This is a genomic window from Devosia sp., from assembly GCF_028290625.1.
In the GTDB taxonomy this organism is placed as follows: domain Bacteria; phylum Pseudomonadota; class Alphaproteobacteria; order Rhizobiales; family Devosiaceae; genus Devosia.
The window spans coordinates 111694-166190 of record NZ_JAQGJM010000027.1; the positions used below are offsets into that span (position 1 = coordinate 111694).

The 54497-nt window shown below is 62.3% G+C and carries 60 protein-coding genes, 1 tRNA gene and 1 pseudogene (2 of these 62 only partly in view); 24 read left to right on the top strand and 38 right to left on the bottom strand.

From position 1 onward, the window contains the following. Together JWR51_RS14800 and JWR51_RS14805 are read right to left on the bottom strand one after the other, a co-directional pair. Positions 1-207, bottom strand: the 5' portion of a protein-coding gene (locus tag JWR51_RS14800; RefSeq protein WP_299748911.1) for a sugar ABC transporter permease. The gene continues 690 nt to the left of window position 1, outside the view; 207 of the gene's 897 nt are visible here — the first part of the coding sequence; its start codon is at positions 205-207; the stop codon falls past the left edge of the window. 74 nt (positions 208-281) lie between these two features. Next, positions 282-1562 (bottom strand): sugar ABC transporter substrate-binding protein, encoded by a 1281-nt coding sequence (locus JWR51_RS14805; RefSeq protein ID WP_299748914.1) that lies wholly within the window; start codon positions 1560-1562, stop codon positions 282-284. Positions 1563-1768: 206 nt separating this feature from the next. Between JWR51_RS14805 and JWR51_RS14810 the strand changes: the two genes are divergently transcribed. Together JWR51_RS14810 and JWR51_RS14815 are read left to right on the top strand one after the other, a co-directional pair. Next, the gene (locus tag JWR51_RS14810) at positions 1769-2773 is read left to right on the top strand and encodes a LacI family DNA-binding transcriptional regulator (protein ID WP_299748917.1); all 1005 of its coding nucleotides are present in this window, start codon (positions 1769-1771) and stop codon (positions 2771-2773) included. Positions 2774-2915: 142 nt separating this feature from the next. After that, positions 2916-4706: a patatin-like phospholipase family protein gene (locus JWR51_RS14815; RefSeq protein ID WP_299748920.1), complete on the top strand. Its 1791-nt coding sequence runs from the start codon at positions 2916-2918 to the stop codon at positions 4704-4706. A 123-nt stretch (positions 4707-4829) separates the two neighbouring features. Here the strand turns inward: JWR51_RS14815 and JWR51_RS14820 are convergent, their stop codons facing one another. The 3 genes from JWR51_RS14820 to JWR51_RS14830 all read right to left on the bottom strand — a co-directional run bounded on the left by JWR51_RS14820 (position 4830) and on the right by JWR51_RS14830 (position 7300). Then, entirely contained in the window at positions 4830-5225 is a 396-nt protein-coding gene (locus JWR51_RS14820) for a hypothetical protein (RefSeq protein ID WP_299748922.1), read from the bottom strand. 355 nt (positions 5226-5580) lie between these two features. After that, positions 5581-6243: an NAD(P)-binding domain-containing protein gene (locus JWR51_RS14825; protein ID WP_299748925.1), complete on the bottom strand. Its 663-nt coding sequence runs from the start codon at positions 6241-6243 to the stop codon at positions 5581-5583. Beyond that, positions 6236-7300, bottom strand: coding sequence for an LLM class flavin-dependent oxidoreductase (locus JWR51_RS14830; RefSeq protein WP_299748928.1), 1065 nt, complete (start codon positions 7298-7300; stop codon positions 6236-6238). The genes JWR51_RS14825 and JWR51_RS14830 overlap by 8 nt, the downstream gene beginning before the upstream one ends. A gap of 542 nt (positions 7301-7842) precedes the next feature. Here JWR51_RS14830 and JWR51_RS14835 point away from each other — a divergent pair. From JWR51_RS14835 to JWR51_RS14870, 8 genes are read left to right on the top strand one after another with little or no spacing between them, the layout of a single operon-like run. Continuing rightward, positions 7843-8694, top strand: a complete 852-nt coding sequence (locus JWR51_RS14835; protein WP_299748930.1) for a transporter substrate-binding domain-containing protein — start codon at positions 7843-7845, stop codon at positions 8692-8694. A gap of 40 nt (positions 8695-8734) precedes the next feature. Continuing rightward, positions 8735-9394, top strand: a complete 660-nt coding sequence (locus tag JWR51_RS14840) for an urea carboxylase-associated family protein (protein WP_299748933.1) — start codon at positions 8735-8737, stop codon at positions 9392-9394. Next, entirely contained in the window at positions 9385-10011 is a 627-nt protein-coding gene (locus JWR51_RS14845; protein WP_299748936.1) for an urea carboxylase-associated family protein, read from the top strand. Before JWR51_RS14840 ends, JWR51_RS14845 begins: the two co-directional genes overlap by 10 nt. Further along, positions 10011-10661 carry an amino acid ABC transporter permease gene (locus tag JWR51_RS14850; RefSeq protein WP_299748940.1) on the top strand — a complete coding sequence of 217 codons (651 nt, stop codon included), beginning with the start codon at positions 10011-10013 and terminating at the stop codon, positions 10659-10661. Before JWR51_RS14845 ends, JWR51_RS14850 begins: the two co-directional genes overlap by 1 nt. A gap of 10 nt (positions 10662-10671) precedes the next feature. Then, positions 10672-11364 (top strand): amino acid ABC transporter permease, encoded by a 693-nt coding sequence (locus tag JWR51_RS14855; protein ID WP_299748942.1) that lies wholly within the window; start codon positions 10672-10674, stop codon positions 11362-11364. After that, positions 11361-12194, top strand: coding sequence for an amino acid ABC transporter ATP-binding protein (locus tag JWR51_RS14860; protein WP_299748945.1), 834 nt, complete (start codon positions 11361-11363; stop codon positions 12192-12194). The genes JWR51_RS14855 and JWR51_RS14860 overlap by 4 nt, the downstream gene beginning before the upstream one ends. A gap of 11 nt (positions 12195-12205) precedes the next feature. Further along, positions 12206-12883 (top strand): urea carboxylase-associated family protein, encoded by a 678-nt coding sequence (locus tag JWR51_RS14865; RefSeq protein WP_299748947.1) that lies wholly within the window; start codon positions 12206-12208, stop codon positions 12881-12883. Further along, entirely contained in the window at positions 12880-13740 is an 861-nt protein-coding gene (locus JWR51_RS14870; protein ID WP_299748949.1) for a MurR/RpiR family transcriptional regulator, read from the top strand. Before JWR51_RS14865 ends, JWR51_RS14870 begins: the two co-directional genes overlap by 4 nt. 342 nt (positions 13741-14082) lie before the next feature. Here the strand turns inward: JWR51_RS14870 and JWR51_RS14875 are convergent. Continuing rightward, positions 14083-14172: transfer RNA gene (locus JWR51_RS14875), tRNA-Ser, on the bottom strand. Positions 14173-14361: 189 nt separating this feature from the next. On the opposite strand from JWR51_RS14875, the gene JWR51_RS14880 reads away from it, so the two are divergent. The 4 genes from JWR51_RS14880 to JWR51_RS14895 all read left to right on the top strand — a co-directional run bounded on the left by JWR51_RS14880 (position 14362) and on the right by JWR51_RS14895 (position 15656). Next, positions 14362-14730: a hypothetical protein gene (locus tag JWR51_RS14880; RefSeq protein ID WP_299748952.1), complete on the top strand. Its 369-nt coding sequence runs from the start codon at positions 14362-14364 to the stop codon at positions 14728-14730. Positions 14731-14762: 32 nt separating this feature from the next. Continuing rightward, the gene (locus JWR51_RS14885) at positions 14763-14918 is read left to right on the top strand and encodes a hypothetical protein (protein ID WP_299748955.1); all 156 of its coding nucleotides are present in this window, start codon (positions 14763-14765) and stop codon (positions 14916-14918) included. Between the two features lie 2 nt (positions 14919-14920). Then, positions 14921-15280 carry an MmcQ/YjbR family DNA-binding protein gene (locus JWR51_RS14890; RefSeq protein ID WP_299748958.1) on the top strand — a complete coding sequence of 120 codons (360 nt, stop codon included), beginning with the start codon at positions 14921-14923 and terminating at the stop codon, positions 15278-15280. Between the two features lie 145 nt (positions 15281-15425). Beyond that, on the top strand, positions 15426-15656 hold the full coding sequence (locus tag JWR51_RS14895) for a hypothetical protein (RefSeq protein WP_299748961.1): 231 nt from the start codon (positions 15426-15428) through the stop codon (positions 15654-15656). Here JWR51_RS14895 and JWR51_RS14900 read toward each other — a convergent pair. The 12 genes and pseudogenes from JWR51_RS14900 to JWR51_RS14955 form a co-directional block, all read right to left on the bottom strand. Continuing rightward, entirely contained in the window at positions 15628-17415 is a 1788-nt protein-coding gene (locus JWR51_RS14900) for a hypothetical protein (RefSeq protein ID WP_299748964.1), read from the bottom strand. The two genes, JWR51_RS14895 and JWR51_RS14900, sit on opposite strands and share 29 nt — an antisense overlap. Positions 17416-17536: 121 nt before the next feature. Further along, positions 17537-18172, bottom strand: a complete 636-nt coding sequence (locus JWR51_RS14905) for a peroxiredoxin (RefSeq protein WP_299723141.1) — start codon at positions 18170-18172, stop codon at positions 17537-17539. A 204-nt stretch (positions 18173-18376) separates the two neighbouring features. Next, the gene (locus JWR51_RS14910; protein ID WP_299748967.1) at positions 18377-18877 is read right to left on the bottom strand and encodes a CreA family protein; all 501 of its coding nucleotides are present in this window, start codon (positions 18875-18877) and stop codon (positions 18377-18379) included. Positions 18878-18940: 63 nt separating this feature from the next. After that, the gene (locus tag JWR51_RS14915; protein ID WP_299748969.1) at positions 18941-19756 is read right to left on the bottom strand and encodes an amino acid ABC transporter permease; all 816 of its coding nucleotides are present in this window, start codon (positions 19754-19756) and stop codon (positions 18941-18943) included. 175 nt (positions 19757-19931) lie between these two features. After that, positions 19932-20720 carry a transporter substrate-binding domain-containing protein gene (locus JWR51_RS14920; protein ID WP_299748972.1) on the bottom strand — a complete coding sequence of 263 codons (789 nt, stop codon included), beginning with the start codon at positions 20718-20720 and terminating at the stop codon, positions 19932-19934. A 175-nt stretch (positions 20721-20895) separates the two neighbouring features. Continuing rightward, the gene (locus tag JWR51_RS14925) at positions 20896-21096 is read right to left on the bottom strand and encodes a DUF1508 domain-containing protein (RefSeq protein ID WP_299749374.1); all 201 of its coding nucleotides are present in this window, start codon (positions 21094-21096) and stop codon (positions 20896-20898) included. Next, positions 21082-21264: pseudogene (locus JWR51_RS14930) on the bottom strand (DUF1508 domain-containing protein); the annotation flags it as partial. The gene JWR51_RS14925 and the pseudogene JWR51_RS14930, both read right to left, overlap by 15 nt. A gap of 32 nt (positions 21265-21296) precedes the next feature. Continuing rightward, entirely contained in the window at positions 21297-21587 is a 291-nt protein-coding gene (locus tag JWR51_RS14935; RefSeq protein ID WP_299748975.1) for a SelT/SelW/SelH family protein, read from the bottom strand. Then, a complete protein-coding gene (locus JWR51_RS14940) occupies positions 21584-22045 on the bottom strand; it encodes a cyclic nucleotide-binding domain-containing protein (RefSeq protein ID WP_299748978.1) in 462 nt (153 codons plus the stop codon). Before JWR51_RS14940 ends, JWR51_RS14935 begins: the two co-directional genes overlap by 4 nt. 24 nt (positions 22046-22069) lie before the next feature. Beyond that, a complete protein-coding gene (locus JWR51_RS14945; RefSeq protein ID WP_299748981.1) occupies positions 22070-22534 on the bottom strand; it encodes a glutathione peroxidase in 465 nt (154 codons plus the stop codon). Between the two features lie 360 nt (positions 22535-22894). Further along, positions 22895-23392, bottom strand: a complete 498-nt coding sequence (locus JWR51_RS14950; RefSeq protein WP_299748984.1) for a hypothetical protein — start codon at positions 23390-23392, stop codon at positions 22895-22897. Positions 23393-23470: 78 nt separating this feature from the next. Next, on the bottom strand, positions 23471-23875 hold the full coding sequence (locus JWR51_RS14955; protein WP_299748987.1) for a VOC family protein: 405 nt from the start codon (positions 23873-23875) through the stop codon (positions 23471-23473). A gap of 292 nt (positions 23876-24167) precedes the next feature. Here JWR51_RS14955 and JWR51_RS14960 point away from each other — a divergent pair, with 292 nt between their 5' ends. Continuing rightward, positions 24168-27488, top strand: a complete 3321-nt coding sequence (locus JWR51_RS14960; RefSeq protein ID WP_299748990.1) for a P-loop NTPase fold protein — start codon at positions 24168-24170, stop codon at positions 27486-27488. A gap of 67 nt (positions 27489-27555) precedes the next feature. On the opposite strand, the gene JWR51_RS24045 is transcribed toward JWR51_RS14960, so the two are convergent. Then, positions 27556-27825 carry a hypothetical protein gene (locus tag JWR51_RS24045; RefSeq protein WP_366525601.1) on the bottom strand — a complete coding sequence of 90 codons (270 nt, stop codon included), beginning with the start codon at positions 27823-27825 and terminating at the stop codon, positions 27556-27558. 55 nt (positions 27826-27880) lie between these two features. Here JWR51_RS24045 and JWR51_RS14970 point away from each other — a divergent pair, with 55 nt between their 5' ends. Further along, the gene (locus JWR51_RS14970; RefSeq protein ID WP_299748993.1) at positions 27881-28306 is read left to right on the top strand and encodes an OsmC family peroxiredoxin; all 426 of its coding nucleotides are present in this window, start codon (positions 27881-27883) and stop codon (positions 28304-28306) included. A 222-nt stretch (positions 28307-28528) separates the two neighbouring features. On the opposite strand, the gene lepA is transcribed toward JWR51_RS14970, so the two are convergent. Continuing rightward, the gene (lepA, locus tag JWR51_RS14975) at positions 28529-30334 is read right to left on the bottom strand and encodes a translation elongation factor 4 (protein WP_299748996.1); all 1806 of its coding nucleotides are present in this window, start codon (positions 30332-30334) and stop codon (positions 28529-28531) included. A gap of 87 nt (positions 30335-30421) precedes the next feature. On the opposite strand from lepA, the gene JWR51_RS14980 reads away from it, so the two are divergent. Next, positions 30422-31459 carry an extensin family protein gene (locus JWR51_RS14980; protein WP_299748998.1) on the top strand — a complete coding sequence of 346 codons (1038 nt, stop codon included), beginning with the start codon at positions 30422-30424 and terminating at the stop codon, positions 31457-31459. Positions 31460-31536: 77 nt separating this feature from the next. Here JWR51_RS14980 and JWR51_RS14985 read toward each other — a convergent pair whose 3' ends face one another. Both JWR51_RS14985 and JWR51_RS14990 read right to left on the bottom strand, forming a co-directional pair. Next, positions 31537-31935: a hypothetical protein gene (locus tag JWR51_RS14985; protein WP_299749001.1), complete on the bottom strand. Its 399-nt coding sequence runs from the start codon at positions 31933-31935 to the stop codon at positions 31537-31539. 73 nt (positions 31936-32008) lie between these two features. After that, entirely contained in the window at positions 32009-32167 is a 159-nt protein-coding gene (locus JWR51_RS14990) for a hypothetical protein (RefSeq protein ID WP_299749004.1), read from the bottom strand. Between the two features lie 105 nt (positions 32168-32272). Between JWR51_RS14990 and JWR51_RS14995 the strand changes: the two genes are divergently transcribed. The 3 genes from JWR51_RS14995 to JWR51_RS15005 all read left to right on the top strand — a co-directional run bounded on the left by JWR51_RS14995 (position 32273) and on the right by JWR51_RS15005 (position 35158). After that, positions 32273-33229 (top strand): LysR substrate-binding domain-containing protein, encoded by a 957-nt coding sequence (locus JWR51_RS14995; RefSeq protein WP_299749007.1) that lies wholly within the window; start codon positions 32273-32275, stop codon positions 33227-33229. A gap of 136 nt (positions 33230-33365) precedes the next feature. Beyond that, complete coding sequence (gene mbfA / locus JWR51_RS15000) at positions 33366-34346, top strand: iron exporter MbfA (protein WP_299749010.1); 981 nt, start codon at positions 33366-33368, stop codon at positions 34344-34346. A gap of 83 nt (positions 34347-34429) precedes the next feature. After that, positions 34430-35158 carry an alpha/beta fold hydrolase gene (locus JWR51_RS15005; protein WP_299749013.1) on the top strand — a complete coding sequence of 243 codons (729 nt, stop codon included), beginning with the start codon at positions 34430-34432 and terminating at the stop codon, positions 35156-35158. On the opposite strand, the gene JWR51_RS15010 is transcribed toward JWR51_RS15005, so the two are convergent. Next, complete coding sequence (locus JWR51_RS15010) at positions 35155-36177, bottom strand: rhodanese-related sulfurtransferase (RefSeq protein ID WP_299749379.1); 1023 nt, start codon at positions 36175-36177, stop codon at positions 35155-35157. The genes JWR51_RS15005 and JWR51_RS15010 overlap by 4 nt on opposite strands. 105 nt (positions 36178-36282) lie before the next feature. On the opposite strand from JWR51_RS15010, the gene JWR51_RS15015 reads away from it, so the two are divergent. The 3 genes from JWR51_RS15015 to JWR51_RS15025 all read left to right on the top strand — a co-directional run bounded on the left by JWR51_RS15015 (position 36283) and on the right by JWR51_RS15025 (position 38850). Further along, positions 36283-37305, top strand: coding sequence for an aldo/keto reductase (locus tag JWR51_RS15015; RefSeq protein WP_299749016.1), 1023 nt, complete (start codon positions 36283-36285; stop codon positions 37303-37305). Positions 37306-37523: 218 nt separating this feature from the next. Then, positions 37524-38126: a hypothetical protein gene (locus JWR51_RS15020; RefSeq protein ID WP_299749019.1), complete on the top strand. Its 603-nt coding sequence runs from the start codon at positions 37524-37526 to the stop codon at positions 38124-38126. A 121-nt stretch (positions 38127-38247) separates the two neighbouring features. Further along, entirely contained in the window at positions 38248-38850 is a 603-nt protein-coding gene (locus JWR51_RS15025; protein ID WP_299749022.1) for a hypothetical protein, read from the top strand. A 41-nt stretch (positions 38851-38891) separates the two neighbouring features. Here JWR51_RS15025 and JWR51_RS15030 read toward each other — a convergent pair whose 3' ends face one another. After that, positions 38892-39296: a VOC family protein gene (locus JWR51_RS15030; RefSeq protein WP_299749024.1), complete on the bottom strand. Its 405-nt coding sequence runs from the start codon at positions 39294-39296 to the stop codon at positions 38892-38894. Between the two features lie 73 nt (positions 39297-39369). Between JWR51_RS15030 and JWR51_RS15035 the strand changes: the two genes are divergently transcribed. After that, positions 39370-39957, top strand: coding sequence for a TetR/AcrR family transcriptional regulator (locus tag JWR51_RS15035; protein WP_299749026.1), 588 nt, complete (start codon positions 39370-39372; stop codon positions 39955-39957). Positions 39958-40304: 347 nt separating this feature from the next. Here JWR51_RS15035 and JWR51_RS15040 read toward each other — a convergent pair whose 3' ends face one another. From JWR51_RS15040 to JWR51_RS15100, 14 genes are all read right to left on the bottom strand, one after another. Then, entirely contained in the window at positions 40305-41372 is a 1068-nt protein-coding gene (locus JWR51_RS15040) for a DUF2793 domain-containing protein (RefSeq protein ID WP_299749029.1), read from the bottom strand. A 229-nt stretch (positions 41373-41601) separates the two neighbouring features. Next, complete coding sequence (locus tag JWR51_RS15045; protein ID WP_299749032.1) at positions 41602-42939, bottom strand: Nramp family divalent metal transporter; 1338 nt, start codon at positions 42937-42939, stop codon at positions 41602-41604. A gap of 385 nt (positions 42940-43324) precedes the next feature. Then, complete coding sequence (locus tag JWR51_RS15050) at positions 43325-44383, bottom strand: NAD(P)-binding domain-containing protein (protein ID WP_366525595.1); 1059 nt, start codon at positions 44381-44383, stop codon at positions 43325-43327. A gap of 5 nt (positions 44384-44388) precedes the next feature. After that, positions 44389-44562, bottom strand: coding sequence for an FAD-dependent monooxygenase (locus JWR51_RS24050; protein ID WP_366525596.1), 174 nt, complete (start codon positions 44560-44562; stop codon positions 44389-44391). A 179-nt stretch (positions 44563-44741) separates the two neighbouring features. Then, complete coding sequence (locus JWR51_RS15055) at positions 44742-45560, bottom strand: aspartate dehydrogenase domain-containing protein (RefSeq protein WP_299749035.1); 819 nt, start codon at positions 45558-45560, stop codon at positions 44742-44744. Continuing rightward, positions 45557-46384 (bottom strand): alpha/beta hydrolase, encoded by an 828-nt coding sequence (locus JWR51_RS15060; RefSeq protein ID WP_299749038.1) that lies wholly within the window; start codon positions 46382-46384, stop codon positions 45557-45559. Before JWR51_RS15060 ends, JWR51_RS15055 begins: the two co-directional genes overlap by 4 nt. Before the next feature lie 37 nt (positions 46385-46421). Continuing rightward, positions 46422-47549, bottom strand: coding sequence for an enolase C-terminal domain-like protein (locus JWR51_RS15065; RefSeq protein ID WP_299749041.1), 1128 nt, complete (start codon positions 47547-47549; stop codon positions 46422-46424). Further along, positions 47546-48652 carry an ABC transporter ATP-binding protein gene (locus tag JWR51_RS15070; RefSeq protein WP_299749044.1) on the bottom strand — a complete coding sequence of 369 codons (1107 nt, stop codon included), beginning with the start codon at positions 48650-48652 and terminating at the stop codon, positions 47546-47548. The genes JWR51_RS15065 and JWR51_RS15070 overlap by 4 nt, the downstream gene beginning before the upstream one ends. 2 nt (positions 48653-48654) lie before the next feature. Next, positions 48655-49755, bottom strand: coding sequence for a serine hydrolase domain-containing protein (locus tag JWR51_RS15075; protein ID WP_299749047.1), 1101 nt, complete (start codon positions 49753-49755; stop codon positions 48655-48657). A gap of 2 nt (positions 49756-49757) precedes the next feature. Next, entirely contained in the window at positions 49758-50615 is an 858-nt protein-coding gene (locus JWR51_RS15080; protein ID WP_299749050.1) for a carbohydrate ABC transporter permease, read from the bottom strand. Continuing rightward, positions 50612-51445 carry a sugar ABC transporter permease gene (locus JWR51_RS15085; protein ID WP_299749053.1) on the bottom strand — a complete coding sequence of 278 codons (834 nt, stop codon included), beginning with the start codon at positions 51443-51445 and terminating at the stop codon, positions 50612-50614. Before JWR51_RS15085 ends, JWR51_RS15080 begins: the two co-directional genes overlap by 4 nt. A gap of 104 nt (positions 51446-51549) precedes the next feature. Then, positions 51550-52860: an extracellular solute-binding protein gene (locus JWR51_RS15090; RefSeq protein WP_299749055.1), complete on the bottom strand. Its 1311-nt coding sequence runs from the start codon at positions 52858-52860 to the stop codon at positions 51550-51552. Further along, the gene (locus JWR51_RS15095) at positions 52857-53633 is read right to left on the bottom strand and encodes a helix-turn-helix transcriptional regulator (RefSeq protein WP_299749058.1); all 777 of its coding nucleotides are present in this window, start codon (positions 53631-53633) and stop codon (positions 52857-52859) included. Before JWR51_RS15095 ends, JWR51_RS15090 begins: the two co-directional genes overlap by 4 nt. A 397-nt stretch (positions 53634-54030) precedes the next feature. Then, a protein-coding gene (locus JWR51_RS15100; protein ID WP_299749061.1) for an urease accessory protein UreD crosses the window boundary here: on the bottom strand, positions 54031-54497 show its 3' portion. 400 nt of this gene lie beyond the right edge of the window; only the last 467 of its 867 coding nucleotides appear in the window; the start codon falls outside the window, past its right edge; the stop codon is at positions 54031-54033.

Consider the following 54497-nt stretch of genomic DNA (forward strand, 5'->3'; position numbering starts at 1 on the left):
GCGGTCGGTAAAGAAGCGCTTGAAATTGTCCAGACCCACCCAGTGCGAGCCCAACTGCGGGTCGTAATAGGCAAAGCTTAGCACCACCGTGACGATCGCGGGCGCAAGCACAAAGGTCAGGTAGAGCAGCATGGCCGGGAACACCAGCACGTAGCCGGTGCGCATCTGGCTTGTTGCCAAATCGGAATGTCGTGCGGTGGTTGCCATCTATGCCCCTGTCGGAAGCGGGGCGCATCGAAATGCGCCCCCTCCTTCGCCGTCCGGGAGGACCGTCGAAACTGTCAGGCGCCGAGCGAGGCTTTGAGCCGGGCGAACGAGTCGTTGAGCTCGGCATCCGCCTGCTTGCAGCCATCGGCGATCGACACTTCGCCGGCCATCATCGCAGTATAATAGCGGATGAAAATCTTCTCGACTTCGAGGAAGTTGGCGGGCGACGGCACCGCCTTGGCGTAGTCGAGCGTCTGGTAGTAAAGCGGCGCGCTCGGCGGGAAGGCGAGGAACTCGGGGAGTTCAGCGGCTGCCTTGGAGCCGGGCACGGAGCTGCCTGATTTTGCCACGTCGGCCTCGAGTTCCGGCCCGGTCAGCTCGGCGACCATAGCCTGCACGGCTTCCATGTTCTGCGCGCCCTTGGAGATACCGACAGCGCCGAAGCCAACGACGGTGGCCTGCGTGGTCTTCTGCGGCGGCGGCACGACGTCCATGTTGAGGTTGGCGTTGCGCACGTTGGGGATGATCCAGTGGCCGCGATTGATCATTGCCACCTGGCCAGCGAGAAACTGGTTGTCCATGGTGTCGCTGCCGGGGATCGGCGACGAGCCGTCGACATGGATGATGTCGTAGAGGAACTGCAGCACCTCGGCGACCTTGGGGTCGAGCATGTTGGAAGCCGACCAGTCGTCGTTGAGCACCCCGGTGCCATTGGTGAAGAACCAGGGCTGGATGAAGAAGTTCTGGTTGGGAACCTCATAGCCCCATTGGCTGACGTTGCCCGAGCCGTCCTTGACGGTCAGCGCCTTGGCGGCGGCGCGGAAATCGTCCCAGCTCCAATCTGCCTTCGGATAGGCCTGGCCCGCCTTGTCGAACAGGTCGCGGTTATAGTTGACCATGATGTTGTTCCAGGACGTCGGCACGAAATAGGTCTTGCCCTGGTACTTGCAGGCCTCGAACAAAGCCGGCGCGAAGTCGGAATAATTCGGGTTCTTGGCGATGAAATCGTCGATCGGTTCCATCAGGCCGCGCGCCGCAAAGGTCTGGAACGTCTCGATGGCGGTGCCATAGATGTCGTATTGCGAGCTCGAGGCGAACTGGCCGATCACCTTGGTGACGAAATCGCCCCAGCCCGTCGAGATCGGGTCCATATCGACGCTGACCTGGAAGTTGGGATACTTCTTATTGAAGCGGGCGATGGCGTTGTTGGTGTTGGCGAGATCGGCGTCGCCGCCGTTCATCAGGATGCGGATGGTGCCCGAGGCATCCGACTGGCCGAGGGCGCGGCCGACACTGGCGGCGGCGGCCAAAGCTGCCGAAGACACCAGCAGGTTGCGGCGAGAAATATTGAACATGTACGTCCTCCCTGTGCGCCACTCCCCGGCGCGTTGTCGTTCCGCCGAGTTTTCGGTCGAAACGTTTCGTTTGTGTCGTCGAAAAAATCGCGGCTTTGGTTCCCAACCACGCCACGACGGTCTATTTGCTAACACGAAACGTTTCGTATAACAGCATTTCAGTAGGCCGCTGGCAAGAGGGTCTGCAAAAACGATTTGGAGGAAGCGTGGCCACCATCAAGGACGTGGCGAAATATGCCGGGGTCGCGATCTCGACGGCGTCGGCGGCGATCAACCGTTCGGCACCAGTCAGCGACGAGGTGATCGCCAAGGTCGAGGCGGCGGTGCGTGCCATTGGTTATGTGCCTCACGCCGCGGCCCAAAGCCTGCGCATGGGCCAGTCGCGGCTGATCGGTCTGATCCTTCCCGACATAACCAATCCGCATTTTGCCAATGTCGCGCGGGTGGTTGAGTCGGCTTGCCTTGAGGCCGGCTACATGGCCGCGGTCTATTCCACCAACGAGGATTTCGATCGCGAACGGCAAATACTCAAGATGATGCGGGCGCAGCGCGTCGCCGGCCTCATCATCATTCCCACCCGCTCCGACGCGGCACACGGCGCCCGCCTGGCCGGCGAAATCCATGTGCCAACGGTGCTCCTTGATTCCTACGTCAACGGATTGCCCTACGACGTGGTCAAACTGGACAATGTGCAGGCAGGGCGCCTTGCCACCGATTACTTGCTGGGTTTGGGCCATCGTCGCATCGCCGTCACCACGGGCCGCGATAACATCGTTACCGGCGAAGACCGCCTCCAGGGCTATCTTGAGGCCCACGCCGCACTTGGCGTTCCGGTCGATCCGCACCTTCAGATCACCGGCAAGTTCCTGCAGTCCGTGGCGCACGATAACACGCTCACCTTGATGCGACGCCCCGAGCCCCCCACCGCCATTTTTGCGCTGTCCAACATGATGATGCTTGGTGTGCTCAATGCCTTGCGGGAGCTGAAACTGTCGGTGCCAGGAGACGTTTCGGTCATCGGCATCGACGACTTCGACTATGCCAACATCATGAACCCGCCGCCCACGGTCGTGGCGGCGCCTGTAGCCGAAATGGCCCAAACCGCCATCGAACAACTGTTCGGGGAGATCCTCAACAAGTCACAGCCAACCATGGCCGTACGCCAGTTCGTGCCCGAACTAATCGTCCGCGAGAGCTGCCGTCGCATATAAAGGGGCTAGCGTCCGCCTTGGGCCCGGCAGTGGGCTGGCGGCTAATCGCCCGCCGACCTGGCCGCTCTTTCGAAAGTGGATATTGTAGGCTGAGCAGGACGTCGTGCAGAATTAGTTTGGCTCTACATCGGGGAGGATGGCCATGCTTGAATGCGACCTGATCATGAAGGGCGGGGTGACTTCAGGCGTTGTGTACCCGAACGCCATTGCCGAGGTTGCCGAGACCTATCGGCTCCGCGACATCGGTGGCACTTCCGCCGGAGCGATCGGTGCGGTGTTCGCCTCTGCGGCCGAGTACCGACGACAAACGACCGCCCCCGGTGGCGACACTATGGCGGGCTTCAAGGCTATCCGGTCGGTCGCAAAAGAGCTTGGCACCGTCATGCAGTCCTTGTTTCAACCGAGTCCGCCGTTTCGCACCGTATTCTCGATTGCCATGGGATTTCTTGATCGCTCCAGCTCTGCCGGCCCGGTTCCTCCATTCCTCCGGCCGCTACTGGTCGGCTTCTGGTGGCAGTGGTCGGTAGCCCTGGCGGCCGGTATCGCGACGGGAGCCACTGGAGCCCTTAGCGGCAACGGCTGGTTGCTTGTAGCGACTGTGTTGCTCGGCATTATCGTATGTGCGGCTTTGGCGCTTGGCTTGGTCGGCCTGACACTGGTCAAACTCGTGGCCAAGGACCTGCCGAAATATGACTTCGGCATATGCAGTGGGCTATTCCAGGACAACCCGACGAAGCCAGGATTCACGGACTGGATTGCAGACAAGATCGACCTTATCGCGGGCAATGTCGATTCTGCCGGCAGGCCGCAGACACCCCTGACGGTCGGGCAATTGCTCGATCAGAACATTCGGGTCGCTGCCATGACCACCGATCTGTCCAGCGGGCGGCCTTACCAGTTGCCGCTCAAGGCTCGTTTACACCTTTTCAGCCGGACTGAGTTTTCGGATTTGTTTCCGGAGCGTGTCGTCAATGCGCTGGCACTGGAAGAGAACAGATTCGAGACCGACACACCCGGATTGCCGAAGGATCTTTACTGGTTGCCCGTCGATCGGGACTTTCCCGTCGTATTGGTTGCCCGCATCAGCCTGAGCCTTCCTGGACTGATCCAGGCTGTCCCGCTCTATCGCTTCGACGACGGCGTCCGCACCGGCCCGGATGGTCAGGCAGAGATCCGGCGGTGCCTATTCTCCGATGGCGGTATTTCCAGCAACTTCCCGATCCACTTTTTCGACGCCTTGCTACCCGCGCGGCCCACATTCGGAATCAGCCTCGGCAGCTGGGAGCAATCGCGCCACGGCGACGAGCGCGTCGTGCTGCCCAAGCTCTGGAAGCAGAGCTCCAACCTCCCGATCCGACCGATCAGAGGAGCGGTGGGTTTCCTGTTCGCGATCCTGGATGCCGCCAAGGACTGGCAGGACACGCTCCAATCGTTGTTGCCAGGCTATGCCGAACGTATTGTGGAAATTCGCCTGGATGGCGACCACGAGGGCGGATTGAACCTGAATATGGGGGCTGACGTCATCGCCAAGCTCTCCGAACTTGGTACGCTGGCAGGCAAAAAACTGGTGACGGAGTTCGACTTCGACGAGCATCGCTACAGGCGAGCTTTGTCGCTCTTGCCTGAGGTCGAGGAGAGCCTTGAGGGCTTCTCTGCGGCCTACGATGCGCCTCGTGAATCGGCGGCGTCCGGCCGCACCTATCAGGAAATCCTGACCGAATACGAGCCGAAGAGCTACAAGGGAAACTCCCCGCAATGGCGCAGAGAAGTATTGGACGCCTTTACCAACCGCCTGGCGACCATTGGCAGGGACGCCGCGATCGCACAGAAGGCGCCGGGTCGCAGGAGCGTTCGCAAAGGCGAAACCCCTGCGGTCGAGGCAAGCCTACGGCTGATCGCCGGGACCGATCGGGCTCCCAAGGACATGGGCTAAAGGTCGGCTCATGGTGCCGGGACCTGCCTGACCGCTCACGGCCCAATCTGGATATCGCCGGCGGCGGGCACCACTGCCTTGGCGATGTCGCAGAGATGTCGGTGGTGGCGCCCCCCGCACCCCTCACCGCACCAAAGCTGCGTGCCAGATGCCTTCGGCGCCGTCGCCCTTGACGTCGCCGGCCTTGTGATCGCCGCTAAAGCGGTAGAGCGGGTGACCCTTGAAGGCCCAGATCGGCCCGCCGTTGGCCTCGACCGGGGCGAAATTGCCGCTCGCCTTGGCGCCGTTTGCGGCGCGCTGCGGCGGCCAGGCCAGCCGGCACAGGCCATTGCAATTGGAAACGCCGGGACCGTCCTGGTCATAGACGTAGAGCGTGCGGCCCTGCCCGTCGGTCAGCATTTCGTGGCCGCCGACCGTCACCGACTTGATGACGCCGCCGGCATAGTTCGCCGCCATGGCGCCACCGGTCATCATGAGCGTCACGCTCGCCGCCGCCAGCATTATCGAACGAATGGTCATCTCAACTTCCTTTCCCGTGAGGGGCGAAACAACTGTTCCGCATGGGAGAGACAACACCGACCGACCGCCCTTATTCCCTCCACGCGAGAACGTGATCGGGGGCACTCCCGTGCCTGAGCCTTACCTCCTCGCCAACCTTCTCCGTAGCCGTATGCCTCCGCTCCCCTCCCTCGCATCACTTTGCCAATGCCGGACTAAACCCCCGCTCCGCGGTGTTGATGTGTCGACGGCCCATCGCGCGCTGCGCCGTCGACAAAGAGAGCGAGACAATTCCCGCGAACATGAACGCGCCCATGGCGCCTTCCAGCCTCCTCGGCCTTGGCACTGCCGTTCCGCCCCACTAGCGGCACCGTCGCTATTCAGCGGCTTTGGCCTGAAGTGAATCCCTTTGGAGCAGAGAGACCATTTCATCGTGCCGGAGCTGCGCGCCGAAGATCGGGGTTCCGGCGTTGAACTTCTGTCCGGCTGCCAACTCGCCGGCGTCGACCGGATCATAGCCCAGCCGGTCGATGAAGCCGGCAACCGCCTGGCGGGCATCGGCATCGTCGCCGGCGAGAGCCAGCGCCTGCCGTTCTGGATGGCCGGGCGGCCGCCCTTGCTCCTCGAGTTCGTGATAGCCGATATGGTTGAGCGTCCGCACCAGTCTTGCCTGGGGCAGAAAGCGCCGCACGACTTCGCTGCTCGAGGACCCGCGATCGAATTCGGGGAGGATGCCGTCGATCGGCGGCCAGTAGTTCATCGCGTCGATGACGATTTTGCCGGCGAGTGTCTCGGGCCGCAAGCTACGGTACTTGCCGAGCGGCAAGGCGAGCACGACGATGTCGCTGTCGCGCGCCGCGGCTTCTGTCCCCACCTGCCGGGCACCGGGCGCCAGCAACTCGACGATCAGCGCGGACTCTGCCTGTGGCCGCGTGCTGGCGATCAGCACCTCATAGCCAGCTTTGAGGGCCTGGCGCGCGAGTGCCGTGCCAACCCGTCCAGCTCCGAGGATGCCGATTGTCCGAACTGCGCTAGGCATCTGCCGTCTCCTTGTTCTGGTCAGTCGCGAGCTGCGCATCGACGAGCGGTTTCACCCGGGTCCCCAGCAACTCGATGGCGCGCAGGAAGTGCTTCTGCGGCAATTGGCCGAGATCCATCTGGAAGAACTGCCGCGTGTGTCCGAGCCTATGGTGCAGGGCGACGATGCGCTCGGCGATCTCTTCGGGACTGCCGACGAACAGCGCGCCGCCGGCGCTTGCCTCATGCTCGAAATGTTGGCGGTCCGGCGCGGCAAAGCCTCTAATCTTGCCGACCGTGGTCATGATCTCATGCCAATGGCCGTACCAAAGAGCCTTAGCCGCCGCCGAATCTTCACCGATGAAGCCGGGGCTTGCTACCGATACTTTGATGGTCGCGCCCGGGACCTGCGCCTGCGCCGCGGCGCGGCGGTAGAGATCGGCCAGCGGTGCAAAGCGCGCGGCCTGGCCACCGATGATGGCATAGGAGATGGGCAGGCCCAGCAGTGCGGCCCGCACGGAGGACTGCGGATTGCCGCCGGTGCCGAGCCAGATCGGCAGCGATCCGGCATCCGGGCGTGGCACGATGAGGGCGTTATCGAGCGCCGAGCGGTGCTTGCCGCTCCACGTCACCGTGTCGGTCGCCTCGTTGATCGCCAGGAGGAGATCGAGCTTTTCGGCATAGAGCTCGTCATAGTCGTTGAGGCTATAGCCGAAAAGCGGAAAGGACTCGGTCGAAGACCCACGCCCGGCAGTGATCTCCGCGCGGCCGTTCGACAGCGCCGAAAGCGTTGCAAACTGCTGGAAGATGCGCACCGGATCATCGGTGCTCAGGACCGTCACGGCGCTGCCGAGCCGAATATTCTTGGTCACCGCAGCAGCCGCTGCCAGAATAACGGGCGCTGCCGAGGCAGGCATCTCCCGGGTGTGGTGCTCACCGATGCCGAAATAGTCGAGGCCGACTTCATCGGCCAGCTTGATCGCCTCAAACAAATTCCGTGTTGCCTCAGCGGTCGAGCCAAGCTGCCCGGTTTTCGGGTCGCGCTGCACGTCTCCAAAGCTGTAGATGCCCAGTTCCATTTCTGTGATCCTTAGTTCTCGCGCCGCGAGCTGTGCCGTCGCGGCAGTATCGAATTGTGTCTAAGGATAGAAATGGCACTGTGCGCACGGGCTGCAAGAGGGCACAGCTTTGACACTTGCTCACTAGGCACCACCGCTTCGTCAGCCACCGGCGACGCAGTTGAACTAGCGGAATTCAGGCGGCAGCGGGGTGTGCATGGCGACTGTTGGCTAGGAACGCTTCGAGGTGGCGGTTGCCCTATGCGACCACGTCCAAGCGCAAACCAAGTCGATATTTCAACTTGCCTTCTGCGCCTAAATTATAGGCGAATTGCTGCACCAAGAACAGAAACTAGGCGGACGGATTTTCGCAGCCGCGCCGAACCCATTGATTCCTGCAGATTTTTGGTTTGGCACGGGGTTTGCTTTTGAATGGGTGCAGCCGCGTTTGGGTGATCCAGGTGCGGCTATCATTTGATCGCAACTAGAAACTCCGATTTCGTTCTCTGAAACAAAGAAACTTTCGTTTCAGACACGGCCGGCCAAAGACAGGGATGTCGTTGATGAAAAGTTCGAATTTCTGGATTCACCCAGCAGCCTTGCTGGTTCTTGTGCCGACGCTCGCTGTGGCCACAGCGCCCGCGCAGGCCGATACGCTGGCCGATATCAAGGCAAGGGGTACCATGGTTGTCGGGCTCGATCCGACCTTTGCCCCCTATGAGTTCACCGACGCGACGGGCGCCATCACCGGCTACGATCCGGCGCTGCTGGAGCAGATCGCCAAAAGCATCGGCGTGAAGATCGAGTATCGCCAGATGGCGTTCAGCGGCATCATACCGGGCCTGGTGGCCGGCTCCTTCGATTTCACCGCCACGGCGCTCAATGTGACGGCCGAACGGGCTGCGCGCATTTCCTACACCATCCCCGTCAGCCAGTCGGTCAATGGTATCCTGCGCCGGGTCGGCGACACGCGTGTGGACGGCAGCGACGCCAGCAAGCTTGCGGGCCTGTCGGCCGGTGTGAAGCAGACCAGCACGCCCGAGCGCGTAGTCCAGGAAACCAGCGACGCCCTGGTGGCCAACGGCGCGGCACCCATCAACATCGTCAGCGTTGAGACCACGGAGCAGACAGTGACGGCGCTGGGCACCAAGCGCGTGGATTTCATCGTCGACGACACGAGCGTGCTGGCGCAGATCATGAAGGAACGTCCGGGCCAGTTCGAGTTGGCGGGCGAGCTGGGCGCGACCGACTATATCGCCTGGGGCGCCCGCAAGGACGACACCGCCTTGACCGACCTGCTCAATGAGGAACTGCGCAAGCTCAAGGCTTCCGGCGAGATGAAGGCGCTGCAGGAGCAGTTCCTGGGCATTTCATTCGAGCTTCCGGAAGCAGACTTCATCCCCTCGGCAAACTGACCTACGAGGGCCGGCCTGGCCGGCCCGGAAATCCAGAGACATGTGCAATCACCATCATACTTCCGCGCCGGACGGCAGTCTTCTCGTGCCCGGCGGCTTCGGCCGCGGGTTCGAGGCGCAAGCCGGGCAATTCATCACCATTGTCGATCTCAAGGGCGAGCAGGCGGGGGACTTCGTCGCGCTCAACCGGGGCGATCTCACCGAAATTCTGTCGCCGGTGCATACCCGCCGCAAGAACCTGTCGATTTATTTCAAGGAGGGCGACTTCCTGATGTCGTCCGAAGGCCGCCCGATGTTCGAAGTGGTGCTCGATACGGTCGGCATTCACGATGCCAATGTGCCGGCTTGCGATCCGACCCGCTATGCCGTCGATTTCGGCGTGCCGGGCCACCGCAATTGCCTCGAGAACATGTACGAGCCGCTCTCGGCCTATGGCATCGACATTCTGCAGGTACCCGAACCGTTCAACTTCTTCCAGAACGGTCCGGTGACCGCCGATGGGCGGATGGCCGTCACTGATCCGATCAGCCGCGCCGGCGATCATCTGGTGCTCAGGGCGCTGATGGACGTGGTCTGCGCCATCTCGCCCTGTCCGCAGGATATTATCCCGGGCAATGGGCTGGTGGTTACCGACATGCGTGTCGCCGTCACCGATGCCAAGCCCAATGCCCAGGAGTTGGAGGCCCTCAAATGCTCCTGATGAAAGCGCCGGATACGCGGCCCGCGCCGCCGGAAATCGAGCGGATCGTGGCTCACGGCAGCGTCGCCGCGGTTGATGTGGTGCAGGGGCAATTGCTCACGGTCACCGATATCGAAGGCGGGCGCGCCGCCCAGCTCTACGCCTATACCAAGGCCGATCTCGGTGAATTCCTGTCGCCGCACCACACGCGGGTGTTCAGCAATTCCTACCTGCTGAATCTCGGCATGCGCCTGGTCACCAATCGGCGCCGGCCGATCATGGTGCTGGGCAAGGACAGCGTGCGGGGCCATGACCTGCTGTTGCCGGGATCGACATCGGGGAGTCTGCGGGCCGCGGGCATCCATGGCGAGACCGGCGGCCGCGAGGCGTTCCGGACCGCGATTGCGGCGCAGGGGCTGGCGCCGATCAAGGTGCCTGACCCAGTCAATCTGTTCCTCAATGTCGGTATCGGCATGGATGGCAGCATCAAGCCGCGCCCGCCTGGTCATGGGGCTGGCGGATATGTCACCCTGCGTGTGCTGATCGACTGCACGGTCTTTGTCGGCGCCTGTGCCTCGGACCTCGATGCGGCCCAGGCGCGCGGACCGATCGCCGTCAGCGTTCGCAATCAGCTCTGATGTTCGACCCGGCACGGCTCATCGCGGCGCTGCCCGAACTGGCGAACGGCGCGACCAATACGGTCATGCTGACCTTCTGCTCGGCTCTGTTGAGCTGGGTGGTGGGCAGCGTCATCGTGGTTGGCCTGCTGTCGCCCGTGGCGTTGTGGCGGCGGGCCGGGCGGGTCTATGTCAGCTTCATGCGCGGCACGCCGGCACTTGTGCAGCTCTTCCTCGTCTTCTTCGCGCTGCCCATGATCGGCGTGCATGTACCGCCCTTCATTGCCGCCAGCATCACGCTGGGTCTCAATTCCGGCGCCTACGTGGCCGAAATCCTGCGTGGTGCACTGCTGGCGATCCCGGCGGGGCAGATCGAGGCGGCCGAGGCGCTGGGCATGCGCAAGGCCGCGCTGTGGCGGCGCATCCTGCTGCCCCAGGGCATCCGCATCGCCCTGCCATCGCTGACCAATGAGCTGACGCTCCTGCTCAAGACCACACCGCTGGCTTCGGTGGTGGCGGTGACCGAATTGACCTTTGCGGGCCAGATCGTCATCGCGCGAACCTTCGAGCCGGCCGAAGTGCTGCTGGCGGTGGCGCTCGGCTATATCGTGGTCAGCCAGGCCCTGGTGCTGGGCGCCCGCGCTCTCGAACGCCATCTGGCCGTGACGTGAGGGGCCGCCGATGAGCTTTGATTGGGCCCTTATCTCCGAAACATTGCCGCTGCTGGCGCAAGGCACACTGGTGACGCTGCAATTGAGCGCCATCACCGCCCTGGCGGCTCTTGCGGGCGGCGCCGTACTCGCCTCCTTCTGTGCGTCACGAGCCAGGCCATTGCGGTTGATGGCGCAGATTTTCATCGGCGCCATGCGCGGCATCCCGCCTCTGGTGCTGGTGCTGATCGCTTTTTACGTGCTCCCGGCGCTGGGCTTGCTGCTCGATCCGATGACGGCGGGCGTCGTGGCACTGGCCAGCTATTTCTCCGCCTATGTGGCGGTTGCGCTCGGCTCGGCCATCGCCGCGATCCCCGCCGGACAGACCGAGGCGGCGCTGGTCATCGGCATGACGCCGCGCCTGCGTCTCGTCCGGGTGATCCTGCCCCAGGCGCTGCCGATCGTGCTGCCGGTGCTGTGCGGGCTGCTGATCGGCCTGATCAAGGAAACGGCGCTGCTGTCGGTCATTTCGGTGGGCGAATTGACCTTCGCCACCAAGCAGGCGGTGTCGCGCACCTATGCGCCGTTCGAAGTCTATATGACCGCCGCCATGTTCTATTGGGCGATCAGCGCTGCGCTAGAAGCGGCGGCGCGGGCGCTCGAACATCGCACCACGCGATTTCGCCGCAACATCGCTTCCAGCCCGAAAGGACGGTTGTCATGACCATTCCGGCGCTTCGCACCGAAGCCATCGCCAAATCCTTCAATGGCAATGAAGTGCTGTCGGGCATCGATCTCAGCATCATGCCGGGGGAGGTGGTCTGCATCGTCGGGCCCTCGGGCTCCGGTAAATCCACGTTCCTGCGCTGCATCAACCACCTGTCGCCCGCCACCTCCGGCCATGTCTATCTCAATGGCGAATTGTTCGGCGAGCGCGAGACGGCCGGTGGCAATGTCATGCCCCTTCAACATGCAGCTTTGCAGGAGCAGCGCCAGCGTATCGGCATGGTGTTCCAGTCGTTCAATCTCTGGCCGCACCGCACCGCGCTTGAAAACGTCATGGAAGGGCCGCGCATCGTCAAGAAGATGCCGACAGCCGAAGCGCGCGACCTGGCCGAGAGCCTGCTCGAACGCGTGGGCCTGGCCGAGCGGAAATCCTACTATCCCGGCCATCTGTCTGGAGGCCAGCAACAGCGCGTCGCTATCGCCAGGGCCTTGGCGATGCAGCCCGAACTCATTTTATTCGATGAGCCGACCAGCGCACTCGATCCAGAACTGGTCGGGGAAGTTTTGTCGGTGATGAAGGAGCTGGCGAGCGGGGAGACGACGATGATCGTCGTCACCCACGAAATCGGCTTTGCCGTCGAAGTCGCCGACCGGCTGGTGCTGATGGACAAGGGCCGTATCGTCGAGGACGCGCCGCCACGCCAGTTCATCGAAGCCCCGCGCGAGGAGCGCTCCCGTCAATTTCTCAAGCAGGTGCTAAGCCGCAGCCTCGGCTTTTCGGGCGAACCTTCGGGCGCCATCCTGCCTCTTTCCATCCTCCAGAATTGAAAGTGCCGCCGATGCATAACCCCCAGACCGTCATCATTCCCGCCCGCCATGGCAAGGCCCTGCGCCTCAAGGCCGGCCAGGCTGTGAAGCTTGTCAATATCCATGGTACACAGGTGGTTGACTGCTGGGCATGGAATGCCCATGACCTCAGCGAGCATATGTCGATGGAAGCCTCCCGCGTCTGGAACCAGCGTCTCAACCCGATCGTGGGCGACAGCTTCGTCACCAATCAGCGCAATCCGATCCTGACCGTCGTCGAAGATACCTCACCGGGCGTGCATGACACCTTCATGGCCGCCTGCGATTGCCAGCGGTACGTGCGGCTGGGGGTGAAAGACTATCATCGCAACTGCCTCGATAATATGGGCGAGGCGTTGCGCGAATTGGGGCTGGACGCGCCGCAGCCGATCCTGGCGTCATTCAATATCTTCATGAACATCGCGGTCGAGGCTGACGGCAAGACCTTGTCCACGCGCCCGACGGTGACGCGCCCGGGCGACTATATCGTGCTGAAGGCGGAGATGGATTGCGTGGTGGCGTTTTCGGCCTGCCCGCAGGACATCGTGCCGATCCAGGGCGTCGGCGACAATACCCCCAAGGACGCCGCCTTCGTGATACTGGACGATGGCTTCCCCAATCTTGCGCCATCGGCTACCTGGGTGCCGGACACCGCCGGGCGGAACATATGAGCGAAACGACGCCCCGGTCCCTCGAAGACCGTATCCGGGACAATTATGAAAGGCTGCCGCCCAACGAACAGCGGCTGGCCGACATGATCCTCAATTTCCCCGGGGAGCTGGCCAGCTATGCGGCAAGTGAGTTGGCCGCCTTGGCCAATGTCTCCAAGGCGACGGCCAGCCGTTTTTTCAAGCGCATCGGCTATGAAAGCTTCGACGCCGCCCGCCGGGACGCACGCGCGGCGCAGCGCTGGGGCTCGCCCTTCTATCGTCAGACACGGCAGGCCGAAACGCGCGGCGTTTCCGACACTGTGCGCAGCCATGTGGAGAGCGAAGCCGCCAACATCGGCCTGACCTTCGAGCAGCTTTCACACGAGGACCTGGGGGCGGCGATCGAGGCGCTGGGACAGGCGCGGCGGATCTATTGCCTCGGCTTCCGCACCAGCGCCATGGTTTCTGCCTATGCGGCGTGGCTGCTGGGGCATATCCGTGAGGACGTGCTCATCCTGCCACAGGGCGGCAATACGCTGGCCGAGCAGATTGCCGGGATCGGCCCGGACGACGTCGTCTTTGCCATCGGGCTAAGGCGTCGCCTGCCGATCTTCGGCGGCCTGCTGGGCGTGGCGCGCGACCGGGGTGCCCGCATTCTGCTGATCACCGATCCGACCTCTCATCGGTCGGCCTCCCTCGCCACCTGGACCTTCCGTGCCGAGGCCCGCAGCCCAACCCTGTTTGACAGTGACATCGCCGCCAATAGCCTCGTTCACCTGATCTGCGGCCTGCTCGCCAGCCGCATGGGCGCCAAAGGCCGGGCGCGCCTGAAGGACATTGAAGCGTTGCACTCCCAGGTCGGCGACTTCGAGCGATAAGATCGCTGGCCCCACTCGTTCCAAACCTCACTATTCTCGCTGGGCGCGGCCTGCGAAAGGTGAGGGGCAATTGCTCTCTCGGCAACAGTCGCAAGACCAGCCGCCCTGCGACAAGGGCCAGAATAGACAGGCCAAATCAGTAGTGTGCGACGCTGATGGCAACGTCGGTCGGTGACGCTGAGGTGCCTTCCGACTCGCGCCTCGGCGCGGGCCATCTGGCTTTCGCTACCTCATCATCTAGCAGAGAGCACCAGCGCAAGTTCTAAATGCGGGCTGTAATGTCGGCCTGACACCTTGCGGGCACGAGGTTCGTTAACAAATTAGAATAGATGCAGGGGATTGTGGCGGAGAGAAAGGGATTCGAACCCTTGAGACGGTTCCCCGCCTACACACTTTCCAGGCGTGCGCCTTCGACCACTCGGCCATCTCTCCGCTTCGCTCTGGCGGCCGGTGGAAGGGTCCGGCGCGTGGCCATTGGCCGGGGCGAGCGGGCGCAATATACGCATAGACGCCGAGGATGCAAGCGATCACAGCTGCGACAAGAGGATTGTTTTGTACAGCCGAGCTCCCATCTTGTGGGCCGGACCCGGACCATGGCACAAAGAGCCGCGGCAGGGGCCAATGATCCGCCATCTTCACGATGTCCCGTGCGCACAGGAAGTTGTGATGCGGCTTGTCTTGAGAATTCTTGGAACCTGGCTGGTGGGCCTGGCGCTGGTGCTTGCCGTCATCGATGGCACCAAATCGCTGGGAGCCAGCCGCTTGGTGCTGACGAGCCTAGCCGAGACATGGACCAGCGTTAATCCGGCGAGCCTCCTGGCAGTCCAGGCGTTTTTCGACAGCCGGTATTTCGCCGATCTGCTGGATGGAACAATGGCGGCGCTGTTGAGCTATCCGGCCTTTGCGGTGATCGCAGTCCCGGGAATTCTGTTGGCCCTGTTGGGCCGGAAGCCGCGGCGTGAGCGGTATATCCAGCAAGACCAGATCTGACGCCATTCCGCTGCGCTCCAGAAGGAAGACCGATGTTTTTCAAGAGCAAGCCAACCTCCATTCCCAGCGCCGAACAGGCGCTGCCCGGCCGTGCCGCCGAAATGGCCGTGACCGAGAACCCGCGCGGCTATTGCGGGCTGCAGGGCACGGGCGTCACGTGCCCGATCAGCACCGGCGTCGCGGCTTAAGCATGATTGAGCGGGCAGAGTATCAGCGTTTCGCCGCCACCCTGCCCGGCGCCACTTTCGTCGAGCAATGGGGCGGGCTGATCGCCAAGGTCGGCGGCAAGGTTTTCGCCATGTGGGGCGAGCGGGACGGCGAGCCGGGGCACATCGTCTTCAAGGTGCCCGAGACCAGCTTTGAAATTCTGACCGCCCTGGATGGCGTCGATCAGGCGCCGTATTTCGCCAAAGGCAAATGGGTCGTGGTGGCGCCGGGCGCGCTGCCGAAGGGCGATATCGAGCACTATATGGCCGGCTCGCACGCGGTCGTGGCGGCCAGCCTGACCAAGAAACTGCGGCGCGAGCTTGGCCTGTTGCCGCCGCAATGAGTGCTTCGATCTTTACCCGCATGGGATTCGAACCCTTCGTGCTGGCCCTGCCGGCGGCGACGCTGGTGCATCAGTGGCGCGACGACAGCGTCGCCAAGGTTGGCGGCAAGATTTTTGCGCTGCTGGACAATGATCCGGGCGAGGTATGTCGGATCTGGCGTTCGATATGCTCACCGAACTGCCGGGCGTGCGGCCGGCGCCGTATTTCGCGCGGGCATCGTGGGTGGCGATCGGGCCGGATGCACCGTTGGGCGAGGACGACGTGCAGGCCTATATCGTGGAGGCGCATCGGTTGATTGCGGCGCGGTTGACGCGCACGCTCAGGGCCGAACTGGCGTTGGATGAGTTTATTGCGGCAGGACCGCGTAGATCCTGAGTGGGCCATCGTGCTTGACCTCGGTGAGCCAAGCCGGCAGCGCATTGGCGCGGGCCAGATGCACGAAAGCATCCGGGGCGGCGTCGGGAAGGCCGGTCATCTCGGGCAGGGCATCGCAGGTAACCACGAGGCTGATGCCGCGCGCGTCCAGGATGGCGCGGGCCTCACCGATGGGGCCGTTGAAGAAGTGGAAGGTATCGAGCAGGCCCTGGTTGTTGCGATGGTAGGGCGCAGCGACGACCGCGTGATCGGTATACAGCAACACGTAGGCGCCCAGGTCGATCGGGGTCATGATGCGCTCCGGCGGCATGCCCTTGAGGTCGACGAAGGCGCCGGGCGCGAGGCAGGGTCCGCGGTCGACTTCGGCCGAAGACATCGCTCGCGCGGGAATGTGGGCCGGCAGGTGAACGACGATCTGCTGCACCAGTACCGCCCAAAGCAGGCCGACGAAGCCGAGCCAGCTCCCAATCAATCCCAGAACTGACAGGGGCGTGGCCTTGCGCAAATATCGTGTCCGCGCGGCGACCACCAGATAACCACAGGCCGGCGACAGGACGGCTACCGAGAGGCGGACGCCGCGCACCTGCAGCAACGCCACCGCCGCGATGAACACAAGAAATGCCAGCATGACCAGCCAGCCGCCGCGCTCGACACCGCGCGTGCGCCAGGCCGCATACGCATAGACCAAAAGGGCCAACGTGGCCGGAATAGCCGCCCCCATAACGTAGCTGGGCTGTTCGCTCAGCACCTCCCGCAACGGCTTCGCCTCACCGACGCCCGACAGCCAATGCTCGACCAGCCATGGATCGACCGACGCATAGGGGCCGGCCAGGCAATGGGGGAACAGCACGAGGACCAGCGTCAGGGCGGCAGCGCCAACTATGGCGGCGGCGGCGAGCCGCCAAGGCCAGGGCCGGTTGCCGAGCGGCAGCAGAGTCAAGCCGGACAGACCCGCTCCCACCGCCAGGGCGGCGGTGACATAGACGAGAGAAATAGCGTCGCAAGCCGGCACGAACCAAAGGCTGGGCGGTAGGGCGATGCCCATATGCACCAACGTGCCAAGGCCGAATGACAGGCCAAAATTGCGCACGGCGCGTGCGTGGCCGGGCGAGGCCACATAGATGAGGCCATAGATGACAATCGCCGCAACGACCACAGGCAAGGTCTCGATGCCGATGGCCAGCGAGGTGGCCACGGCGAGCCCTGCGCCGATAGCTGCGCCTGGTCGGCGCAAAGCCGTGATGGTGGCGATTGCGGCGATCTGGGTGAGGATGATCTGGACCGAGTGATGATCAACCCGGCCAAAGTTAAATTCGCTGAAGGTGATGATGGAGAATGCCGAGAGCAGCATGCCGGGCAGAACACCCTCCGCCCCCACCATCAGGCGGGCCAGGCGGCCGCTGAGCCAGATGAAGACCGCCAGCAGAATGGACGGCCACACATAGCCGGCGACGATTTCCGCCTGTGCGGGCCCAACCAGCGGGCGGGCAAGCAGTTCGACAATGGCGATAGGCAGATCGACCAGTCGCGACCAATGCATGTCGGCGCCGAACGGCGTGTTCATGCGGTATTGGGCGTGGTCGAACCAGTTTTGTCCGGACAGGAAATCGCGCACCACGACCATGCGCATGGCATCGTCATTGTCGGCGAAGAAGACCTGATCGAAGCCGTTGTAATAGGCGCGGATGGCAATGAACGCCAAAGCCGCCAGGAACACGAAAGCCAGCAGCAACAGGTCAGACTTTTGCCGGTCAAGCATCGCAGTGCTCCAGAGGAACCGACAGCGTTTTAACCCGGCCGCCTTAAGGGGCTGTGAAAGCAGAAAAGGGCGGCAGATCGATCTGCCGCCCAGTTGTCAGGGAGAAAACGAACGCGGCCGATCAGCCGCGTGGCTGGGGAACAATCCGCAGATAGGGCTTGGGTTCCTTCCAGCCCTCCGGGTACTTGAGCTTGGCGGCTTCATTGTTGACCGAACCCGCGATGATGACGTCCTCGCCGTTCTTCCAGTTCACCGGCGTGGCGACCTGGTGCTTGGCGGTCAGCTGCAGGCTATCGATGACGCGGATCACTTCATCGAAGTTGCGGCCGGTAGAAGCCGGATATTCGATCTTGAGCTTGACCTTCTTGTCCGGCCCGATGACGAACACGCTCCGCACGGTCAGCGTATTGTCGGCATTGGGATGGATCATGTCGTACTTGCGGGCGACTTCGCCCTTGGTATCGGCCAGCAGCGGGAAATTCAGCGCCGTGCCCTGCGTCTCGGCGATGTCGCTGGCCCAGGCAGCGTGGTCTTCGAGCTTGTCGACCGACAGGCCCAGCACCTTAACGTCGCGCTTGTCGAATTCGGGCTTCAGCTTGGCGGTGTAACCCAGCTCGGTCGTGCAGACCGGCGTGAAATTCTTGGGATGCGAAAACAGCACCGCCCAGTGGCCTTCGATATAATCGTAGAAGTGAATCGGGCCTTCGGTGGAGTCCAGCTCGAAATCGGGCGCGGTGTCGCCAATCAGTATCGCCATGCTCGTTGCTTCCTTATCTCGTCCGAACGGACGCGGCTTGTTGCTGTTAGAATATCGTACCCATAGCCTGCGGCAGAAGCGCCCGGGAGCGAAATCTTTTGTGTTTTCGGCGGTTTGGACGCCATGCCGTTCCAAGGGCAGGCACTGCCACAGTATCGGTCAGGATACTGCGCGGTGGTCATCTGCCTGCCCAGGCGGCGGGTGCTAGGGCGTCCGTGCCGGCGCGCCGTTGGTCCAGGTTACCTGCTCGGTCGAAAGGGGAATGACGGAGAGCGACATCTTGCCCGAGCCCTGCTGGATTTCGCGGGCATGGGCCAGATAGATCAGCGCATTGTTGGCGGCGTCGTAGACGCGGGTGACGCGTAGCGACTTCCAGATCAGCGAACGGCCCTCACGGAAAATTTCCTCGCCGCCGGCCTTGGTGGCAATGTCCCCGATGGTGATGGGGCCGACCACCGAGCAATCCAGCGCCGAATAGGACGGGTCCTCGAACCAGTTGCCCTGGCTCAGGCGATCAATGAAGCTGCGGTTGAAGTAAGCGAGATGGCAGACCACGCCGTCGACTTCCGGATCGGCCACCGCATCGATCGAAATATCGTTGCCGGTCCAATCGACGCCGACATTGCCGACCTGGCGGTTATCGCCACAGGCGGCGAGGGTCAGGAGCAAGGCGGCAGGCAGGGCGATGCGGGCGATGAGGTTCATAGCGGCAGGGTCCTTGAATGGGTGCGAACGATAGATGGGCAATCGCGGGCGCGACGCAAGGGATCACCGCTGCCGGCCGCGCAAATGGCGCTCCAGCAACCGCACCAGGAGGGACAGCGAAATGGTCATGGTGAGGTAGAGGAAGGCCACCACATTATAGGTTTCGAAGAACTTGAAGGTGCCAGAGGAATAGACCTTGCCCAATTGGGTAATGTCCTGGACGCCGAGCGCCGAGACCAGCGCCGAGTCCTTGATCATCGAGACGAAGTCGTTGGCCAGCGGCGGCAGGATGGTGCGCAGGGCCTGCGGCGCGACCACAAAGCGAAACGTGTTCCAGCGCGACAGGCCGAGGGCGCGTGCCGCCTCCACCTGGCCCCTGTCGACTGCCTCGATGCCGGCGCGAAAGATTTCGGCGATAAAGGCCGAATAGCACACGGTTAGCGCCAGGATTGCCCGCCACACGAAGTCGAAATCGCGGATGGTCATGGCCTCGAGCCAACCGAGTTGGACCAGAGGAGACATCAAGACATTGACGCCGGTGACGAACCATGGTGCGCCCACGAAGGCGACGTAGAACAGGAAGACCAGCACCGGAATGCCGCGGATGATTTCGACATAGAAGGTCGCGATCTCGCGCAGCGCGCGGCTAGCTGACGTGCGCGCCAGCGCCACCAGCAGGCCGAGCACGATGGCGGCGACGAAGGCGAAGAAAGCCACCCAGAGCGTGGTCACCACGCCGCCCGCCAGTGCCCGGAAAATCTGCGAATAGCCGGCATCGGCGGTGATGGCCCACAGGCCGAGCACGAACAGCAGCGCGATGGCCAGAAGCCACCACGGGATATTGGCGAAGCGGGACGGTTTGCTGGGGGGCTGCGTCATTGATTCCTGGGCACAAATCCCTCAGTCGACTCCCTCCCCCTTCGCGGGGAGGGATCTAGGGTGGGGGGATGTTTAGCCACGATCCTGACATTGTGGCTCCGAACACCCCCACCCATCCTCCCCCGTCGAGGGGAGGAGTCGCGCCGGTGTTGGCCGAGGGATGGGTGCCGACTAGCTACTGGGCGGCGTTATGGTCGTAGAACCACTTCTTCTGCAGCGCATCCATCGTGCCATCGGCCTTGATGGACGCCAAAGCTGCATTGATGGGCGCGATCAAATCCGAGCCCTTGGTCAGGATGAAGCCGAAATCCTCGCTACCGAGCGGGCCGCCGACGACTTTGAATGCACCCGGATTGGCGCCGATATAGCCATTGGCCGAGGTCTTATCCATCAGCACCGTATCGACATCGCCCGACTGCAGCGCCGAGACCGAGGCCCCAAAGGTGTCGAACAGCTTGATGCGCGGATTGGCCTCGTCGCCATCGAGCACCGAATAAACGGCCGTGTAGAAATTGGTGGTGCCGGCCTGCGCGCCCACTAGGAAATCGGCATTGGCGGCAAAGCTGACATTGTCGGTGAAACGCGTCTCGTCAGCCCGCACCAGCATGAGCTGTTCGGAGGTCAGGTAGGGGTCGGAGAAGTCGATCTGCGCCTTGCGCTCGTCATTGATGGTGATGCCATCCATGCCGATATCGAACTGGCCATCGCGCACTGCCTGGATCATCACGTCCCAGCTCGAGAGTTGCCAATCCACCTTGGCATTGAGGCGCTTGGCGATCTCGTTGACGAGGTCATATTCCAGGCCCACGCCCTGGCCGGTCTTGGGATCGGCAAAATTCAGTGGCACATAGGCATTTTCCGTCACCGCGACGATGGCGCGGCCAGCCAGATCGGGCAGCGCCTGCGCCTGGGCCGAAACAGTGCCAAGCAGGATGGCGGCGGCGGCGATGAACTTCGACTTCATGAGATGGCAGGCTCCTGGGGCATTCTTTGGCCAGACAATAGACAGGGCAACCCGGCTTTGGGAATGAGATTCACGCAAAAATCTCGCGCACCCACCGGATTGCCCCGGGACCACCCACCGTCATGGGTGATCGCGGGGTATAATGCCGGCAGGCGATGCAGTGGGGGATAAGTCTTCAGGCTTCGTCTTCGACCGGCGCCCCTGGGCCATTTTTCTTGACCGAGTCAATGCAGTTGAGCGCGCTGGCGCGCGCCTTGTAGGTTTCCGAGCGGACCATGGTTTCGCCATTGGCAGCCACGAAGCGCACAAAGAACTGCTCGTCCTTGGAGGGGGCGATTTCGAAGCGGTAGCCCTTGCCCTCCTCGCCCTTGCTCAAATCGACGATAATGGCATCGGGGGCGTTCTTCTTGAGTGACTCGATGGCGCTTTTGGCACTGGCCTTGGCCTTATAGTTCTCGGACCAGACCAGGGATTCGGAATTGTAAAGAAAGGCGAACTTGAACTGGTCGTTCGCTGCGTGGGTGATCTTGAATTTGTGTGCCATGACGCTGGCCTCCTGCCCTAAATCAAAGGAACCTAGCGCGCTTTGGCGTGTCCGTCGATATGCCCCAGATCCCGATCGGGATCGATGCGATCCCGCACCATCTGCTTGAGGATTTTAACATCCGGGAAGCCGCCGTCGCGCTTGCGCTCCCAGATCAATTCGCCATCGAGGCTGATCTCGAAGATACCACCGGTGCCGGGCACGAGGGTAACCGAGCCCATTTCGAGGCTGAAGGTGGAGAGCACTTCCTGGGCCATCCAGGCGGAGCGCAGCAGCCAGTTGCACTGGGTGCAATAGGTGATGCTGAGCGCCGGCTTGCTCATTTCTTGCGCGACTTAGCCATTTCGGCGGGATTGACCAGGCTGGCGAGGATTTCATCGACCAGGTCGAGATCCTGCCGCTTGCCCTGGGCCTGCTGCTGCAGGTCGACCAGATAGGATGTCGTATAATACAGCCGCCGCGCCAGCATGGTGGCAATGTGGAGGGAGAATTCCGGACGTTTGTCGAGGAAGGTCAGCGCATCGGGGATTTCGTACATGGTGCTGGCCGACAGCGTCTTGACGGTGGCGCTGTGGGGCATGTCGAGCAGCACGCTCATTTCCCCGAAGATCGAGCCCGGCTCGTCGATGTGGGTCACCTGGGTCTTTTCGCGGATAACCTCGACCTGCCCCTCCTTGAGGATGTAGATCTTGCCCAGGCGTTCGCCTTCGGTGAGGACCACGCTGCCGGCCTTGAAGCTGGCGACCTTGAGACCTGCGCAATATTCCAGAATGTCGGCCATGCTGCGTCCCCCGCGAATAGTGCTCTATAGCAGCTTGACGATCGGGGCTTCAAGCTCGCCGGGCACGACCGAGGAGGCAAAGCGCGCCACCACCGCGCCATCGCGGCCGATGAGGAATTTGGCGAAATTCCAATCGACATCGCCGGGATGTCCGGCCTTAAGCCAGGCATAGAGCGGGCTGGTATCGGGCCCGTTGACGTCGATCTTGCCGAACAGCGGAAACGTCACGCCATAATTGATCTCGCAGAACTCGGCGATCTCGGTTTCCGTACCGGGTTCCTGGCCGGCGAACTGGTTGCAGGGGAAGCCGAGAATGACGAGACCCTGATCGTTATGGGCCTTCCAGAGGGCTTCGAGGCCCGCATATTGCGGGGTGAGGCCGCATTTGCTGGCGACGTTGACGACGAGGACGACCTTGCCCCGATAGGCGGAGAAAGCTTGCGGCGTGCCATTGAGCAGGGGGAGCGTGAAATCGTAAAAGGCTGACATGAAAGGATCCCGAGGAGAATTCCTTTCGACGCTAATCGATGGCGCTGACGAATGCACGTGCAGAAGCGCCGGACGGCGCGAAGCCTCCGGTTGCGGGCAGAATAGACAGGTCCCGAGGCGCTTTGCGTCCCTAGGGTTTTAGTAAATGAGACGCAAGGCGCCTCGGGAGGTCGGGGTTTCTGGCCGCTCGAACGTGGTGGCAACCCCCACCGGGGGCACCACGAACGTCGCGCTGGCCCAGAGGGTGGACGACTCCATCCTCCTCCCGGCAGTCTGTCTCGCAACGTTCGTGGCGTCCCCATCCGGGCGAGCAGATGGGCGCAAGCCTAACCCCGCGCCGAGGGGCGGGGATAAGACGAATTACCAGCGTGGCGGTGCGGCAGTATTGGCGCCATCCTTGGCCGATTGCTCAAAGCGCTCGGCAAGAGCGCGCACCTGTCGGCGCTGGATGGCGACGATCTCGACCAGATCAGGATGCGACGGCGCATTGGCCTTTGGCCGCAAACGTGCGATCGGCAGGGCCACTGGCCCATTCACCGACCACACAAAGGCCGCCAGCTCGGGGTCCCAAACCGAATGGCGCGCCTCATAGGCATCGAGCGCCGCCAGGGCCTGGCCGAGCTGGGTGGCAAGACCCACGAGATCGGGCGCCGACGCCGGAATGGCGTTGGGCCCGCCGACAAAGCGGCGCGCTTCGAACAGCAGGTCCTCGGCGAGGCGGCGCGTGATGTCGCCGACCGGGGCATCGGCGCGCTTGTTGGCGGCCGCCTCGGTCTGGCGCAGCAAAGTGGAGAGGCGCAGGTACAGCGCCTCGTGCCGGGCGGCGGCTTCTGGGGTGATGGGTTTGATGGTGGCCAAGGCAAAACTCCGCACAGAGATTGGCGGAGCAGTTTATGGCGCGCCGAGCACACGGGGATTAGTTGCCCGTGGTTTGGCTTACGCGGCGAGGCCAAATTTTTGGCGCGCCTGCGCGCTGACCGGGGTGAACAGATTGACCAGATTGCCATCCGGGTCGCGCAATAGCGCCGACCGATTGCCCCAGGGCATGGTGGTGGGGCTCTGTTCGAAGGCAAAATTTTGCGCCGCCAGCCGCACGAAATCGGCATCGACGTCAGGGGTGATGAATTCCACGATCACCGACGCATTGGCGGCGGGGCGGGCAATGTTGTCGCCAAACAGCGCCAAAGTACGCGTGCTGGCAATGGCCAGCGTGCCGGACGGGGTGGCGAGCTCGGCAAAATCCTCGGTGAACCAGGTGGGCGCGATGCCGGTGACGGCGGCGTAGAAGGCGACGAGAGGTTTTGGGTCGGCGGTGATGATACGGATGGAGATGAGGTTCATTGGGGGCTCCAGGGTGGGGGAATGGAGCCGAGGGTAAGGGGTGGGTGTGACGGGGGGTGTCAGGAGGGGCTGTTAGGGTAAAAGAGCGGGAATTAGTTTGTGCCCCTCAACGGATAAACGATCAGCCAAACAGCCGGCCGCCCAAGCCGGTGTACAACAATGTCAAGTCCTTTGACAGCCGAGGGTTGCCGGCTACAAGACTGCATTCACTAATTGTAGCATTACGGCGGCGTCCCAAATGTTAAGCGGTCATGGTATCTCGACAAACGTAGATTTACTTATCGAGGATCCAGTGTCGACCGATGCTTTTGGCGGTGGCGGACACTCTCGTACCGCCGACGAACTCGTTCGCACCATTCAGCAAATGCGCAGCAAAGGGGGAACCATAGGCCTGGAGGGAATTTGGGGCTCGGGAAAATCTACGGTCATCAAGATTGCTTCTGACCGATTGAAGGAAAAGAAATTTCAGCGACGTTGCAGCGTATTCACATTCGATTTGTGGACTTACCAGAGCGAGGACTTTCGTACCGCCTTGCTAAGGAACCTGCTTGAGCATCTCCGAAATGTTTTCGAAGATACAGAGGCCTATAAAGATCGCACAATTACCGAGATACACACTAAGACCACTCAAATTGAAACCAAGGGCAGCAAGACCTATTCCGTAGCTGCCATATATTTTATCATGCTCACGCCGTTTTTGCCGTTTCTAATCTCCTGGCTTTCACCAGCTTATGCATTTTCGAAAAAAAGGCAAAATATATTTGGTGTTGATGTGTATCACATTGGCCTTTCTGTAGTGGCATTCGGCATTTTTTTGATACTATCAAAATTCTTTCACAACCTCTTTTCTACCGCAGATCAAATCGAAAAGGACGGCTTCGTTCAGTGGCTAAGGCAAGGCCTATCGGATTCTCTGAGCATCTTTTCGCGAGACGGTGACCGGCAGCGAAACGTGGTTACCACTGTTGACCAGAGTCCGGCGGAAAACAGGTTTGAACAGCTTTTCGATGAGGTCGTTGGGAAGTTCAGAGATCGTCAGCATGATGTGGTTTTCGTCTTTGACAACATAGATCGGCTTCCCAGAACCGAAATTCCTAAGGTATGGGCGGACATTCGACTCCTATTTGGACGCCCAAACGGGCAACAGAAAAATCAAAATAGCGTACTCGTGATGCCATTCGACCGCAGTCACATTGACCACGTTGTCAAGGAAGACACCGACGGAAGGCCCTCTGAATTCCTGAACAAGATGTTCGACAGGATACTTAGGGTACCAACTCCGGTCGTGACGGACATTCACGGATATTTTGCGACAAATATTCAGAAAGCATTTCGAGACACGGTTCCAACTAACACCGTGTACCAAATTTATAGAATATTTGATGACCGATGCAATCGCAGGAAACAACCTCCGACACCTAGGAATATCGTCGCATTTGTGAATTCCATGGCAAGTAGCTGGGCGCAATGGCAGGGCAAAATTCCTCTAGTTTCTATAGCGCTTTACTGCGCCAATCGTGAGGAGATAGACGACGCCTCAGATATGCTGGGCTCACTTCGAAAAATGGCGGTTTTGGCTGGCGCGGTCGATGCTAGCGATGACTGGTTTCGCCATGCAGCAGCGCTGACGTTCAATGTCCATCCCGAACATGCATACCAAGTTCTGCTCCAGCCCGAAATTCTGCGCGGACTAGCGTCTCCTACCATCGACCTCTTATTGCGATATCAGAGCACACCTGGTTTCGAAGAGACATTCGTGCGGTGCGTAGAGGCAAACGCGAGCAACTGGGCAGCCACCGAACCGCTGCGGTTGGTACGCGTCACTGGCTATGTGGGAGCCCTGCAAATTGGCGGCTCATTCAAGTCTAGCGCCTGGAATCTACTTGGAAGAGCTTCTGCTGAGAACAAGGCCATCGCCTTGTTGCCGGGTGTCGACCTCAGTGCCTTAGTTGAGTTGGCTGAATCGTTGTCAGGGCCTGTGTTGCAGCGCTTCCTGAGGTCTGCCGTTACGTGGATGACGAAGTGCGTCAACCTAGAGGTAGAAGACCAAATTTCGCAAGGCGAGCTCTGGTGCACTTGGGCCGGGAGACTGTCAAATGTGCTACAACCCGAGATTCGATCTACCTTTTTGACTGAGACAGTATTGCCCTCCGCGCCCGACACGATGATGGGCATTGCCTTCAAGGCAGAGGAAGGCGAACTAAATCTCTCGGACTTGAAGATACCCCATTCTGACACTGACTTGGCATTGAGCCTGACGACGTACATGAAGGGCAGGCGCAAATCGCCTCATCGTGTCTATATGGCCTTGAAGATTTGGAATGCGGAAGAGCAGCGAAGTCAGATGCTCACCGCAGCAATCAATGCAATGGCCGCTGGAAGCACGGAAGGGCAAATTGCCGATCCCGGCGTCTTAGCGATTGTGGCTGACCTAATCGGCCGAGGACCTGAAGCCGACTACGCAAAATTGCTACTGCCACATGTTTCGGATGGCACGGTCGTACTAATGGCCGCCCGAAGTGACGACCCAGCAGTGTCGGCGGCAAGCATTTTGCTAACCGCTCTGGCGACCAAAAAGATAGCATCTCAAGTCTCTGAAACCCATCCAACGCTTGGTGATCTTACGCCATCGATTTTGAAATACACCGCATCTCTGAAGCAAATCCCGGCCCGGTTGGACGAGTTTTCTTCTTGGATAGAAAATAGAAAGGCTTTCAGCCTTTGGACCAATGCTACCATCGAGCATCCATCAGCCTTTTCCGTTTCAGTTCTTCAGAAGCTAATTGAACGGGGCAAGTTTGACCAAATGGTCGTAAAAGAGGGAGCTATCCAATACCCCAAAATAAAGGCTCTGGTTGGTATTGAGCTCGCCGCGAAATTTTTGGTCCGTTATCGCGATTGGAATAGCCACTACAAGGAGGAGTTCGAGGACGACGATATCTTAGCGTTGAGCCCTGAATTCCTTCAGGACGTCTCGGAACTAGACAACTGGCATACTAACTGGTTCGTCCGGCGATTTGAGGCGTTGGCAAACGCTACCTCGGAGGAGGCATGGTCGCAATCTTTTGCCGAGATCAACAATCTTCTGTTGTTGGCAATAAGCCGACGAAGCGGAACTAAACCGCGTTATATTACATCGAAGGAATTCCGAAGAGCTCTAGTTACCTATGCGTTGAATTTGTGGTCTGGCGAGGTCACATCTCACTCCGAAGAATTAGACTGGCAGAGCGTAGTCAATTTAGTCCCCCCGAAATCTAAGATAACGCTGGTCAACGAGATATTGAAGAGTCTGCCGAGTCGCCTGCCGAATCAGGACGATTGGGATCGATTCTACGACTGTTACAGTCGCCAGCTAACCCATATGGATCTCGGAAAAGTGCGGTCCAAAGCCATGAGCGCGATCCTCTTGCCATTATTGGGCTCGGCGGTTCCAGAAACAGCATTCACGCTCGAACAAATAGCGGACAAGCTGCCAGCAATTGTGAGTTCGCCCACGAAAATTGCGCTGCAACATCTAGAGAAGACAAAGGCCTTGCTGCGTAAACGCAAGTTGCCCGGAGATGAGCGGAAGTTGCGGGCGCTAAAGGATATGCGGCGGCAAGAGACCAAGTAGGCTCTGCCAGAGAACCGCATATTCGTCGCCCACTTTCAGCGCATTGATAGACGCCTCATGGAAATGTTCAGATACCCGTACTGGCGCATCTTCGCTTTGCCCTCTTTGCTGCTTGTCGAGCAGCCTGAGCTTGCGCGGCGTCGCCGCAACAGCACTTTGCTGTCACGTCCTTGCGCATGGCACGGACTGTTTCGCGGGCGACGATCTTGCCACCAATTGGCTGCATGGATCGGTTGGATGACTTCGGGACTGGCAACGATGCGCAGTCTCGTCCATCATCGGGGCGCAAGGGCGTGCTGGGCTGGAACGAAGTGTGCGCCTCGGCCTTTGCATCCATGTCGGGGCGCGGCACTCGCACCGACACCTCTTTATCCAACCAAGGGATTTGTACGATGAAGCGCAGCGCGACGGCGAACTGGACTGGCTCACTGACCGATGGCAATGGCACACTGGACACCCAAAGCGGCGCTCTTAAAACCCTGCCCTATACGTTCAAGGGGCGCTTTGTTGACGAAACCGGCCAATCGGGCACCAATCCCGAGGAGTTGATTGCGGCGGCGCATGCGGGGTGCTTTGCCATGCAGCTGGCCCATTTCCTGGCGGAAAACGGCACGACTGCTACCCACTTGCAGGTGTCGGCGGCGGTGGAACTGATCCCGGGGACCGGGATTACCAGCAGCGCGCTGACCCTTGTGGGCACGGTGCCTGGCATCGATGCGGCCAAGTTTGCCGAAATCGCCGAGAAGGCCAAGGCGGCGTGTCCGGTGTCCAACGCCCTGGGGGCGATTGCCATTACGCTGGATGCGAAGTTGGGGTGATGGGCTGGCGGGGGAGTCTGAAGGAAGGCCCCTCACCCGGCGCTGCGCGCCGACCTCTCCCCCGAAGGGAGAGGTGAAGAGGTGCGCACTGAGAGAGTGCTCCGGTGCGGATTAGCTTAAGCGAAGGCCCCCACCTGGCCTCCCCCTGGAGGGGGAGGAAAAGAAGAGCGGCTGGGCGCTGGCCTGCCCCTCCCCCTTTAGGGGGAGGTTGGGTGGGGGCGCTTACTCATCACCCATCTTTAGCGCCTTGATGAACGCCTCTTGCGGGATGTTCACGTTGCCGTATTGGCGCATCTTGGCTTTGCCCTTTTTTTGCTTGTCGAGCAGCTTGCGCTTGCGGGTGGCGTCGCCGCCATAGCACTTGGCGGTCACGTCCTTGCGCATGGCGCGGACGGTTTCGCGGGCGATGATCTTGCCGCCGATGGCCGCCTGGATCGGGATCACGAACAGATGCGGGGGGATCAGCTCCTTGAGCTTTTCGCACATGATGCGGCCGCGGGTTTCGGCAACCGTGCGATGCACCAGCATGGAGAGGGCGTCGACGGGCTCGGCATTGACCAGGATGGTCAGCTTGACCAGATCCCCGGGGCGGTGATCGGCCAGGGAATAGTCGAAGCTGGCATAGCCCTTGGATATGGACTTCAGGCGATCGTAGAAATCGAACACCACTTCATTGAGCGGCAGGTCGTATTCCACCATGGCGCGATTGCCCACATAGGACAGATTGCGCTGGATGCCGCGGCGGTCCTGGCAGAGTTTTAGGATGCTCCCAAGATATTCGTCGGGGGTGAGGATGGTGGCCTTGATCCAGGGCTCGCGGATTTCCTCGATCTGCATCACATCCGGCAAATCGGCCGGATTGTGCAGCATCAGGGTTTCGCCATCGCGCAGCGCGACTTCGTAGACCACCGAGGGGGCGGTCGCGATCAGGTCGAGATCGAATTCGCGGGAGAGGCGCTCCTGGATGATTTCGAGGTGCAGCAGGCCCAAAAAGCCGCAGCGGAAGCCGAAGCCGAGGGCGGCGCTGGTTTCCATCTCGAAGCTGAAGCTGGCGTCGTTGAGGCGCAGCTTGCCCATGGCAGCGCGCAGCTCATCGAACTCGGAGGCATCGACCGGGAACAGGCCGCAGAACACCACGGGCTGGGCCGGGCGGAAGCCGGGGAAGGCCTCGGCGGTGGGGCGCTTGTCGTCGGTGATGGTATCGCCGACATTGGTGTCCGCGACTTCCTTGATGGCGGCGGTGAAGAAGCCGATTTCGCCGGGGCCAAGCTCGCCGATATCGATCAGCTTGGGGGTGAAGACGCCGACGCGGTCGAGCTCATAGGCCGCGTTCGCATTCATCATGCGGATCTTTTGGCCCTTTTTCACCGTGCCATCGATGACGCGGATGAGGACGACGACGCCCAGATAGGTATCGTACCAGCTATCGACCAGCAGCGCCTTGAGGGGGGCGTTGATATCGCCTTTGGGGGCCGGCAGGCGGGTGACGATGGCCTCGAGCACCTTGTCGATGCCAAGGCCCGATTTGGCGGAGATTTCCACGGCGTCACTGGCGTCGATGCCGATGACGTCCTCGATCTGCTGCTTGACGCGCTCGGGCTCGGCGGCGGGCAGGTCGATCTTGTTGAGGACGGTGACGATATCGTGGTTGGCGTCCATGGCGTGATAGACGTTGGCCAGGGTCTGCGCCTCGACGCCCTGGGAGGCGTCGACGACGAGCAGGCTGCCCTCGACAGCGGCGAGGGAGCGCGAGACTTCGTAGGCGAAGTCGACGTGGCCGGGGGTGTCGATGAGGTTGAGGATATAATCCTCGCCATCGGCCGCGTGGTACTTGAGGCGCACGGTCTGCGCCTTGATGGTGATGCCGCGCTCGCGCTCGATATCCATCGAATCGAGCACCTGCTCTTTCATTTCGCGCACCTCCAGCCCGCCGGTCATCTGGATGAGGCGGTCGGCCAGGGTGGATTTGCCATGGTCGATGTGAGCGACGATGGAGAAATTGCGAATATTTTTGAGCGGCGTTGTCATGAGGGCGCTGATAGCAGACACGGGGGCGCGCGCAAAGATGGTTTAGAGCGGGTTAACAGCGCGCTCGGCGCAACGGGATGACATTTTATGCGTTGGCTGGACATGAAAACCATTTTTGCCGTGCCGATGCTCATGCTTGCTTTGTCGCTGCCGGCGGCGGGGCAGGATATTTTCCAGCCCTTGCGCGACATGGTGGAGGGGATAACCCAGCCGCCAGCGCAGACGCCAAGACGGCCCAGGCCGGCGGTGAGCGAGGAGGCACCGCCGATACCGCAAAAGCGGCCGGCGGATTTGGGTGGCCCGGAAGCGCCGGTGGTGATCGAGCCCGTCAAGCCCGAGGTGCCGGCGGTGACCAAGCCGGTACCGCCAGCGCCGCCGGTGGTGACGCAGCCGGGGGTGAGCTTGCCGCGGGAGCGGCCGGAGGAGCCGGTCGAGGCGCCGAAGCCTGAGCCGGAACAGGTAGAGGTGCCGACCCAGGAGGCGGTGCCCCCAGCGACCGAAGGCGTGCCGGAGCAGGCGGTGCCTGAGGTCGAGCCAAAACCAGCTGCCGAGGCCGAGCCGGCGCGGATATTTCAGACCGCGTGCCCGGCCATGCTGACGGGGCAGGTGGAGGCCAAGGCGCTGCCGCCGATCAGCGACGGGCAATGCAAGTCGCAATCGCCGCTATCGGTGACGGGGGTGCTGGTGAACGGGCGGATGGTGCCGTTCAATGCCGAGGCGGTGACCGATTGCGGCATGGCGACGGCGCTGCCGGAATGGATTTCCGAGGTCGACAATTATGTGGAGGCGCATGACGATACCACGATCGCCAGCGTCACCGTGGGCACCAGCTATATGTGCCGCAACGTCAACAATGCGGCCGAGGGCAATCTGTCGTTCCACGCCTTTGCGGATGCGCTGGACGTGGTGGGATTTAGGCTTGAGGACGGGCGCAACGTGACGGTCGAGGAGGGCTGGACCGGGACCGAGGCGCAGGGCAGCCGCATCGTCAAGTTCGCCCATGATGCGGCGTGCGGACATTTCACCACGACGCTGGGGCCGGAGGCCAACGCGCTGCACCATGACCATATCCATGTCGATCTGGGGTGCCATGGGAAGACGTGTACGGCGCGGCTGTGTGAATAGGGTGGGTCTAGGTAAGGCCCCTCACCCGTCGCTGCACGCCGACCTCTCCCCCAAAGGGAGAGGTGAGAAGTGAGTGATCAATTACCGGCGTAGAGTGACAGCACGGCTTCGACATTCTTGCGGTCGGCGCTGCCTTCGGCGCAGTCGGGGGTGGTGGCGGTGACGCTGGTCTTGACCTTTTCATAGGCTTCGGTGGCGCCGGTGGCATCGAGGCCGACGCCGGTTTCGAAGCGCTTGCGATCATTACCCATCTTGGTGGCGACCGGCTCGGGCACGGTGATGGCGCAGATGTCGATCACCGCCTGGGTGGCGTAGATGCCCGTCAGCATATTGGCCTGCTTGGACATCACATTGATGGTGGCGCTGGGATCAACCCGGATATCGGTGGCGGCCGGCGTCGTCGTCGAAGCTTCCTGGGCGTAGCCGGCACTGGCGGTGGCGAGGACAAAGGCGGCAATCGCGAGCGAACGGATCATGGAGCAACTCCTTGAAGGGGGCGGACCGGGCAAAGCCGATTCCGAATAGTCGTTGCCCCCTTCAATGCCCCGATTATGGCCTCAGCACGGCGCGGCCGGCATCGGCGCATGGATGATAGGCCGGCAGATCGGCCCAATCGTGCACATTCATGGCATCAGGATCGACCTGTTGAGTGCGCGTATCGGTGATGAAGCGCCCCAACCGGAGCAGGATCGATTTGAGTGGTGACATTTTGTATTCTCCTTCCGGTCTTGGTGGTGATCGATAGGGACAGAATTCGCCTCTGACGCTGCCACCACAATGGACAAGGGGACGTGATCACTATAGATAATCTATATGGCAAATCCCTTTCCCATCCCGCTGAACGCGGTTCGCGCTATTGAAATTGTTGCTCGGCGGGGGGCGCTGGCACCCGCGGCCGAGGAACTGGGCGTTACTGTGGGGGCGGTAAGCCAGCATTTGCGGCGGGCCGAAGAGCGGCTGGGAATGGAATTGTTCGAGCGCACGAGCCATGGCCTCGTGCCGCTGCCGGCTTTGCGGCAGGCGCTGCCCCAATTGACGGCGGGATTTTTGGCGCTGCAGGATGGGCTGGCCAGCCTGCGCGGGAGCGACGAGGGCGTGCTCAACCTGACGGTGGGGAGTGTCTTTGCCTCGCGCTGGCTGATCTGGCGGATCAACAAGTTCACCACGCTGCACCCCGAAATCGAAATCCGGCTGACGGTGACGGCGGCGATGGTGGACCTGTCGCGGGCCGATATGGATTGCGGCATCCGCTATGGCGACGGGCATTGGCCGGGCGTGACCACGACGCTGATCGGCGGCGCGGCCTATCAGCCGGTTTGTGCGCCGCCGGTCGCGGCGTTGCTTAAGGTGCCGGCCGACCTGGCCAGGGTGCCGGTAATCCAGGACCAGACCTCGATGTTGAGCTGGGGCCTGTGGCGTGCGGCAGCGGGGGTCGATCCGGAGCTGAAATTTGCGGGCCCGACCTATTCGGATGCGTCGCTGGCGTTCGACGCGGCGATTTCCGAGCAGGGTGTGTTGATTGCCGCCGACATGATGAGCGCCGATGCGGTCAGTGATGGAAGGCTGGTGCGGCCGTTCGAGCTGAGCGTTGAAGGGCCACTGGGCTATTGGCTGGCCGTGGCGACGGGCCGCCGGGAGCCGCGCAAGACGCGGCTGTTTCGCGAATGGCTGGCACAGGAAGTGCCGGCATCGGTGCTGGGCTATGTGCACCAATCGCGCGGGTCATCGGCCCGGCAGTTGGGCGCGGGGTCGGGTGCAGCGGAAGGGTAATCTTGTCGTCTACTCTGCGGCAACAACCACCGCCCTTCCCGCGGGTGGGGTGAGGGCGTCGCACGTCCTTGGGCTTGCTTCAGCGGGCAAATCCACCTACTCATAGTTTAGAACAATTCTAATCTATGAGCTAGCCATGTTTTCCCTACGCTTCGATCATCGCCGCGACTTTGCCACGCTCGACGAGCGGGAGATCCTCGCCTTGGCGGTGACGGCGGAGGAGGAGGATGGGCGGATTTATTCGGAATTCGCCAGCCGGCTGGCGGCGCTGTATCCGGGGTCGGCGGCGATCTTCGAGGGCATGGCGGCCGAGGAGGATGGGCATAGGCGGCGCTTGCTCGATCTCTATGTGGAGCGGTTCGGGATGCGGCTGGTGCCGATCCGGCGCGAGGACGTGCGGGGATTTTTGCCACGCAAGCCGATCTGGCTGCTGAAGACGCTGACGCTGGAGGCGGTGCGGCAGCAGGTTTGGGAAATGGAGGAAGGCGCCTATCGGTTTTACCTGGAGGCGGCCAAGCAGACGCAGGACGCCGGCATCCGCAAGCTGCTGGGCGATCTGGCGCGCGAGGAGCGCAAGCATGCCGACGCGGCCGACCGGCTGGACGATACCGAACTGGGAGCCCAGGGACGCGGCAGCGAAAAGAGCGAGGCGCATCGGCAGTTCGTCTTGACCTATGTGCAGCCGGGGCTGGCCGGGCTGATGGATGGTTCGGTATCGACGCTGGCGCCGGTGTTCGCAGCCGCCTTTGCCACCGGCGATACCTGGCAGACGTTTCTCGTGGGCCTCGCCGCCGCGGTGGGCGCGGGCATTTCGATGGGCTTTACCGAAGCGGCGGCCGATGACGGCAAGCTGACCGGACGCGGGTCGCCGCTCAAGCGGGGCCTTGCGGCCGGGGTGATGACGGCTTTGGGCGGGCTGGGACACGCCCTGCCCTACCTGATCCACGACTTTTTCACCGCGACCGCCATCGCGGTGGTTGTGGTGCTGATCGAGTTGTGGGCTATCGCCTTCATCCAGAACCGGTTTATGCAGACGCCATTCTGGCGCGCCGTGTTGCAGGTGGTGCTGGGGGGCTCGCTGGTGTTCGCGGCAGGCATCTTGATCGGCAATGCCTGAGAGGAACGGCATTTGGAAATTCGCACCTTCAAGCGCCAGACGGCACCAAGCTGTTCTACGGGATAACGGGACCGCGCGACGGCGTGCCGGTCGTGCTGTGCCATGGGCTGGCAGCGAACGGGCGGCAGTTCGAGGCTGATGCGCGCTATTTTGCCGGATTGGGCTATTGCGTCATCGTGCCCGATATCCGCGGGCATGGCCGCTCGGAGTTTCCGGCCGGATATCGCAGCGTCGGCTTTTCCATCCCGGTACTGGCCGGGGACATGCTGGCGCTGCTAGATAATGCGGGCGTGACCGGCGTCCATTGGGTCGGCAATTCGCTGGGCGGGATCATCGCGCTAGAGATGATCGCACGGGCGCCGGAGCGGTTCCTGAGCCTGGGCCTGTTCGGCACCGCCTTCCGGCTGAAACTGCCGCGCATCACGGGACCGATCTTTCCGCTGCTCTACCGGGTGATGGGCCGGGGCTGGCTGTCGGAGCTGACGGCGGCCAGCACGACGCGGGAGCGCAGCGAGCGCAAGCTGATCGCCGAGATGATCGCGGCCTTCGATCCGCGGGTCGGGCAGGCCATTACCGGCCATGTGCGGCGCTATGACCTGACCGCCAACGCGCTGGGCTGGAGCGGCCCGATGCTGATTCTGGTGGGCGGCATGGACCGGGCGGTCAACATGGTGTTGAAGCCGGCGCTCCGGCGGATCGGCGCGCGGGCGAACTGGCGGGTCGTTCAATTGCCTGAAGGCGGGCATTGCGCCAACCTCGATGCCACCGAACAGTTCCGGAAGGAGCTGCTCGGGTTTTGGACGGGGGTCTAGGACTGCTGCTTGGCCCGGGCGCGGTCGGCGGTGATGCGCTCAAGCTTTTCGGCTTTGTTGGCGCGGGCGATGGCGTGGGCGGCGTCCCCGAGGTGATCGACACCGCGCGCCTTGGCGAGATCGATCTGGTGTTGGCGTTCGGCGGCGGCGGCGTGTTTGGCGGTGTCGCCGGCACAATGACGGCAGGAAATGCCGTCCTGGTGGGCGGGATCGGCACGGTCTTCGGCGGTCAGCGGATGGCGGCAGGCGCGGCAGAGGGTGGCGTCGCCGAGAGCGAGGCCATGGCCGACGGAGACGCGCTCATCAAAGACGAAGCATTCGCCGGAGAAACGGCTTTCGGTTTCGGGGACCTGTTCGAGGTAGCCCAGAATGCCGCCCTTGAGGTGGAAGACTTCCTCGAAGCCTTGGCTCAATAGGTATGAAGAGGCCTTTTCGCAGCGGATGCCGCCGGTGCAGAACATGGCGACTTTCTTGTCGCGGGCCGGATCGAGGTTTTGGGCGACAAAATCCTTGAACTCGGTGAAGCTTTTGGTGGCCGGATCGAGCGCCTTGGTGAAGGTGCCGAGGCCCACTTCGTAGTCGTTGCGGGTATCGACGAGGACGACGTCGTTGCGATCGATCAGCGCATTCCAGTCTTTCGGCTGCACATAGGTGCCGACGGTTTTGGCGGGATTGGCTTCGGGCGCGCGCAGCGTGACGATCTCGGATTTGAGGCGGACCTTCATGCGCAGGAACGGCATGGTGGCGGCGGACGAATATTTGATCTCGGCACCGTGCAGGCGGCTGGAGAAGAGACTATCGGTCTGCAAGTAAGTGGCGAGCGCAGCGATGGCTGCGGGCGTGCCGGCGACGGTGCCGTTAATGCCCTCGGGCGCCAGGATCAGGGTGCCCTTGATATCGCGGGCGCAGCAGAATTTGGCGAGCAGCGGCTGGAGCGCTTCGGCGTCGGGCAGATCGGCAAATTTATAGAGTGCCATGACCTTGTATGGTAGCTCGGCTTGGGGCAGATTGGCGCTCATATCAGTTTGGGTCGGGTGCATAGCGCCCGCTTCTAGCATCAGGCCGCGGCCCGCGCCAAGCGGGGGCTTGCCCGGCACCAGCGTCAAACCTTTGAGAGGCACACCATGACCTATCGGTCGGATACCGCACGCTATGACACCATGCAATATCGCGCTTCGGGCAAATCCGGGCTGAAGCTGCCCGTGGTGAGCCTGGGGCTGTGGCAGAATTTCGGCGGCACGCGCGATTATCCCAGTGCCATGGAAATCCTCGGCCATGCATTCGACGCGGGCGTGACCCATTTCGACCTGGCCAATAATTATGGGCCCCCGGCCGGCTCGGCCGAGGAACTGTTCGGGCAGGTGCTGGCGCGCGATTTCCGGCCGTATCGCGACGAGATGATCGTTTCGACCAAGGCCGGCTACACGATGTGGCCGGGGCCTTACGGCGATGGCGGCGGCCGTAAGTATCTGACGGCGAGCCTTGACCAGAGCCTCAAGCGGATGGGGCTCGACTATGTCGATATCTTTTATTCCCACCGGTTCGACGCCGAGACGCCGCTGGAAGAAACCATGGGCGCGCTGGCGCAGGCGGTGCGCAGCGGCAAGGCGCTCTATGTGGGCATTTCGAGCTATCCGGAGAAAGAGACCCGCGAGGCCTATCGGATCTTGAAGGAGATGGGGGTGGCGACGACTATCCACCAGCCGAGCTATTCGATGATCAACCGCTGGTTCGAGAACGACAACACCATCGAGGCTTGTGGCGAGCTGGGCATCGGGGTGATTGCGTTCTCGCCGCTGGCACAGGGTGTGCTGAGCGGCAAGTACAACAAGGGCGCCATGCAAGGCACGCGGGCGGAAGACCCCAATGGTTCGCTGCGCGCCAATGCGATCGAGCCGCGGGTGCTCGATGCGGTCGAGAAGCTTAGTGCGATCGCGCGCAGCCGAGGGCAATCCATGGTGCAACTGGCGCTGAGCTGGGTGCTGCGGCGGCCGGAAATGACCTCGGCGCTGATCGGCGTGCGCACGCTGGAGCAGCTCAAGGACAATCTGGGCGTGCTGAACAATCTCAAGCTCAGCGCCGAAGAGATTGCGGCTATCGATGCAGCGACAGCCAGCGCGCAACTGGATCATCGGCCGCGCTGGTAGGCGGGGGGGGCGGCGAACGATCGCAGGATTGGTCATCAGGCATTCAGGCAGGATGGTGGATGGTGCTGCCTCGGGCTTGGCCACGAGGTGGGCGAGCGCGTGTGGGCGACGGGAAGACGGGTGCTTCATGCATTCGTCAACCCTGATCGCCGAAGCGCAATTTCGCCTTCGGGGTGATTGGGCTAGATTGGATCAACACTGCCTCGGGGAGAGTTCCGATGAAAAACCTGCTTCTTGCCGCCGCCGCGCTGCTGGCTCTGGCCAGTCCGGCCTTTGCCGAGGATCCGTCGCCCGAAGCAATCTCCCACACCTACAAATCCGGCAAGCCGATCCATGTCGACGACGTGCAGGCGCTGATGCGCCAGTCGGAAGTGTGGTGTTACCGGGAAGAGGCCGGCACCTGCGACTGGACCGAAATCTATCTCAGCGCGAGCTGGCCCGAGGGCGTGGTCTACGAATCCACCAATGCGTGGAACAGCGAAACCGACGTGACCTTTGTCGACAAGGCCCGGTTCGAGGACGCGCTGCTGTGCGAATATGGCTATGACAAAGTGCCTTCGACCCGCGCCATGAGCCGCGCCGATAGCAAGGCGATCGGTGGCCGTGCGCTGGATGCGCTGCGCGCCGAAGTCTATGCCAGCCAGAGCGACGATACGCAGGACTGCTTCGACTATCTCTTCGTCTCTTATGACGCCGGCAAGCTGACGATGGACCTGAAGCAGCGCCAATATGTGAACGGGGTGATCGACCCGTCGCTGGAAGCCGACATCAAGCTGCATTTCAACGCCGACGACGCTGCCTGGCTGTCTCAGCGCGATTGACAGGCCAGCCTGAAGCCGGCGTTCAGGCTGGCTTCAGGCCCGATTGACGATGGTCGCGCCAACGCAATGGCGCCGGATGGCGCTTGCGGATGAGTGCAATCACGCCTCGGGAGAGCGTCCGATGAAAATCCTGTTTGCCGCTGGCGCCATGCTGGCTTTGTGTGCCCCCGCCTTCGCCTTCGATCCGACAATTGCGGAGATCGTGGCCAATATGAAACCCAAGGCCATGGTGGACACCAGGGACGTGGCCGCCCTGATGAAGGGCAGCGAGCGCTGGTGCTATGACGAAGAAAACGGCTCCTGCGCGTGGAGCGACGTCTATCTCGATGTCTCCGATGCCGGCCCGCGCGTGGAAACCTCCAGCGAATATTGGGACGACTACAATATGTATATCGTCGACAAGGCCGAATTCCAGCAAGACCGCTATGTCTGCGAATACGGCTATGACTGGACGCCGTCGATCCGCCTGACCCGCCGCAGCGATGGAACCCCGGTCAACGATCGCGAGCTGGACACCTTCCGCGTACAGCTCGCCAACAATTTCGGCATCGATAAGCCCGATTGCTACGACTACCTGTTCGTGCGCGCCGACCCTGAAGCCAACACCATCACCCTGCTGCAGCGCACCTGGAGCGATTTCGTCAAGGACGAGGGCAGCGACACGCCGGTGACCCTGCATTTCGACGCCGCCGACGCCAACACGCTGACCCTGCGCGCCGACTAGGCTCCAGGCCGGCGACGGGTTTAGCGCGTCGCCGGCCCCTTTTAGCCCTGCGCGGCCAGCCATTCCGGATCGGGATCGATCGGCGTGATCACGTCGAGCAGCACCCCGTTGGGGTCGGCGCAGATGAAGTGGCGCTGGCCGAAGGGTTCGTCGCGCAGCTCTTGCAGGATGGAAACGCCGGGAGCCAGACGGGCATATTCGGTCGCCGCATCGGCGACTTCGAAACTGAGCAGCAGGCCGGAGGTTTTCTGCCGGCCGGCGGGTGGGATCGTGTCGTGGTCAAAGACCATGATCGCCAGCTCGATGGTGGCGGTGTGGGTGGCGCGCAGATGCACATACCAGGAACTGCTGAATACCGGCTCGAAACCGAAATGGGCCTGATAGAAGGCCGCTATCGGCGCCACATCGGCCACGAGCAGGACGGGATAGCTGCCGGTCAGGTTCATCAAAGTCTCCTTGCGTCGTTGTCCGATAAATTACATACTGAATGTATCTAGTTTATACATACAGAGTGTTTTTATGCAAGAGGGTTTGAGGCGGACGCAGGAGGAACGGCGGACCGAGACCATTCGGGCGCTGCTGGCGGCGGCGCGGAAATGCTTTGCAGACAAGGGCTATGCGGGCACCGGCACGCCGGAAATCGTGGCGGCGGCGGGAATGACGCGCGGCGCGCTGTACCACCACTTTGCCGACAAAGCGGCGCTGTTCGCGGCCGTGGTGGAGGAGGAGCACTCATTGCTGGCCATGGCGATCAACGCTGCCAGCGAAAGCGAGGACGAGCCGGGGCCCGTCAAGGCGCTGATCGAGGGCGGCGACGCCTTTTTGACCGCGATGCAGGATGCAGGGCGGCGGCAGATCCTGCTGATCGACGCACCGGCCGTGCTGGGACGCGAGGCGCTTGATGCGATCAATGCGCGCTACGGGCTGCGCACGCTGATCGAGGGAGTGAGCGAGGCGATCGACGCCAAATCCATCCGCGACCTGCCGGTGCTGCCGCTGGCGCATCTGCTCAACACCATGTTCGACCGGGCGGCTTTGGCGAGTGCAGAGGAACTGCCGGGCTATCGGAAGAGCATCAAGGCGCTGATCCGGGGGCTGAAGATTTAGGTTCTTCACCTCTCCCTTTGGGGAGGGCGGGTCGCTCTTGCGAGCCGGGTGAGGGGCCTTTGCTGGGTGAAGCGCATGGGAAGGCCCCCTCACCCGACCCAAGGGGGTCGACCTCTCCCCCGAAGGGAGAGGTGAAGAGGGCCGCGGCGCGCTTGGACGTCGTCTGATGCGGAAATTTCCCCCACCCTCGGTTCTTCCCTCGGACTTGATCCGCGGGTCTCTTACCGCTTTTGCCGTGTGGATGGCGGCCCCCGGATCAAGTCCGGGGGAAGGTCGGTGGGTGGGAGGCTTTGGCACCACTTGAGAGTGACCGGTGACAATGGTGACTGGTAGAAGGTGAACCAGGCCTATTTCGAGGCCCGCTCCAAAACCTCCACCCGTTTCGCCAATGCCTGCACCGCGGCAATCAATGGCGCGATGAAGGCGTCGTAGCGCAGGCCCTGTTCGCTGGCGGGGTCGTGCGGATCGGCCTGAACATGGCCGGCGAAATCGGCGCAGCCGATTGTGTCGAGGACGATTTTGACCTGTTGGGCCAGGAGCCCGTAATGGGTGCGGCGGCCGGGGCGGGGCGCGCCATCCTCATTGCCGCCGACCAACCAGCGATACGACACTGGCTGCAGTGCCAGGATGAAATCCAGGCCCAGATCGGAGGGGGCGATATCGGTTTTCTGCCGCGCGTCGGAGGTCTGGATGGTGCCGGTGGCGGCCCAGACGGTGGACCAGCGGGCACCGCTGGCGCCGAGCGTAGTGGCATTGTCGGTGACGGGGCGCAGCGGCGCGACCAGGGTGATGCCGCCCGTGGCATTGTCGATTGTCATGGCGTTGAACCAAGTCGAGCCATTGGCGCTGACCTTGAGGCGCCAGAAATTGTCGCCCATCAGGCCCATTTCGGCGCGACCCGAATAGCCGGCTTGGTAGAGCAGGCTGGCGGTATCGCCGGAGGCCGCCTTATTGAGCTTGAGCTGGTGGCCGCTTCCCGCATGGCTGAAGAGGCTCGCATCGGCGGCCACGGCGAGGCGGTTGGTGCTGTCGGCGGCGGTATTGATGCCAAGGGTGGGGACGCCCGCGGTGCCGTTGGAGGCGAGCGCGGTCCAGGCGCCGGCGTCGAAGACCAGGATAGCCTGTTCGGCCTTGGCATAGACCTGCCAGCCAGCCGCGGGATCGTAAAACAGCCAGGCGCCGGCCTGAAAGGCGGCGATCTCACTGTCGTGGCCGGACCAGGCGCCGGTGGCGAATGGGCCGACGATATAGGCATCGCCGAGCAGGGGAGTTGTGGGGGGCGTGGTGACGGTGCGGGATTCGACGACAGGCTGCACCAGCGCATCGAGCGCTTGCAGCGCCTCATTGTGGGTGACGTGCTTTTGCGCCTGTTGCGGCATGATGAAGGGCAGGCTGAGGCGGGATGTTTCGTCCATGGGAGTCTCCGGGTTGTGGCGGAGAGTCTAGGGCGAGGGCCGGGGGCGGGGATAAGGGGGAGCGGTGGGCACGCCGAACGCACGATGCGGCACCTCCCCTTGACGGGGGAGGATGGGTGGGGGTGATCGGAGCCACGATGTTGGATCGGGACTAAACATCCCCCCACCCTTGATCCCTCCCCGCAGGGGGGAGGGCGTCGACTGCGACGTCGGCCTCCTGAGGGGCTGTCTAGAACACGAAGTCGTAGAGCAATTTCACGTTCAGCGCGGCAATCACCACGGCGATGAACACCGCGAAGGCGATGAGCCAGACCGGGGCCACTAGCGCGCCCATCTTGGTTTTATCGGCGGTGAACATGACCAGCGGGAACACCGCGAAGGAGAGCTGCAGGCTGAGCACGACCTGGGTCAGGATCAGCAATTGCGCCGTGCCGCTTTCGCCGAACCAGATGGTGACAATGGCCGCCGGAACGATGGCGATGGCGCGGGTGATCAGCCGCCGCAGCCAGGGGGCGAGCTGGATATTAAGGAAGCCCTCCATGACGATCTGGCCGGCCAGGGTCGCGGTCACGGTGGAGTTGATACCGCAGCACAGTAGCGCAATGCCGAACAAGGTCGGAGCTATGGCGAGGCCGAGCATGGGCGCGAGGAGGCTATGGACCTCGCCCAGTTCGGCGACATTGGTTTGCCCGGCGGCGTGGAAGGTGGCGGCGGCGAGGATCAGAATGGCGGCGTTGATGCAGAGGGCGAACATCAGGGCGACGGTGGAGTCGATGGTGGCGAATTTGAGCGCCTCCTTCTTCTCGGGAACGGAGTTGCCGTAGTCGCGAGTCTGCACGATGCCGGAATGCAGGTAGAGATTATGGGGCATCACCGTGGCGCCCAGAATGCCCAGCGCCAGGTAGAGCATTTCGGGATTGGTGACGATTTCGGTGGTGGGCGCGAAGCCGCGGATGACGTCGCCCCAGACCGGATCGGCCAAGGCGATCTGGACGATGAAACAAGCGGCGATGATGGCGAGCAGCGCCACGACCAGTGCCTCGACCCAGCGGAAACCGACACGCTGCAGGTAAAGAATGAGGAACACGTCGAGCGCGGTGATCAGCACGCCGATTTCCAGCGGAATGCCAAAAATCAGATTGAGGCCAATTGCGGTGCCGACGACTTCGGCAATATCGGTGGCGATGATGGCCAGTTCGGCCATGGCCCACAGCACCCAGGCGACGGGGCGCGGGAAGGCATCGCGGCAGGCCTGGGCCAGATCGCGGCCCGAGGCGATAGCAAGGCGAGCGCAGAGCGACTGCAGCACGATCGCCATGATGTTGGAGACCAGTGCCACGGTGAGCAGCGCATAGCCGAACTTGGAGCCACCGGCGAGCGAGGTGGCCCAGTTGCCCGGGTCCATATAGCCGACGGCGACGAGATAGCCGGGACCCACAAAGGCGGCGGCGCGGCGCCACGTATTGCCGCTGACCTTGATGGTGCGATGCACATCGGACAGCGAGGCCTCGCCCCGGCTCTGGTTCCAGCCGGAAAACACTTTTGGCGCGCGCGCTTCCACGGTCATAGCGCCACCATGGTTTGGCAGGGTGCGGTCATGAAGCGGTGGCGGGATTGAGGGTCGATGGAAGGAATGGCGACTAGGCCCGAGGGGACAAATTTACGGCGATGCATCGAACACTCCAAACCGGCGACACTCGATCAATATTGCAGTTGCAAATCATTTGCAACTACCCAATGACGCGCGATCGATAAGGTTGCCGACTTGTGTACGGCGGAGTTCACCGCGCCGCTCCCTTACCGCCGTCGGCATTAGCCCTGGCGAGAGGAGGCTCGATCTGCCTCGCATGAAGCCAGTCGCTGGGAAGCTGTAAATTTCAAATCGTGAAAGGCGGACATCTGAAGTTCGGCCGGCGATGTCCGTACCTGGCCAAAGCGGACTCCATAGTTCCTCACGGCTGGCTAAGCCGCTGCAGGATGTGCCGCACTATAGCGCGCGATTCATCGACACTCGCCAGGATCGTCCCCGACTTGCGGGTCGAAGCAAAATCGAGGCCGGGAAAATAGAGCCCACTCACCGTTCCTATGCTGTCGACGTGGGACGGCTGCTGATCCGTCGCGGTGGCACCGGGTATCTTGAGCCAGCTGAAGTCACCTTCGAAGCCGGTGCACCAGACGATGTTTGTGATGCCACTCGCCTCAAGGTCGATCGACGTGATCGGCGGGGACGGTATCTTCGGTGCCACCACTTCGGCGGGATCATCGGTAGCGGGTGGTGCCACGATGCCGTTTCGCGCGATGTAGTCGTCGATCCTGCGGCGCAACGCCGCTGAAGCTTCGTCGGCGAAGCGGACGTTCTCCGCGACGTCATCCGAGAAGGTCAGCACCAAGCCGTCGGCGCTTTCTACTCTGCCGACCAGCACGACCCCCTGGGCGCTGAGTGACTGCAAACTGAGAGTTTCGACCGCGCCCTGCAGAGGGCGAGCAGGCATCGCACCGGACGGCAGGGCGAACTCTTCACGTCGAAGGTCCAGCATGCCGCCATCGACCAGCCACAGGGCGACGTCTCGGCCCCGATGGCGCCGCGGGATACGCCCGATCTTGCTTGTCGCCAGGAAGGCCTTGCGACCGGCGTCGGAAAGGTCCTTGGCGATCTGGCCGCCAGATTGGCCACTGCCCACCACGAGCACGGCCCCTGGCTCCAGGGCGGCAGCGGAGCGGTAGTCGGATGCATCTATCTGGCGGACAATTGGGGCGATCTGCTGCGACAGCGCCGGCCGCTTTGGTCGGTTGAGGCTGCCGCTGGCGACAACCACGTTTCGGGTCTTCAGCGTCCGGCTCGACGTCCTCACAACGTAGCCACCGTCGTCGCCGGGAGCTACCTCGGTTACCGCCTCCCCGACATGGACCGGCAGGCTGTTCCTCGAAACGTAGCCTTCCAACATGCTGACAAACTCGTCGCGCGTTAGTGCTCCCTCGGGGTCGCTGCCCTCATAGCGGTCGCCGGGCATGACCGTCAGAACTTGGGGAATATGAACTGAAAGGAGTTCCAGCGCTGCGAGCGCCAGGTTTCGCCTATTCGTCCACGTTCCAGGACGACATGGGAGATGCCGGAGTGCGTAAGGCCGTGACTGACGCCAAGCCCCGCCCAGCCAGCTCCTATGACCACTACGTCGAGGACATCGCGCATTCGCACCCTCCAGACTGTGGATGGAGCTTAGCAGCCCCGGATCACTGACGGGAAGTGCTAGTCTTCAAACACCGTTGGATGACCAGTGGCGACCAAACAAGCAGGATCCCGCTTGTGGGCGCAGACGTTCGGCGCCACGTGATTTTCAAAGATGTCCGCTTTCTGGGTTGCTGCGCGGATTACCCTATCCGCAGCGGGGAGGCCAGGCGACGGATCGTGGCGATGGCGCTCAGGGCGGCAAGCCAGCTCGAACGCGGATTGGAGGCGGATGGCCTGTTGACCATTTCGACGGTCATCGTCCCCGACTTTGCCACCACTTCGATCTGGTGGGTCGTGAACTCGGCCTTGGGATCAGCGATGATCCGCACGCGGACCCGATCGAAGCTGCCGGCCGCAGTTGCCAGGGTCAGTGCGACGTTAAGATTGGATGGAAACCCCGCCACGGCCTCCTGGGCATTGCCCTCGAAAACCGTAGTCTCCCGCTCGAAAGCCAAGACGTCGATGCCCGAGGTCGTGAAATGGGGGGCTCCGGCCAACGCTTCCGGGCGTTTGCGCGTGGTGACGCGCACCGCCACCGGGCCACTTTCCATGGCCGACAAAATCCCGTCGATGCCGGCGATCGATCCGGACGGCAGATACACGCGCCGCGAAACGGCGGCGGCCACCCGCTTGAGTTCGGTGACGAACTCCATATCCGCCAAAGCGCCGGTGCTCATGATGATGACGTCGCAGCCGGCCTGCAAGAGCGGGATGGCATATTGCTTGGCGGCATCGGCGCCGGCTGCCTCGACGACAAGATTGGCGCCCGATCCAGGCATGGTCAGCGGCTCGGTGGTGGCCTGGCAATCCCAGGAGCGTGCCAGCGCATCGATGTCGCGCGGCGAATACGGGCGGCCGGCAATGGCGGTCAGTTCCACCCCGGGAATGGAATGGGCAGCCAAGCTGCTGGCAATGGCGTGACCAAGAGCGCCGGTACCGATAACCCCGACGCGGATCATTGAACCGCCTCCGATTTACGCAAAAACTTCATGACAATCTCGTTGAATAGAGGCGCCCGCTCGAAATAGGCCGAGTGGCCGGCATCAGGCACGATCAAGACTTCGCTCTGTGGCAGGCTCGATGCCAGCAGTTCAGTATTGGCCGGTGGGCTGACGATGTCCTCGGCACCGGCTATGGCCAGTACCGGGCAGGTGATGGCGGCAAGTTCGCCTGGATCACGGACACGCATCGCGTCGAGCGCGTGGCGGACGGTGTTGCGATCCCAGGCCCCGCTCAGTTTGTCGATTTCAACATACCGGCGGTAGAGCTCGGGCTGTTCGCGGGCCATGCGCATTCCGGCAGCCGCGGAAACGCCTGCGGCGATAGAGGCGCTGACCGCGGGGCTACTGGACGTCTCGGCCAGCGAAACGATCCCCGGCAACCGCAATGTTCCGGCCGTGCCGGAGAAGACCAGTACGGTGACGCGGTCCGGGGCCAGCAGTGCCAGTTCCATTGCGGTCCAGCCGCCCATCGACTGAGCGACGATAGCGGTTTGGGCGATGCCGAGGTGATCGAGCAGCGCCAGCAGGTCGGCGGCATAAAATTGCGGACGGGGCACGCCAGTCGTGTCCTCCGATGGGGCGAAGCCGCGGTGATTGAAGACGATGCAGGTCCTTTGGCCGGCAAACGCACCAAGCTGCTGCCACCAGGAATGCATGTTGCCGCCCAGGCCATGGGCGAAGACGACTGCGGGGCCGCTGCCGCCCAATGCATAGTGGATGGAACCGCCGGACACTTCGATCGAACCGCGATCGAAGCCGCCCGCCTGATCGAAATCGATCATGGCTGGCGCCCGGATTTATCCCCGCAATGGTGCCGGCTCACTTGACCAGGTCCCCGTCCGCGGCGTTGGCGGCGGCGTAATGCTCGAGCTTTTGCAGATCGACTTCGATGCCCAGTCCAGGACCCGTCGGCACAGTCATCTTGCCGTTTTCGATGGTGAACGGCTGGGTGATGATGTCGTCGGCCATCAGGTAATAGACCGTGTCGATAGCGTGGCGGATTTCGGGGGTCGATGCGGCCAGCTGCAGATGGCAGGCGGTGGAAATGCCCAGTTCACCGCCGCTATGCAGGTTGAGCCCGATGCCGAAGGCGTCACAAAGCGCGGCAAGGCGCTTGACCGCGCTGATGCCGCCCCATTTGTGCACGTCGCCGTGGATGACGTCGACCGCGCCAAGACGCATGGCCGGGGCGAAATCTTCGAGCCGGACGACGCACATGTTGGTGCAAAGCGGAATGCCAACGGTGGCGCGCACGCGGGCCATGCCTTCGAGGCCCTTGCAGGGGTCTTCCAGATATTCGAGGCCGAGCGGCAGCAATTGCTGCGCGGCGAGGATCGACTCGGGAACCGACCAGACGGCGTTCGGATCGATCCGCAGGCCGACATCGGGCAACAGCCTGCGCACCGCCCTAACGCGCTGGACGTCTGCCTGCGCGTCGCGCGAGCCCTTGAGCTTGAGGGCGGAAAAACCGTGCTGTTCGCGCAGGAGCGCCGCTGCTTCGGCCAGGGCGTCGGGCGTATGGGCGACACCGGGCGGCACCAGGCCCGGGGTGACCACGCCGGTGACCTTGATCTTGTCGGTCAGCATGCCGCCGGTCAGTTCGGCCAGCGACTTACCGGTCTCCTTGCCCATCAAATCGTAACAGGCCATCTCGATGGCGGCCATGGCGGCATAGCCGACATAGCCGTAAAAGAACGGCGTCATGTCGAGCTGCAATCGCAGTTTTTCGACATCGTAGGGATTCCAGCCGATCAGCATATCGCGGGATCGCTCGATGATTGCGGCGGTGGGGCGGCCACGAAAGCTCTCGCCCCAGCCGATCAGGCCGTTATCGGTGGTCAGTCGCAGGACCGTCCGCGTGGTGCCGGTGCGGCGGTCGAACGAGGTCTGGAACGGCGTCGTATAGGGGACATTGATCGTCCAGATCTTGACGTCGACGATCTTCACTTGGAGCCTCCCGCTGCCGTGCTCGTGTCCATCCTCTTGCCATCGGCATCGAAGAGATGGAGGGAACCGGTCTCCAGCCGCAGCCCGACCTCGTCGCCTACGACCGGCTTAGCGCTGGTATTGGTGCGCACCAGCAGCATCTGGCCGCCGATATCGACGCTGATGAAAATGTCCGGATGCAGAGGCTCGACCAGGTCGATCCTGCCGCGCAGCATCCCCTCTTCGGGCGCCACCAGCGCGATGGATTCAGGACGAATGCCCAGCGTCGCCGACTGCTGGTGCCTTTCAGTCGCCAAGCTTATGCCCAGCGAAATGGTGTGGACCGTTCCGGTCAGACTGAACTGCGCCCCGCTGTCGTTGTTCAACAGCGTTCCCTCCAGCATGTTCATCGACGGCGTGCCCATGAACTCGGCGACGAACCTCGTGGCAGGGCGGAAATAGATGTCCTCGGGCGTGCCCAATTGCTGCACCTGGCCATTGGCCATGACCGCGATGCGGTCGGCCATGGTCATCGCCTCAGCCTGGTCGTGGGTGACGTAGACGAAGGTCTGGCCCAATTCGCTATGCAGCTTCTTGAGCTCGGAGCGCATGACGACGCGCAGCTTGGCGTCGAGATTGCTCAGCGGCTCGTCGAACAGGAACACCGCCGCGTCGCGCACGATGGCCCGCCCAAGGGCGACGCGCTGGCGCTGCCCGCCGGACAGTTCACGCGGACGGCGGTCCAGCAGGGCTGTAATGCCCAGCATCTCCGCGGCGCGATCGACGCGGGCGGCGACCTCGCCGGAGGGGAGCTTCATGTTTTCGAGCGGGAAGGCGATATTGCGGCGCACGCTCATATGCGGATAGAGCGCGTAGCTCTGGAACACCATGGCGACGTCGCGCTGATCGGCACTCAGCCGGGTTACGTCCTGGTCGCCGAACAGGATATGGCCCGAGGTCGGCTGCTCGAGCCCGCTGATCATGCGCAAGGTCGAACTCTTGCCGCACCCTGACGGGCCGACAATGGCGAGGAACTCACGGTCCTCGATGTCGATGTCGATGCCGTCGACGGCGGTGGTGCCGCCAAATCGTTTGACCAGCGATTGAATCTGAACGCGAGCCACAGCTAACTCCTAGTCCCGGTCAGCGCCGCGGCGACCGTATTGAAAAACCTGGGCCGGAACGGCTCGATCAGATCGTTGTCGCGCGAGGGGTGCACGCGGTTGGTCAGCAGCACCACGACAAGCTTTTCGGACGCGACCAGGCACATGGCGGTGCCGGTGGTGCCGGTATGGCCCAGCGACTGGGGGCCAAGTAAATCGCCGAAGACTTTCGCATTGCCGGGCAGCCAGCAGACGCCGCGCCTGGCACCCCGCTCGTCAGTCCACGCATTGGTGAAGACGCGCGCCGCCGCCGGGCTCATGATGCGCACGCCATTGCGGGAGCCACCGTCGAGCAACATGGCGCCGATGGTTGCCAGATCTCCGGCCGAACTGAACAGGCCGGCATGAGCGGACACGCCGCCCATCATCTGCGCCGTCTTGTCGTTGACCAGGCCCCAGTCATAGGCCTCGCGCCGGGCGATGTATTCGGTGGCCGGAATGCGGTGACGCAGGCTCTCGGGAGGATTGAACGTCATATCCAGCTCCAGCGGCTTGAACACCCGTTCGGCCAGCAATTGATCGAGCTTGCGGCCCGAGACGCGCTCGACGATCAGGGCCAGGATGATGAAATTGATGCTGGAATAGAGAAACATGGCGCCCGGCTGGCCGACCAGCGGCAGTGCCAGATAGGCCGGCAGCAAGGTGCTCCAGTCCTCATGCTCGTGATAGAGTTTGGGATTGGACTGGATGCCCGAGGTATGGCTGACCAGGTGCCGGATGCGGATCGACGCTTTGTCGCCAACCGCATATTCGGGCACATATTTGGCGACATGATCGTCCAGGGTCAGCAGCCCGTCCTCGATGCACAGCATCAGCGCCATGCCCGACATCGGCTTGGTGACCGACGCCAGGTCGAACATGGCATCGACAGGCATGGTGGACTTGGCCTCCGGACCATCCTGTTGCCGGCCGGCAGCATGCTGGAACACGATTTCGCCCTCGAGCGCCATCGCGGTGACGGCGCCCGGAAAGACGCCGGCGCTGACGCCTTCGTCCATCAAGTCCCTGATGTGGTCGAGGCGAGCCGCGTCTAGGCCGGCGGGAGTTTGATTTGCAGAAGACATGACTAACCTTTCACCGCGCCGGCCGTGAATCCGCTGACGATCCAGCGCTGGAACCACAAGGCGAGCAGGAACGGCGGCAGGACCGCGAACATGCCCGAGGTGGCAAGCAGGCCATAGTCGGCGTTGATGTCGGTGGCGAAGTTGGAAATGATGACGGGCATGGTGGTGTTGCCCGAGCCCGACGTGAACAGCAGGGGATAGAGAAACGAGCCCCAGGACGACATGAAGCCGAAGACGCCGGTGGCAACGAGGCAAGGGGTCGCCATCGGCAGGAACACCTTGATCATCGCCTGCAGCCAGGTGCACCGGTCGATCCGCGCCGCTTCCTCGATGTCGCGGGGGATGGTGCGGAAGTAACCGGCGAGCAACCAGATGCTGAAAGGCAGGGTTTCGGCCGTTTCAACCAGCACCAGCGCGCCAAGGCTATTGAGCAGATGCAGGTTCTGCATGACCACATAAAGCGGGATCATGATGCCGACGGCCGGCACCATGCGCGACACCAGATAGCCGAACATCAGCGCATTGCTGCCCCGGAACTCGAGGCGGGCGAACGAATAGGCCGCCATCGAGCCGAAGACGACATTGGCGACCGCCACCGACAGACCGACGATGACACTGTTGAGCATAGCTCCCGGCATGGCGGTGATGGCAGCGGCGCCCATAGTCGCCTGGCTGGCGCTGGGGTTGAAGAACGCCATGTAATTGTCCAGCGTCGGCGCCTCGGGAATCCAGTGCGGCGGCACGGACAGGGCTTCGGACTGGGTCATGATGGACAGCACGAACATCCAGAGCACCGGCGCCAGCAGATAGGCCGCCGCCAGGACCATGAACGCATAGACCATGATGGTACGCGCTTTCATTCGACGTCTCCGCGTTTGTAGAGGCCGCGGATGTAGAACAGCGCCACCGCGAAGGTGATGATCATGATGATGTAGGAATAGGTGCTGCCCATGCCGACATCGAGATAAACAAACGAGGTCTGGTAGGTGAGCCAGGCCAGGGCGGTGGTCGAGGTACCCGGCCCGCCTCCGGTCAGCACGTAGAACAGATCGAAGGCCCGCAGCGCGCCCATGGTCTGCAGGATCATGACGATCATGATCGGCCGCAATAGCCAGGGCATGGTGATCTCGCGCAGCACGCGGAAGCGGCTGGTGCGATCGACAAGCGCGGCTTCATAGAGTTCGCGCGGAATGGCCTGCAGCGCAGCCAGCAGGATGATGGTGGCCAGCGGCACGTGGTTCCAGGCATGCGCCAGCACGACGATGACGAGAGCCATGTTGGGATCGATCAGCCAGGACCGATAGGCGTCGATCAGCCCCAACTGCATCAGCAAGCCGTTAAAGGCGCCGACGTGGGAATCAAAGATCAACTGCCAGAGCGTGGCATTGACGATGGGCGGAATGGCCCATGGCACCAGGACCAGCGCCCGCAACACGCCACGACCGCGCACGGGCACGTTCAGCAGCAATGCCAGAGCAAGGCCAATGGCGACGATCAGCACCACCGAGGCCAGCGAGAACTTGAGCGTCACGCTGAGCGCCGAAGCGAATTCGGGCGAGGTCAGCGCCGTGGTGTAATTGTCCAAGCCGACAAAGGGGAAATCCTTGGGCTTGCGAAAGCTCATCTTGTGCAGGCTGATCCAGAGCGACAGACCAACCGGATATGCCACCAATCCCAGCAGAACCAGCATCGAAGGCAGGTTCAGCCAATAGGGAAAAAGCCTTGGCCAGATCGGTCGTCGCTCGGATAGGCCGCCCGCGAGGGCAGGCGACCTGGCTTGAGATAGCGACACGGTTACGAGCTCTTTTTAAGCTGGATGGCCTTGTCGGCCGAAGCGAGCATGGCGTCGCGGGCGGTCTTGCGGCCGACGATGGCTTCCTGCATCTGCTGCATGTGGAAGTCTTCCCATTCGGCAGCCCAGGGGAAGGCGATGTATTCGCGCGGCTTGGCCAGGGCGCCCTGCTTGGCGAACATGCCCTGATCGCTCCATTTGCTGGTTTCAGCGGCGATGTCGGCGTCGTTGTCGAGCGCCTCATAGGCGTAGCCGACGCCATTCTTGAGGTAGTAGCGCTTGGCCACGTCCTGGCTGCTGATATATTTCAGCACGTCCCAGGCTTCGTCGGGGTGAGCCGTATTGCTGGAGATGGAGAACATCTGCGTCCAGCCGACGGTACCATGCGGGCCATCGGCAGTCAGGCTGGGGAACAGGACCTGCTTGGCGAAGCCCGAAACCTTGGAGGTTGCGGGATCGTTGATCACCTTGAGGTCGTAGCGGGCGCTGGAGGCGAACGCCACCTGCCCTGCCGCAAGCGCCAGCCGCCCTTCGGCCGTCCCCATCTGCACCGAGGTCTGGTCGAGAATATCGAGTTCCTGGGCCGCATGGACGAGGAATTCCAGCAGTTGCAGCGCGACAGTATCCTCATCGGGGAATTTGGGATTGCCTTCGGCATCGAACAGACTACCGCCGCTGGCATAAACGGCCGACCACCAATGCAGGCCGGCGTTTGACTTGAGCGGAAAGGCGAATGGCCGCTCGATGAGCCCCGCCTTCTTGATGGCCAGGGATTGATCGGCCAGTTCGGCCCAGGTCACCGGCGGCGCGGCAATGCCGGCCTTCTCGAGAATATCGGAATTGTAGATATAGGCGATGTGATCGCCGTAATAGGGCAGTCCCCAGACCTTGCCCTCGTATTCAAGACCAGCACGGTGGAAGGGAATCAGGCCTGCCACATGCTCTTCCCAATCGGGGAAGTCGTTGATCGGCCGGATATATTCGGCATCGGCCCAGCCGGCCAGGGTCTGGTCGCGGACATAAAGCAGATCGGGGGCATTCTGGCCGATGAAGCGCGCGATCATCTTGGGAACATATTGCGCGGCAGGCTCGGCGATGAAATTGACGCTGACCGCAGGATTTTGCGCCGTGTATTCGGTGACGATCTGGGTCTGGAATTCCGGATCGTAGTTCCAGCCCTCGAATTCGAGCGCTACGTCGGCACCGAAGGCGGCGCGGGATTGCAGGAGCGGCAGCGTAGTGCCCACACCTATTGCCGCAGCACCGGCCAGGAATTTGCGCCGATTGAGCGCCTTGCTATTGAAGAACGTCATGCACCATCTCCTTCGATATCGATTAGTTTGCCGTCATTGAACCGCGTGGACCGCGCCGCCTCGCCATCGCCATTAGCGCCGCTTTCCCCGCGCATGTGTTTGAGGTCGTTGTAGAGGGTTGCCCGAGACAGCCCGAGGTGCGCGGCGATCTGCGGGATCGACCGCTGCAGTGAGAACACGCCCCGGAACTCCAACGCCTTGAGCAGGCGCAGTCGCTCTTCCCTGGACAACTCGACCAGCGGGCGTCCAAGAAGCTTCGTCTCCTCCTTGAGGACGTCGCCGATGACACCATCGATGTCATCGACGAAGGTGACAGGCTTGGGCGCCTGCTCATTGGTGCCGACCAAGGCCTGGATGCTTTGGCCCATCACCCAGAACTCGGTGATATCGATGTTGATGCAGAGAGCGCCGAAGACGTGGTCGGCCTCGTCGCGTAGCGGCACCGTGACGGATTTGAGGATCAGCCCGTTCGGCGCGCTGGTCACGTAAGTGTAATTGTCCTTGGCCGCATCGCCTTCGCGCATGATCGACAGGCCAATCTGGGTGACCGACCCCCCCGGCTTGCGGCCAGTGACGTTACCGGACACCGCCACGATCGAGCGTTCGGGCTGACGGAAATCGTGCAGCACAATCTCGCATCGCGACCCTAGCCCCAGAGCCATGGACGGCATCAACAGGCGGATGGTGCGCAACGTGTCATCGGCCGCGGGACGGGGCTCCGACACCTGTGCGGGCGTTTCCTTCGAGCTCTTGGAGGCGGGTTTCTTTGTCATGAAGGTGACGATATTTACGATCAGGCAAACTGTCAATCGGCTTTATAAAGTGTCTAATTCCGACCCATGCGCTCTTCTGCCTTGGAGCTCGCAGCTAAACTTCTGAGGCTGCTAGACTTGTTGGTCCAGGCGAGCGGGCGCGGGGTTCTGGAGAAATTTAAGGACGGCAGAGTTTCGACGGTCGGATAAAGATGATGCGTGGTTGACCTTCCCTGGCGCCGCTCAGGGTTACGAAAACGAGCAGGATGTCGCGCGCGGCATCAAGGATAGTGGCGTTGCATGCAGCGACATTTTCATCACCACCAAGGTCAAACCCGGGAATTTGGCGCCGGGAGCGTCACGACAGCCGTGAGAACCGTGTCGATCCTATGTGGTCGGCCCATGAGGAGCCCATGCTTCACTCAACGCGATGGAGTCGGAGGTCATCACCCGTGCGGCGCGATGCCGGCGCTTCGCCACAGAGCAAGCGCCGGAACGCGATCCAGGAGAGTTCGCGGCCGGCCCGGACGGCACGGAGGTCTTCGGCCGCAAGGCGCACGCCGACGCCGATATTGCCCGGCAGCAGACTGGCGGCGCCGTAAAGGCCCGGAATAGCAGCGAGCGCGGCCGAAAGGTCCAGGGCCAACTGCTCAAGGATTTCCACCGGCAGCGGCGCGACCATGAAAATACTGCTGAAGGCGGTGTAACGCGCGAACCGGCCGCGACCGAGATGGGCGATGTCGAGGCGATCGATCATCGCCGGCGCGCCGCCCTCGAAGCGCAAAGTCACGGTGGATGCCAGTTGACGGAAGCCATGGCCGTTCCGTCCGGGGTCGTGAACGGTAAATGCGTCGGACACGATGAGGGTCGCGCCCGGCGCGCAGT

Excerpts from the sequence above, each read along its gene's own strand:
- JWR51_RS14805 (WP_299748914.1), bottom strand. The coding sequence starts at position 1,562 with ATGTTCAATATTTCTCGCCGCAACCTGCTGGTGTCTTCGGCAGCTTTG.
- JWR51_RS14815 (WP_299748920.1), top strand. The coding sequence starts at position 2,916 with ATGCTTGAATGCGACCTGATCATGAAGGGCGGGGTGACTTCAGGCGTT.
- JWR51_RS14820 (WP_299748922.1), bottom strand. The coding sequence starts at position 5,225 with ATGACCATTCGTTCGATAATGCTGGCGGCGGCGAGCGTGACGCTCATG.
- JWR51_RS14825 (WP_299748925.1), bottom strand. The coding sequence starts at position 6,243 with ATGCCTAGCGCAGTTCGGACAATCGGCATCCTCGGAGCTGGACGGGTT.
- JWR51_RS14830 (WP_299748928.1), bottom strand. The coding sequence starts at position 7,300 with ATGGAACTGGGCATCTACAGCTTTGGAGACGTGCAGCGCGACCCGAAA.
- JWR51_RS14835 (WP_299748930.1), top strand. The coding sequence starts at position 7,843 with ATGAAAAGTTCGAATTTCTGGATTCACCCAGCAGCCTTGCTGGTTCTT.
- JWR51_RS14840 (WP_299748933.1), top strand. The coding sequence starts at position 8,735 with ATGTGCAATCACCATCATACTTCCGCGCCGGACGGCAGTCTTCTCGTG.
- JWR51_RS14845 (WP_299748936.1), top strand. The coding sequence starts at position 9,385 with ATGCTCCTGATGAAAGCGCCGGATACGCGGCCCGCGCCGCCGGAAATC.
- JWR51_RS14850 (WP_299748940.1), top strand. The coding sequence starts at position 10,011 with ATGTTCGACCCGGCACGGCTCATCGCGGCGCTGCCCGAACTGGCGAAC.
- JWR51_RS14855 (WP_299748942.1), top strand. The coding sequence starts at position 10,672 with ATGAGCTTTGATTGGGCCCTTATCTCCGAAACATTGCCGCTGCTGGCG.
- JWR51_RS14860 (WP_299748945.1), top strand. The coding sequence starts at position 11,361 with ATGACCATTCCGGCGCTTCGCACCGAAGCCATCGCCAAATCCTTCAAT.
- JWR51_RS14865 (WP_299748947.1), top strand. The coding sequence starts at position 12,206 with ATGCATAACCCCCAGACCGTCATCATTCCCGCCCGCCATGGCAAGGCC.
- JWR51_RS14870 (WP_299748949.1), top strand. The coding sequence starts at position 12,880 with ATGAGCGAAACGACGCCCCGGTCCCTCGAAGACCGTATCCGGGACAAT.
- JWR51_RS14880 (WP_299748952.1), top strand. The coding sequence starts at position 14,362 with ATGATCCGCCATCTTCACGATGTCCCGTGCGCACAGGAAGTTGTGATG.
- JWR51_RS14885 (WP_299748955.1), top strand. The coding sequence starts at position 14,763 with ATGTTTTTCAAGAGCAAGCCAACCTCCATTCCCAGCGCCGAACAGGCG.
- JWR51_RS14890 (WP_299748958.1), top strand. The coding sequence starts at position 14,921 with ATGATTGAGCGGGCAGAGTATCAGCGTTTCGCCGCCACCCTGCCCGGC.
- JWR51_RS14895 (WP_299748961.1), top strand. The coding sequence starts at position 15,426 with ATGTCGGATCTGGCGTTCGATATGCTCACCGAACTGCCGGGCGTGCGG.
- JWR51_RS14900 (WP_299748964.1), bottom strand. The coding sequence starts at position 17,415 with ATGCTTGACCGGCAAAAGTCTGACCTGTTGCTGCTGGCTTTCGTGTTC.
- JWR51_RS14905 (WP_299723141.1), bottom strand. The coding sequence starts at position 18,172 with ATGGCGATACTGATTGGCGACACCGCGCCCGATTTCGAGCTGGACTCC.
- JWR51_RS14910 (WP_299748967.1), bottom strand. The coding sequence starts at position 18,877 with ATGAACCTCATCGCCCGCATCGCCCTGCCTGCCGCCTTGCTCCTGACC.
- JWR51_RS14915 (WP_299748969.1), bottom strand. The coding sequence starts at position 19,756 with ATGACGCAGCCCCCCAGCAAACCGTCCCGCTTCGCCAATATCCCGTGG.
- JWR51_RS14920 (WP_299748972.1), bottom strand. The coding sequence starts at position 20,720 with ATGAAGTCGAAGTTCATCGCCGCCGCCGCCATCCTGCTTGGCACTGTT.
- JWR51_RS14935 (WP_299748975.1), bottom strand. The coding sequence starts at position 21,587 with ATGAGCAAGCCGGCGCTCAGCATCACCTATTGCACCCAGTGCAACTGG.
- JWR51_RS14940 (WP_299748978.1), bottom strand. The coding sequence starts at position 22,045 with ATGGCCGACATTCTGGAATATTGCGCAGGTCTCAAGGTCGCCAGCTTC.
- JWR51_RS14945 (WP_299748981.1), bottom strand. The coding sequence starts at position 22,534 with ATGTCAGCCTTTTACGATTTCACGCTCCCCCTGCTCAATGGCACGCCG.
- JWR51_RS14955 (WP_299748987.1), bottom strand. The coding sequence starts at position 23,875 with ATGAACCTCATCTCCATCCGTATCATCACCGCCGACCCAAAACCTCTC.
- JWR51_RS24045 (WP_366525601.1), bottom strand. The coding sequence starts at position 27,825 with ATGGATGCAAAGGCCGAGGCGCACACTTCGTTCCAGCCCAGCACGCCC.
- JWR51_RS14970 (WP_299748993.1), top strand. The coding sequence starts at position 27,881 with ATGAAGCGCAGCGCGACGGCGAACTGGACTGGCTCACTGACCGATGGC.
- lepA (WP_299748996.1), bottom strand. The coding sequence starts at position 30,334 with ATGACAACGCCGCTCAAAAATATTCGCAATTTCTCCATCGTCGCTCAC.
- JWR51_RS14980 (WP_299748998.1), top strand. The coding sequence starts at position 30,422 with ATGCGTTGGCTGGACATGAAAACCATTTTTGCCGTGCCGATGCTCATG.
- JWR51_RS14985 (WP_299749001.1), bottom strand. The coding sequence starts at position 31,935 with ATGATCCGTTCGCTCGCGATTGCCGCCTTTGTCCTCGCCACCGCCAGT.
- JWR51_RS14990 (WP_299749004.1), bottom strand. The coding sequence starts at position 32,167 with ATGTCACCACTCAAATCGATCCTGCTCCGGTTGGGGCGCTTCATCACC.
- JWR51_RS14995 (WP_299749007.1), top strand. The coding sequence starts at position 32,273 with ATGGCAAATCCCTTTCCCATCCCGCTGAACGCGGTTCGCGCTATTGAA.
- mbfA (WP_299749010.1), top strand. The coding sequence starts at position 33,366 with ATGTTTTCCCTACGCTTCGATCATCGCCGCGACTTTGCCACGCTCGAC.
- JWR51_RS15010 (WP_299749379.1), bottom strand. The coding sequence starts at position 36,177 with ATGAGCGCCAATCTGCCCCAAGCCGAGCTACCATACAAGGTCATGGCA.
- JWR51_RS15015 (WP_299749016.1), top strand. The coding sequence starts at position 36,283 with ATGACCTATCGGTCGGATACCGCACGCTATGACACCATGCAATATCGC.
- JWR51_RS15020 (WP_299749019.1), top strand. The coding sequence starts at position 37,524 with ATGAAAAACCTGCTTCTTGCCGCCGCCGCGCTGCTGGCTCTGGCCAGT.
- JWR51_RS15025 (WP_299749022.1), top strand. The coding sequence starts at position 38,248 with ATGAAAATCCTGTTTGCCGCTGGCGCCATGCTGGCTTTGTGTGCCCCC.
- JWR51_RS15030 (WP_299749024.1), bottom strand. The coding sequence starts at position 39,296 with ATGAACCTGACCGGCAGCTATCCCGTCCTGCTCGTGGCCGATGTGGCG.
- JWR51_RS15035 (WP_299749026.1), top strand. The coding sequence starts at position 39,370 with ATGCAAGAGGGTTTGAGGCGGACGCAGGAGGAACGGCGGACCGAGACC.
- JWR51_RS15040 (WP_299749029.1), bottom strand. The coding sequence starts at position 41,372 with ATGGACGAAACATCCCGCCTCAGCCTGCCCTTCATCATGCCGCAACAG.
- JWR51_RS15045 (WP_299749032.1), bottom strand. The coding sequence starts at position 42,939 with ATGACCGTGGAAGCGCGCGCGCCAAAAGTGTTTTCCGGCTGGAACCAG.
- JWR51_RS15050 (WP_366525595.1), bottom strand. The coding sequence starts at position 44,383 with ATGCCCGGCGACCGCTATGAGGGCAGCGACCCCGAGGGAGCACTAACG.
- JWR51_RS24050 (WP_366525596.1), bottom strand. The coding sequence starts at position 44,562 with ATGCGCGATGTCCTCGACGTAGTGGTCATAGGAGCTGGCTGGGCGGGG.
- JWR51_RS15055 (WP_299749035.1), bottom strand. The coding sequence starts at position 45,560 with ATGATCCGCGTCGGGGTTATCGGTACCGGCGCTCTTGGTCACGCCATT.
- JWR51_RS15060 (WP_299749038.1), bottom strand. The coding sequence starts at position 46,384 with ATGATCGATTTCGATCAGGCGGGCGGCTTCGATCGCGGTTCGATCGAA.
- JWR51_RS15075 (WP_299749047.1), bottom strand. The coding sequence starts at position 49,755 with ATGTCTTCTGCAAATCAAACTCCCGCCGGCCTAGACGCGGCTCGCCTC.
- JWR51_RS15080 (WP_299749050.1), bottom strand. The coding sequence starts at position 50,615 with ATGAAAGCGCGTACCATCATGGTCTATGCGTTCATGGTCCTGGCGGCG.
- JWR51_RS15085 (WP_299749053.1), bottom strand. The coding sequence starts at position 51,445 with ATGCTGGTTCTGCTGGGATTGGTGGCATATCCGGTTGGTCTGTCGCTC.
- JWR51_RS15090 (WP_299749055.1), bottom strand. The coding sequence starts at position 52,860 with ATGACGTTCTTCAATAGCAAGGCGCTCAATCGGCGCAAATTCCTGGCC.
- JWR51_RS15095 (WP_299749058.1), bottom strand. The coding sequence starts at position 53,633 with ATGACAAAGAAACCCGCCTCCAAGAGCTCGAAGGAAACGCCCGCACAG.